This is a genomic window from Massilia sp. X63 (genome assembly GCF_041023745.1).
Lineage (GTDB): Bacteria > Pseudomonadota > Gammaproteobacteria > Burkholderiales > Burkholderiaceae_D > Telluria.
In genome coordinates, this window is record NZ_JBFTEF010000002.1 from 459,149 (window position 1) to 515,095 (window position 55,947).

Genomic DNA, 55,947 nt, shown 5'->3' on the forward strand with positions numbered 1-55,947 from the left:
AAGGAGCTGCGTTCGGCCGGCCTGCACCACGGCCTGCTGCCGCTGCTGGACGTGGTGCTGGAACAGCCGATCGGCATGAAGTTCGTCACCCTGGCGCTGGAGTCGACCGACGTCCGCGTCAAGGCCGGCAAGGGCGTCTCGCCCGGCTTCCTGTTCGCTTCGCTGCTGTGGCACCAGGTGCTGGAGAAGTGGAACGCCTACCGCGCCGCCGGCGAAGCGCCGATTCCGGCCCTGCACCTGGCGGCCGACGACGTGCTGGAAACCCAGACCGAGAACCTGGCCCTGCAGCGCCGCATCGCCACCGACATGCGCGACATCTGGGCCATGCAGCCGCGCTTCGAGCGCCGCACCGGCAAGGCGCCGTTCAAGCTGCTCGAGCACCCGCGCTTCCGCGCCGGCTACGACTTCCTGCTGCTGCGCTGCGAATCGGGCGAGCTGCCGGGCGAGGTTGGCGAATGGTGGACCGCGTTCTATGCGGCCGAAGGCGGCGAGCGCGAAGCCCTGCTGGCGGCCGCCAGCCAGCGCGAGCGCGGCGAACCGGGCCAGGGAGGGCAGAAGCGCAAGCGCCCGCCGCGCCGTGGCCCGCGCCGCGGCAATAGCGGCGGTGGCGAAGGCGCCACCGCAACCCAGGCACAGGGCGGCGGCGAGGAATGATCGCCTACGTCGGCATCGGCGCCAACCTGGGCGACGCCCGGGGCAACGTGCTGGACGCGTTGCGCCGCCTGTCCCTGCTGGACGGTTCGACGACTATCGAAACGTCCGGCCTGTACCGCACCGCGCCGGTCGACGCCAGCGGTCCCGACTACATCAACGCGGTGGCCTGCATCGACACCGCCTTCGCCCCCCACGCGCTGTTGCAGGCGCTGCAGGACATCGAACAGGCGCACGGCCGCGAGCGCCCCTACCGCAACGCCCCGCGCACGCTCGACCTCGACCTGCTGCTGTACGGCGACCAGATCATCGCCACCGACACGCTCACCGTGCCGCACCCGCGCATGCACGAGCGCGGCTTCGTGCTGGCGCCGCTGGCCGAAGTCAACCCCGATCTGGTCATCCCCGGCGTGGGCCCGGTGCGCGACTACCTGCCGCTGGTCGCCAGCCAGGCCGTCGAGAAGATCGGCTGAACATGGCGCTGCCCGTCTGGTTCCAGACCGCCGGCCTGCTGGTGCTGTCGAACATCTTCATGACCTTCGCCTGGTACGGCCACCTGAAGAACCTCAACAACCGGGCCTGGTACGTCGCGGCCCTGGTCAGCTGGGGCATCGCCCTGTTCGAATACCTGCTGCAGGTACCGGCCAACCGCATCGGCCACACGCAATTCAGCCTGGCCCAACTGAAGATCATGCAGGAAGCGATCACGCTCAGCGTGTTCGTGCCCTTCGCCATGTTCTACATGGACCAGCCGTTCAAGCTCGATTACGTCTGGGCGGCGCTGTGCCTGGTGGGTGCGGTGTACTTCATCTTCCGTTCCTGAACCGGCACCTGCACGTTTGCCGCCGGCGCATTACACTACGCGTTTCCGTACGACCGTCTTAAAAGGATACCCATGAGCGCTTATCTGCAGGGCCAGGACCCAGCCGCCAACGATGCACCCAAGCCGGTGCGCAAGGCCGTGACCGCGCCCTCGCTGCTGGCCATGCGCGCGGCTGGCGACAAGATCGCGATGCTGACCGCCTACGATGCCAGCTTCGCTTCGTTGATGGACCGCTGCGGCGTGGACGTGCTGCTGATCGGCGATTCGCTCGGCATGGTCTGCGCCGGCTACGATTCGACCCTGCCGGTGACGGTGGCCGACGTGGCCTACCACACGGCCTCTGTCGCGCGCGGCAACAAGCTGGCCCTGGTGCTGGCCGACATGCCCTTCGGCAGCTACACGACCCCGGTCGAGGCCTACAACAACGCCGTCACGCTGATGCGCGCCGGCGCCCAGATGGTCAAGATCGAGGGCGGCGCCTGGCTGGCCGAGACCGTGCGCTTCCTGGTCGAGCGCGGCATCCCGGTGTGCGCCCACATCGGCCTGACCCCGCAGTTCGTGCACGCCTTCGGCGGCTTCAAGGTACAGGGCAAGACCGACGCCGCGGCCGAGCAGCTCAAGGCCGACGGCCTGGCGCTGCAGGCGGCCGGCGCCTCGCTGGTGGTGCTGGAAGCCATCCCGGCCGCACTCGGCAAGGAGGTCACCGAGCTGCTGTCGATTCCGACCATCGGCATCGGCGCCGGTCCGGACTGCTCCGGCCAGGTGCTGGTGATGCACGACCTGCTGGGCGTCTTCCCGGGCCGCAAGGCGCGCTTCGTGCGCAACTTCATGGAAGGCCAGACCAGCATCGATGCCGCCGTCGGCAGCTACGTGGCGGCGGTCAAGGACGGCAGCTTCCCGGCGCCGGAGCACTGCTTCTAAGAGGGCGGCATGGACGAGCAGGCGAAGCCCTCCACCACCCGCCTGTTCCTGGCCCTGTGGCCCGATCCCGCCCTGCGCCACCAGCTGCTGCAGTGGCGCGACGCCTGGGGCTGGCCGAAGGGCGCCGCGCCCGTCCATGCCGACAAGCTGCACCTCACCCTGCACTTCCTCGGCGGCCTGCCGAGCGAGCGCCTGCCGGAACTGCTGGAAGCTGTCGCGGTCCCCTTCGAACCCTTCCAGCTCGCCCTCACCCACGCCACGCTATGGCATAACGGAATCGCGGTGCTCGAGCCGGACCTCACCCCGCCCGCCCTCGCGGCCCTGCACGCGCGCCTGTCGGATGCGCTGCTGGCGCTCGGCCTGCAGCCGGAAGCGCGCCGCTACCGTCCGCACGTGACGATGGCGCGCCGCGCCGGCGGCGCCACCGTGCCGCAGGACGGCGCGCCGGTCCTGTGGGACGTGCGCGGCTATGCCCTGGTCGAATCGAAAAACGGGGTCTACACGGTGCTGCGCAGCTACGGCTAGCGCGGCGCGCCAGGCCGGCTCATTTCGGGCGGTGCAGGGCGCACAGCTTGTTCCCGTCCGGATCGCGCACGTAGGCCAGGTACATCGTGCCCAGGCTCCCTTCGCGCAGGCCCGGCGGGTTTTCGCAGCTGCTGCCGCCGTGCGCAATCGCCACGTCGTGGAACTGCCGCACCTGTTCCGGCGAGCTGCACTTGAAGCCGATCGTGCCGCCGTTGGCGAAGCTCGCCGGTTCGCCGTTGATCGGCTCCGACACGCAGAAGCTGCCGCCATCGTGCCGGTAGAACAGCCGGGCATGGCCGGTCGGCGCCTTGTTCTCGAAGGGTTCGCCGACCCCGAGGGTTCCCAGTACGGCGTTGTAGAAACGCTTCGACCGCTCGATATCGTTCGACCCTACCATGACATGACTGAACATCGGTGCTCCTCCTTGTAAGTTGATCGCGAATGGCGCAATGCCGCCGCGAGTATAACCGGCCCGCTCGCGCGCCGGACGCCGCGGCGCAGCGCATGCATACGGGGTGCATACCCGAATACGGCCTGCCTGCTTTCCCCCTCGGCTGGGGGCGGTAATCGCGAAAAGCCCATGCCAGAATGTTTCTCATCGGGCGAGGCAATGACTGTCGCCCCTGACGAACCGAACGATCTGGAGCACAGCATGGCCAACTACGAAAACGCGATCCAACAACTGTACGTCGCCTACTACAACCGCCCCGCCGACCCGGCCGGCCTGGCATTCTGGCAGGGCGTGGTCGACGCCCAGGGCGGAGACACCTCCGCCGTCTCCGCCGCCTTCGCCTCGTCGAGCGAGTACGTCTCGGTCTACGGCGGCAAGGACAACCGCACCGTGGTCAATACCGTCTACCGCAACCTGTTCGGCCGCGACGGCGAACCGGCGGGCCTGGATTACTGGGCCAATGCGCTCGACAAGCACCAGATCAGCGTCGACGGCGTGGTGACCGCCATCGCCGGCGGCGCACAGGGCGCCGACCTGGTCGCCTTCCAGAACAAGGTCAAGTACGCGACCAGCTTCACCGGCGCGCTCGACGTGCATCCCGAGAAGGCCGCCTACAACGGCACCGACGCGCTGGCATTCGCCAAGCAGCTGGTTTCCTCGGTCACCACCGACGCCTCGCTGGGCGACGCCGTGGCCAAACTGACTAGCGCGACCGCGGAATTCGTCGCGGCCAGCAAGGCGCCGATCGTCTTCACCCTGAGCGCCGGCGCCGATGCCGGCGTGGCCTTCAAGGGCGGCGGCGGCGACGACAGCTTCCATGCGACCGCCGCTACCCTCTCGGCCGGCGACAGCCTGCACGGCGGCGGCGGCTACAACAGCCTGTTCGTGACCGACCAGGGCGGTGCGCTGGCGACCGGCGGACCGAACGGCGTCGCCCTGACCAATATCCAGGAGCTCGTCCTCATCACCGAGGGTGGTGTCGGCAATGCCGGCGCCTACGACCTGTCGGGATTTGCCGACCTGCGCGAGGTGGCCGTTGCCGCCGCCGGGCCCGTCAACGTGAAGGTGACCGATGCGGTCGAACTGCACGTCGGGACCAGCAGCGGCGCCGTCACCACCCAGGGCGGCCACGCCGTGTATGTGAGCGGCCACACGGCGGCGGCCACGCTCAACGGCAATGCGCTGGCCACGGTGGGCCTGGCCAACAGCTCGCAGGCCGCCACCATCAACAACAGCACCGTGGACCACACCCTGGCCCTGTACCTGAACGGCGTCGGCCAGGGCGCGACCATCGCGGACGCCAACGCCCGGACCGTGAACCTGAAGGTCGGCGACGGCGACGACGGCGCCGGATCGAACGTCAACCTGGCCATCGCCAAGGCGACTACCCTGAACATCGACAACGCCAGCGCCCTGCGCCTGACCACGACCGCCCTCGCTGCGGACGACAAGCTGGCCGGCATCAGCCTGAAAGGCGGCGGCAGCTTCAGCGCCGATCTCTCCGGCATCGCTTCCCTGACCAGCATCGACGCCGCGCAGTCGAGCGGCGCCAACACGCTGGTGGTAGCCAGCGCGGCAGGTCTGTCGCTCAAGGGCGGCTCGGGGGTCGACAAGCTCACCATGCTCGGTGCGCTGGCCAACAACGCGGTGGTCGATCTCGGCGCCGGCGACGACCACTACGACTTCGCCCAGCTCGCGCTGAGCGGCGCCAGGGTCGACGCCGGCGCGGGCCGCGATACCATCGTGATCAAGGACGCCGCCCTGCTGGGCAGCAGCGGCGCGCCGGTCTACAGCAACTTCGAGGTCCTGGACTTTTCGAGCGGCAAGGGCACGTATGACCTCGACCGCGTCGGCAGCGTCACCACCCTGCACACCCATGCGCGCCTGACCGGCCCGGTGACCTTCACCAATGGCAGGGCCGACTCGGTGATCGAGATGGTCAGCCAGGATATCAACCTCGACCTCACCGGCAAGCCGGCGGACCAGCTGGTGATCGGCGCCGACATCAAGTTCACCATGAAGGATACCTCCGGCGCCAACGACAGGCTGACCATCAGCATGACCGCGAACGACGCCGGCGCCGAAGGCAGGATCACCGGCCAGGTGCAGGCCAACACGATGGAAACCAGCGGCATCGAGACCATCACCCTGCATTCGACCGTCAACAAGGTCGAGGCCGACAACCCGGCGACGCCCAACAACGAAGCCCGCGTGGCGGCCGACTACGTGAACGGTTTCTCCTACCTGCGCGCCGAGGGCAGCAAGACGGTCCTGGTGACGGGCAATGCGAGCCTGGACATCACCCGGATCACCTCGGACACGCTGACGACCCTGGACGCATCCGGCTCGACCGGCAACGTGTACATCGACGGCGTGGCCCGCAGCGCCGGCGCCGCCAAGACGCCGCTGAACTACATCGGCAGCCAGGGCATCGACGTGTACCAGGCCACCGATACCGGCGTGGTCTTCCAGGGCAACGCCGGCAGGGACGAGGTGCTGCTGTACCGCTACGAGCAGGCAAAGGACGTCATCAAGTTCACGAAGGCCAGCGATTCGCAGCTGATCTGGGCGACCCAGAACAGCAAGCAGGTCAATGGTTTCGACACGATCTACGACTTCCAGGTCGGCGTCGACAAGATCGACCTGTCCGGCCTGCACCTGGCGGCCGGCGCCAACCGCGAAGGCTTCGCCAAGCTCGCCGTGGCGTCGAACACCGACCACATCCTGCAATCCACGCTCAAGGACGGCATCGGCGTGTTCAACGATAACGGCACCAACCGCTCGATCGCCTTCGCCATGTGGGGCGTGGACGATGGCTGGATGCTGGTGGACGTCGACGGCGACGGCAACTACACCAGCGGCACCGACATGGTGTTTGCCATGTACGGCAACACGGCGATTCCGGTGATGAGCGACTTCATCTTCTGACTCCCGTCACCGCGAACCAGGCGCCTGCGAAAGCAGGCGGTTTGCGTTCTAGGTCCGGCGCCTGATGACGCCGGCGCTCATCGCGATCACCAGCCCCGACAGCGACAACACCCCCAGCGCCACCATGATGCTGGCCTGCGCAGCGATATAGCCCAGCACCGGCGGCGCCAGCAGCAGGCCGCCGTAGCCCAGCGTCGCCACCGCCGCCACGCCGGCGCCCGCGCTCATGCCCGGGATGCGCGCGGCGGCGCCGAACAGCAGCGGCACCACATTGGCCGCGCCGATGCCGATCAGGGCGAAGCCGGCCGCCGACAAGGCGAAGTGCGTGCTCAGCACTGCCGTAGCCAGGCCCGCGAACATGGCCAGTCCGCCCAGCACCATCACGCGCAGCGCGCCGACGCGCAGGATCAGGCGGTCGCCCGCGAAGCGGCAGGCCGCCATCGCGACCGAGAAGGCCGAATAGGCGAGCGCCGCCTGCGCCGGGGCGGCGCCGGTGCGCTCCTGCATCAAGAGGGCGCTCCAGTCCACCAGCGCGCCTTCCACCGCGAAGCACAGCAGCGCCAGCAGGCCCAGGCTGAGCGCCGCGCCGCGCGGCAGCTGGAAGTGGCTGCCCGCTTCATGGGTCGGCGTGAAGGCCATCACGCGCGGCGCGGCCAGCGCCAGCGCGACTGCGGTGGCGATACCCATGGCGAGGGCGCCGCGGCCGTCGCCCCAGCCCTGGCCGACGATCGCGCCGCCCAGCGCCGCGCCGAGCAGGCCGCCGAGGCTGTAGAAGCCGTGGAAGGACGACATCGTGGGCCGGCCGCGCGCGGTCTCGACTTCGCTGGCGTTGGCGTTCATCGCCACGTCGAGCGCGCCGTTGCTGACCCCAAACGCGAACGCGGCCGGGAACAGCAGGCGCAGGTCGCTCACGCCCATCACCGCGGCCAGCAGCGCGGCAAAGGCGAAGCCGGAAAGCAGCGTCATGCGGCGTGTGCCCCAGCGCGCGGTGAGGCCGCCCATCAGGGGCATCGCCACCAGCGCGCCGGCCGCGATGGTGAGCAGGACCATCGACAGCGTGGCCGTGTCGATGCCGGCGCGCGCCTGCACCACCGGCACATGCGCGGCCCACAGGCCGATGCCGGCGCCGTTGAGCAGGAAAACGGTCGAGATCGACCAGCGGGCGGCCGAGAACGAAGAAGGATGCGGGGTCATGCGTGGGTCTGTGTTGCCGGTTGAAGGTCGAGCCCGGGATGCGCCTGGCGCAGGCGGGCAATGGTGTCGGAAGGGGGGCGGCTTCGAGCGCGACGATGAATCCGCATTACTCTACATGAGCTCGCATAAACGCGCAGGCACAGGCAAAACCTGCCGCCCCCGGCGGAAGATATTGCTGTCATGCATACAACAAACTGCCTCCTCAGCCGTATCCGGCTTGCCAAGAAGTTGCTAAACTTTATCTACTTTAGTGAGAGAAACATCATGGACAAGTCCGCTGCCATTCTCATCGTCGACGACTACCTGCTGATCCGCACCCATGTGCGCCAGGTGCTGGCGGAACTCGGCTTCCTGAACGTGTTCCAGGCCGATAACGGCAAGACCGCGCAGGATCTCATGCGCAAGCAGCAGATCGACATCGTGGTGGGCGACTGGGGCATGCCGATCATGAGCGGGATCGACCTGCTCAAGTGGATGCGCGGCGACCATCGCTATGCGAAGACACCGTTCATGATGCTGACCGCGGAAGCCAACCCGCAGTCGGTGCGCACCGCGCTGCAGGCCGGCGTGAGCGCGTACATGATCAAGCCCTTCACGGTGCACAGCTTCGCCTGCAAGTTCATGAGCATGCTGGGCGTGCAACTGGAGAGCGCGCCCGGCCCGTTCGCGCGTCCGGGTTCGACAACACCCGCGGCCGCACCGGCAACACCCGCGCCGGCCCCGACGCCGACGCCGGCGCCGCCCGCGCCCGCCCTGCTGCCCGAATCGAACGTGATCGGCCTGGACGCGCCGATCGGCGAGCGGGTCAGGAAATCCACGGTGCTGATCGTGGACGACATCCCGACCAACATCGAGGTGCTGGCCGGCGTGCTGAAGGACGAGTATGCGATCAAGGTCGCGATCAGCGGCAGGAAGGCGCTCGAGATCGCGGACGCCTTCCACATCGACCTGATCCTGCTCGACATCATGATGCCGGTCATGGACGGCTTCGAGACCTGCCGCCAGCTGAAGGCCAACCCGAAGACCGCGCACATCCCGATCATCTTCCTGTCGGCGCGCGACGGCAGCGAGGACGTGGTGGCCGGCCTGCGCCTGGGCGCGGTGGACTACGTGTCGAAGCCGGCCGACCCGACCATCCTCAAGGCGCGCCTGTCGGCCCACCTGCTGCTGGCCACCGCCATGCAGGACATCAAGCGCCAGAACGAACTGCTGATCGAGAACGCCCGCCTGCGCGAGGACGTCGAGCGCATCACGCGCCACGACCTGAAAAGCCCGATCGTGGTCGCCCTGCACGGCAGCCAGGCGCTCCTGGTCAGTCCGCTCACGCCGGGCCAGCGCGAGCAGGCCCACATGATCGAGACCGCGGCCGAGAATGCGCTCGAGATGATCAACCGCAGCCTCGACGTCTACCGGATGGAACAAGGCAGCTACCAGCCGGCGCTGCAGGCCTTCGACCTGGGCGAGATGCTGCAGCGGGTCTGCCGGCAGGTCACGTTCGCCGTCGACAGCCACGAGGTCGCGGTCGACTTCGACCAGCCCGAGGGCGTACTGTGCCTGGGCGAGCCGCTGCTGTGCTATTCGCTGTTCAACAACGTGCTGAAGAACGCGATCGAGGCCTCGCCGCCGGGCGGCCGCGTGAGCGTGAACATCGCGCCGGGCTATGGCAACCTGCACGTCATGGTCGACAATGCCGGCGAGGTGCCGCAGGCGGCGCGCGAACGCTTCTTCGAGAAGTACGCACCGTCGAGCAAGATCGGCGGCAACGGCCTGGGCACCTACTCGATCCGCCTGATGGCCGAGGTGCAGGGCGGCAGCGTGAGCATGGAGACCGGCCAGGACCGCACCCGGCTGACGATCACCCTGCCCTGCCCCTGAGCCGCCGATGCAGACGGCCGGCGCCGCGTTTCCGCATTTGGGTTCCCGAATCCTGCAATCCGTGACATGGCGGGCCCGCTGCATCCCCGCCGGCGCGATACTCCCGGCATGACTACTTCGCCTTCCAAACCGGCCCGTCTTTCCCTGATGTGGCGGATCTACATTGCCAGCTGGGTGGTGTACGGGCTTTTCCTGTCCTTCGCCGACCAGCTCGACCTGGTCGCCGCCGGCCGCCTGGACACGGGCCGCTGGCTGCTGACCTTCGCCAGCCTGTTCCCCTCGGCCATCCTGCTGACGCTGGCCTGGCCGCTGACCGGCTTCCTCGGGCGCCGCGGCTACCGCCTCCCCACCGTCATCGGCATCCACGTGGCGGCCGCCTTTACCTTCTCGGTGGTGTCGCAGACGCCCTTCTGGATGAGCTTCCACGCCAACAGGCCGGTCAGCTGGTACGTCTGGCCGCTGCTCTACCACGTGATGACTTACCTGCTCGGCGCCGGCATCTTCCACCTGATCCGCGCCGCCGAAGCGGCGCACCGCCAGGCGCTGGCGATGAAGGAGGCGCAGAACCTGGTGATCGCCTCGGAGCTGAGCGCCCTGCGCAACAAGCTCAACCCGCACTTCCTGTTCAACACCCTGCACTCGATCATCGCGCTCACCCAGCGCAACCCGGCCGCCGCCGAGACCGCGCTGTTCCAGTTCTCGGACATGCTGCGCTACGTGCTCGACACCGAGCGCAGCGGCAGCGACCGCGTGACCCTCGCCGCCGAACTGGATTTCGTGCGCGACTACCTCGAGCTGGAGCAGCTGCGCCTGGGCGAGCGCCTGCACGTCGAGTGGGACCTCGACGACGACGCCGGCGACCATGCGCTGCCGGCCCTGTCGCTGCAGCCGCTGGTCGAGAACAGCATCAAGCACGCCTTCAACCCGCACAGCCGGCCCGGCATCCTGCAGATCCGCACCCGGCGCGATCCGGACACGGGCGTCCTGAGCATGACGGTGCGCGACACCGGCCCCGGCGCCGATCCGGCGGCGCTCGCCGCCGCGACCGGCCTCGGCCTGCGCACCATCGAGCGCCGCCTGCAGCTCGATTACGGCAGCCGCGCCGCCTTGCGCGTCAAGAGCGCGCCGGGCGAAGGCTTCTGCGTGTCGGTGACGATTCCCGCAGCCCCTGAAGAAAGCTACGCGTGATATGAACATGAGCACCAAAACCGCCTTCTTCGCCGAAGACGAACCGCTGGCGCGCGACCTGCTGCGCGACGCCATCTACGCCCATCCCGGCCTGCGCCTGGTGGGCGAGGCCGCCAACGGCGCCGAAGCCCTGGTGCGGATCACGCGCCTGCGGCCCGAGGTCGTGTTCATGGACATCCAGATGCCCGAGATGACCGGCCTGGAGGTGCTGCGCCGGCTCGACTACCTGCCGCAGATCGTGTTCACCACCGCCTACGACCAGTACGCCGTGACCGCCTTCGAGCTGCACGCGGTCGACTACCTGCTCAAGCCCTTCACCCAGGCGCGCTTCGCGGCGGCGGTGGCGCGCCTGCTCGACGGCGCGGCCCAGGCGCGCGACACGCTCGACAGCGCCCTGACGCGGGCGGCGGGCGGCGCGGCGCCGGCCCGGCTGGAACGCATCCTGGTGCGCGACCGCGGCCGCATCTTCCCGCTTGCCGCCGCCGAGATCGAATACATGAAGGCCGATTCCAAGTACACGGTGATCGTGGCGCGCGGCCAGACTTTCCTGGTGCGCATCGGCATCTCCGAACTCGAGGCCCAGCTCGATCCGGCGCGCTTCGTGCGCATCCACCGCTCGGCCCTGGTCAACCTCGACTTCGTCGAGTCGATGCGCGCGGACGAACAGTCGCAGCTGCAGATCCACATGCGCGACGGCACGGTGCTGGGCGCCAACCGGGATGCGTCGAAAGTCCTGCGCGACATGGCGATTTGAACGGGGAAGGACGAACGATGCTGCGAATGGTGGTGGAAGTGGGAATGCTGGTGGCCGCACTCGGCTTCGGCGCGCTGGCGATACGCCATTGGCGTGCACAGGGAAGGCCGGTATTGCGCGGACTCGGCCTGGCCTGGGATCGGCGCGCGGGACGCGACCTGGCGGCGGGCATCGCGATCGCCGGCCTGGCCATGCTGGGCATCTTTGCGACCGAGATCGCCGTGGGGGCGATCACGGTGGCGGGGGCGCGGGCGCAATCCATGGGAGAACTCGGCGGCTGGGTGCTCGGCAAGGCGGCCGCCAGCGTGAAGGAAGAAGTGCTGATGCGCGGCCTGCTGCTGTCCGGCCTGGTGCTGGCGCTGCGCGGGCGCCGTGCGCTGGCGATCCTGCTGTCGGCCCTCGCCTTCGGCTGCATCCACCTGAGCAATCCGGGCGCCAGCCTGCTGTCGGTGCTCGGCAATTCGCTGGGCGGCGTGATGTACGGCGTCGCTTTCCTGTGCGGCGGCAGCCTGTGGCTGGCGATCGGCCTGCACTTCACCTGGAACTTCGTCCAGGGCCCGCTGCTGGGCTTGCCGGTGAGCGGCATGGCCGCGGGCGGTGTGCAGCAAGTGCAGGATCTCGGTCCGGCCTGGCTCAGCGGCGGCGCCTACGGGCCCGAGGCCGGCCTGGTCGGGATCGCCTTCCGCTTCGTCATCGTGGCCCTGGTCCTGCTCTGGCTGAAGTCGGCATGGCGCAAGGGAACGCGGGGTGCAAAAAAGGGCGCCGCAGCGCCCTTTGGTGTGCAGTAATGAAAACTTACTTGCCGCAGCCCAGCGAAGCGATGCGGTCATGGGCGGCCTTGGCCTGCACCAGGCCGTAACCGTACTTGGTATCGCGGCCCGCGCTGCCTAGGTCCAGCGCGCTGTTGTTCAGCGAGGTGCGCATCTGCGCCGCGGTACAGGTCGGGAAGTAGCTCCACACCAGGGCCGCCACGGCCGACACGTGCGGGGTCGCCATCGAGGTGCCGTCGTAGTAGGCGTAGTTGGTGGTCTTCACCGCCACGGTGGCGCTCTGGCCCAGCTGCTTGAGCATTGCCGCGCCGTCGGTGTCGGTGGCGGTGACGGACGGGATGCCGGTCACGGTGGTGCCCAGCGTGCCGCCGAAGGCGCCCGCCACGTTGTTGTACACCACGGCGCCCACGCCGCCGCTGGACTGGCAGTTCGAGACCTTGACCGCGAAGTCGACGCTGCCGCGCTGGATCAGGCAGACCTTGCCCGCCGCGCCGCTGTCGGTCTTGTCGCCAAGGCCGAAGTTGTACAGCGGCGCGCTGGCGCTCTTCACCGGCGAGCCTTCCATGGCGCCGGCGGCATAGGCCACGCCGCCCACCGTCAGCGCGCCCTCGATGCCCGCGCCCATCGGCACGGTGGACAGCACGCTGACGCCCGGACCTGCCAGCTCGACCGAGCTGTTGTATTGCGAGAAGCTGGCCCACTGCTTGTTCTCGTCCACGGCGCCGACCATCACGACGCTGGCGTAGCCGGCCGGATAGGACACGACCCGGTTGCCGTCGTTGCCGGCGGCGGCGAAGCTCAGCACGCCCTTGGACAACAGGGTGTCGAAGGCTTTCTGCTCGGTGGTGGTCTTGCGGCCGCCGCCCAGCGACATGCTGATCACGTTGGCGCCTGCCGCGCCGCACTTGTTGGCGGCCGAGGCCAGGGTCGACGAGTAGGCCCAGCCGTCCTTGCCGAACACCTTCACGATGTGCAGCTTGAGCTGCTTGTTGGACGCCACGCCGACCACCCCGACACCGCTGTTGTTGATGGCGGCGATGGTGCCGGCCACGTGGGTGCCGTGGTGGTTTTCGTCGGTGTACCAGTTGCCGGTGCCCGCGTCGTTGTCGCCGCTGACCGGATTGCTCGACAAGTCTTCGTGGCTGCGGTCGTAGCCCGAGTCGATGATGCAGACCTTGCGGTTGGCGGCGACCGTGTCCGGCAACTGGTCGGCCTGCACCAGCTTGATCCCGTAGGGGACCTGCTGGCCGCTCGCGTACGGGGTGCCGGTCGACGGGGTGCTCAGGGCGAAGGGCCGGCGGACCGCATCCTCTTCGATGTATTCGACGTTCGGGTTGTTCTCCAGGCCTTTCAGCGCGACCGCCGGGACCTCGACGGCCATGGCGTTCATGCCGAAGATCTCATGCTTCACGGCGCCCTTGGCGGCGCTGACGGCGGACTTGATGCTGGCCGCCGATCCCGGCTTGAATGCCACGATGACGCGGGTGGTCTCGGGCGGCGCGGCCTGGGCGCTGCCGAAGACACCGGCGGCGACCAGGGCGGTCAGGCAGATACTGAGTGGCTTCGATGCGCGAGTGTGCTTGTTTGCCATTGCGTGTTCTCCGTTTGACTGCTTGTCATGTGCCCGCTGCTTTGGGACTGGAATTTTTTGGCACATATGTATGTGTGCCAATGCAGTGTATTTCGAAAACTTATACTCAAGCAAACAACTCTTCAATTGTGTGAACGAAAACAGACTCAGCAGGAATTTATTGTTTTCATAAGGAAATTTATCCGACCTGGATCCAGGTCGTCTTCAGCTCCGTGTACTTGTCGAAGGCATGCAACGACTTGTCGCGTCCGTTGCCCGACTGTTTATAACCGCCGAAGGGCACCGTGATGTCGTCGTTGTCGTACTGGTTGACGTGCACCGTGCCGGCGCGCAGGGCGCGTGCCGTGCGGATCGCCTTGCCCATGTCGGCGGTCCACACGGCCGCCGCCAGGCCGTAGGGCGTGGCGTTGGCCTGGCGTACTGCCTCATCCAGGTCGGTGAACGACAGCACCGACAGCACCGGCCCGAAGATTTCTTCGCGCGCGATGCGCATGCCGGGCTCGACGCCGTCGAACAGGGTCGGCTCGATGTACAGGCCGCCGCTGTCCTGCCGGGCCGCACCGCCGCCCGCGCGCAGCTGCGCGCCCTCGCGCTTGCCGTCTTCGATGTAGCCGAGCACCGTCTTCATCTGGATCGGGTCGACGATCGCGCCCATGACCGTTGCTTCTTCCAGCGGGTCGCCCGGCGCATGGCGCGGCAGCAGCGCCAGCGCCTTTTCCAGGAAGGCATCCTTGATCGATGCCTCGACGAACAGGCGCGAAGGCGCGTTGCAGCTCTCGCCCTGGTTGAAGTAGATGGAACCGATCGCGCTTTCCACCGCGGCGTCCAGGTCGGGGCAATCGGCGCACACGATGTTGGCCGACTTGCCGCCCAGTTCCGTCCAGGCGCGCTTCAGGTTCGACTGCCCGGCCATTTGCACGATCTGCTTGCCGGTGCGGGTCGAGCCGGTGAAGGCGATGCAATCGACGTCCATGTGCAGGCCGAGCGCGCTGCCTACTTCGTTGCCATAGCCGGGCAGGACGTTGAACACGCCGGGCGGCACGCCCGCCTCCAGCGCCAGCTCGGCCAGGCGCAGGGAGCTGAGCGGCGCTTTCTCGGAGGGCTTGAGGATCAGGCTGTTGCCGGCGGCGAGGGCCGGACCGATCTTCCAGGCCGCCATCAGCATCGGGTAGTTCCAGGGAATGATGGCGGCCACCACGCCGACCGGTTCGCGCGTGACCAGGGCCAGGCTGTCGTCGCCGGTGGGCGCCACCTGGTCGTAGAGCTTGTCGATCGCCTCGCCGTACCAGCGGATGCAGTTCTGGGCCAGCTGCACGTCCACGCTCAGGCTGTAGCGGATCGGCTTGCCCATGTCGAGGGTTTCCAGCAAGGCCAGCTCGTCGCGCTGCGCCAGCATCAGGTCGGCGAAGCGGATCAGTACCCGCTTGCGCGCGGCGGGCGCCATGCCGGCCCAGCGGCGGTCGTCGAAGGCGGCGCGGGCGCTGCGCACGGCGGCGTCGGCGTCGAGCGCAGCGCAGCGCGCGACCTCGGCCAGCTTGCGGCCGTCGACCGGAGACAAGCAGTCGAAACGCGCGCCGGAGCGGGCGTCGACGCGGAGTCCGTCGATGAAAGCGCGGCCGTCGCAAGCCAGATGCGCGGCCCGTTCGTGCCAGGATGTGGTCGACATGTCAGTTTCCCTCCCTGTTGAGCAACACTTGATTCCAAATACTAGCAAACTTGATCCAAGCGCCAGATTCTGCATTTATAATCGCGGATTTTCCGCCCAACAATCTTCTCCTGCCGGAGCTTCCACTCGCATGAACACCACTTTGATCGTTTTCGTCGCGCTTTACCTGCTCGGCACGCTGGGGCTCGGGATGTGGGCGGGTACGCGGATCAAGAATACCGCCGACTTCGCCGTGGCCGGCCGCAGCCTGCCCCTGATCATGGTGATCACGACCACGTTCGCCACCTGGTTCGGCGCCGAGACCGTGATGGGCGTGCCCGCCAAGTTCGTGCAGGGCGGCCTGAACGCCATCATCGAAGATCCGTTCGGCGCCGGCATGTGCCTGATCCTGGTCGGCCTGTTCTTCGCTTCCAAGCTGTATAAACTCAACCTGCTGACCATCGGCGATTACTATCGCCAGCGCTACGGCAAGGGCATCGAGATCTTCTGCTCGGTGGCGATCATCCTCAGCTACCTGGGCTGGGTGGCGGCGCAGATCACCGCGCTGGGCCTGGTGTTCACGGTGCTGACCGGCGGCGCGATGGCGCCGGCCACCGGCATGGTGATCGGCACCCTGGCGGTGCTGATCTACGTGGTGGTGGGTGGCTTCCTGGCCGTGGCGATCACCGACTTCATCCAGATGATCGTGCTGGTGATCGGCCTGGCCGTCATCGCTTTCTTCGCGGCCGACCTGGCCGGCGGTTCGGACAAGGTGCTGGCGATGGCCACCCAGGCCGACCTGTGGCGGGTGTGGCCGGAGCCGAGCTTCACCGACATCATGTTCTTCATCGGCGCGGCCATCACCATGATGTTCGGCTCGATTCCACAGCAGGACGTGTTCCAGCGCGTGATGTCGGCCAAGGATGCGCCGACCGCGCGCACCGGCGCCGTGATCGGCGGCGCCAGCTACATCCTGTTCGCCTTCGTCCCGATGTTCATCGTGGCCGCGGCCGTGGTGGTGATGGGCGACTCGGCGATGGACATCGCCAAGAACGACTACCAGCGCCTGCTGCCGACCTTCATCATGACCAGGATGCCCCTGGTGATGCAGATCCTGTTCTTCGGCGCCCTGCTGTCGGCGATCAAGAGCACCTCCTCGGCCACCCTGCTGGCGCCGTCGACCAGTTTTGTGGAGAACATCCTGCAGAACCTGCGTCCGGGCATGAGCGACAAGCAGAAGCTGTTCGCCATGCGCCTGACCATCGTGATCTTCGCGGCCATGGTGCTGACCTATGCGATCGCGATGGAAGGCACCTCGATCTACGAACTGGTGTCGAGCGCCTACCAGGTAACCCTGGTCGGCGCCTTCGTGCCGCTGGTGATGGGCCTGTACTGGAGGCGCGCCACCACCCAGGGCGCGATCGTGTCGATCGGCGCGGGCATCGTGGTGTGGCTGCTGTTCTTCGAAGGCGTGACCACCTGGGGCGAGCACTTCCCGGGCCAGCTGGCCGGGCTGCTGGCCGCTTTCGTGGGCATGTTCGCGGGCTCGCTGGCGCCGCAGTTCTTCCGCAATGGCGGGGAGCCGACCAAGCATATTGCCGGGGCGCGTGCCTGAGCTGGCGCTGCTCATGCAAGAACGGGTTCCTGCCTTCGCGGGAACCCGATCCACCAGGCGCAGCATGTGCGCTCAGTCCATCCAGCCCCGCCGCACCACCTCCTCCAGCGTCAGATCCAGGCAGTAGCCGATCCGCTCCACCATCTCGTCGATCTCCACCTTGGTGATCGACAGCGGCGGGGCCACGATCATGCGGTCGCCGACCGCGCGCATGATGACGCCGTTGTCGAACATGTGCTTGCGGCAGAGCATGCCCACCGCGTGCGTGGCCGGGAAGGCTTCGCAGTCGTGCGCCGACGCGCCCTTGCGCCGCACCAGGTTCAACCCCGCCGTCAGGCCGCAGGTCTCGGCATGTCCCACCAGCGGGTGCGACACCAGCGCGGCGAAGCAGGCCTTCAGGTGCGGACCGGTCTCCAGCGCCACGCGCTCGACCAGGCGCTCGGTGTCGATGATGCGCAGGTTCTCGAGCGCCGCCGCGCAGGCGGCCGGGTGGCCGGAATACGTGAAACCGTGGTTGAAGTCGCCGCCCTGCTCGATGAGGGTGTGCGCCACGCGCCCGCCCACCAGCACGCCGCCGAGCGGCACGTAGCCGGAGGTGACGCCCTTGGCAAAGGCGATCAGGTCGGGCTGGAAGCCCATCAGCTCGCAGCCGAACCAGGTGCCCAGGCGCCCGAAGCCGCAGATCACTTCGTCCGAGACCAGCAGGATGTCGTACTTGTCGCAGATGCGCTGGATCTCGGGCCAGTAGGTTGCGGGCGGAATGACCACGCCGCCCGCGCCCTGCACCGGCTCGCCGATGAAGGCCGCCACCTTGTCCGGGCCGGCTTCCAGGATTTTTTCTTCCAGCCAGCCGGCGGCAAGCAGCCCGAACTCGGCCTCGCTCATGCCGCGTCCGCCTTCGGCGTAGTTGGGCTGGCCGATGTGGACGATGCCGGGGATCGGCAGCCCGCCCTGCGCGTGCATGCCGGCCATGCCGCCCAGCGAGGCCCCGGCCATCGTGCTGCCGTGGTAGGCATTGCGGCGGCTGATGATGAGCTCGCGCTCCGGCTTGCCGGCCAGCTGCCAGTAGCGCCGCACCATGCGCACGATGGTGTCGTTCGCTTCGGAGCCGCTGCTGGTGAAGAACACGTGCTGGAACTGGGAGGGCGCGAGCCGGGCCAGCAGCGCCGCCAGCGTCACCGCGGGCACGTTGGTGGTGTTGAAGAAGCTGTTATAGAAGGGCAGCTGCAGCAGCTGGGCATGCACCGCGTCGGCGATGCTGGCGCGGCCGTAGCCCGCGTTCACGCACCACAGGCCGGCCATGCCGTCGATGATCTTGTTGCCCTCGGAATCCCACAGGTAGACGCCCTCGCCGCGCACGATCACGCGCGCGCCGCGCTCCCTCAGCGCGGCGTGGTCGGTGAACGGATGCAGGTAGTGCGCGCTGTCGAGGCGCTGCAGGGCTTCCGTGTCGTAGGTCTCGGGCGTGGCGATGCGCAGCGAGGCTATCGGGGTATTGGTGGTCATGATCGGCTCCCGTGGGGTGTGGACCCGGCCTGCGGCCGATCAGACGTGCAGCAGAAGGTGTTCCCGCTCCCACGGACTGATGACGCGCATGAATTCCTGGTGCTCGAGGTCCTTCACCGCAGAGTACACGTCGATGAAGCGTCCGCCCAGGACGTCGCGCAAGCGCTCTTCGCGGCGCAGCAGGGTGATGGCCTCGGACAGGCCCTGCGGCAGCTCGACCGGCATGTCGTAGGCGCTGTCTTCGACCATGGCGCTCGGTTCGACCGCATCGAGCATGCCCAGGTAGCCGCAGGCCAGCGTGACGGCCAGCGCCAGGTAGGGATTGGCGTCGGCGCCGATCACGCGGTTCTCGACGCGCCGGTCCTGCGCGCCGGATACCGGCACGCGGAAGCCCACGGTGCGGTTGTCCATGCCCCACTGCAGGTTGATCGGCGCGGCCGAGTGGCGCACGATGCGGCGGTAGGAATTGACATACGGCGCGATGATCGCCATCGCCGAGGGCATGTAGCGCTGCAGGCCGCCGATGTAGTGGCGGAAGGCCGGCGCCGCCGTGCCGTCGGGATTGCTGAAGATGTTGCGGCCGCTCTTGGCGTCCACCACGCTCTGGTGCACGTGCATCGCCGAGCCGGGTTCGTCGGCCATCGGCTTGGCCATGAAGGTGGCGTACATCTCGTGCTTGAGCGCGGCCTCGCGCAGGGTGCGCTTGAAGTAGAACACCTTGTCGGCCAGGCCGAGCGGGTCGCCGTGCAGGAAGTTGATCTCCATTTGCCCGGCGCCGATCTCGTGGATGAGGGTGTCGACGTCGAGGTTCATCATCTCGCAGTAGTCGTAGATGTCCTCGAACAGCGGATCGAATTCGTTGACGGCGTCGATGCTGTAGACCTGGCGGCTGGTCTCGGCGCGGCCGCTGCGGCCGACCGGCGAAGACAGCGGCAGGTTCGGATCGATGTTCTTGGCGGTGAGGTAGAACTCGAGTTCCGGCGCCACCACCGGCTTCCAGCCGCGCTCCGCGTACAGCCGCAGCACGCGGCGCAGCACGCTGCGCGGCGCATAGTCGACCAGGCTGCCGTCGGAGAGGTAGCAGTCGTGGATCACCTGGGCCGTCGGGTCGACCGCCCAGGGCACCATGGTGATGGTGGTCGGGTCGGCCTTCAGGATCATGTCGCGGTCGGTGGCCGAGATGGCGCGGTTATAGGATTCGTCGCGCTCGGGGGTGTTGCCGGTGACGGTCATGCCCAGCACCACTTCGGGGATGCGCATGCCGCGGTCTTCGGTGAACTTGACGCGGGGGAGGATCTTTCCACGGGCGACGCCGGTCAGGTCGGGGACCAGGCATTCGATTTCGGTGACCCGTTTGGCGTTGAGCCACTCCTCCATGTCGGTGTAAGAAAAATTGTCGCGGATTGCCATGATTGCCTCACTGTCTGCTCGTTGTCTGTGTCGTTACGGTGCGACCGCGGCCGCGGCCGGGTGCGCGGGACCACATCGGGCAGGGAAGCTATGGGACGGCGCTGGCCACCCAGTAGAAGGCTGTCTCGGGGGCGAACGCGCTCATGCACTGCTCCGTAACCGGGCCTGCAGCTGGGCCTGTTTTTGCGCCTGCTTGTGCGCCTGGTATTCGCGGCAGGCCTGGCCGAAGGCGCCGAACATCTTCATCGAGTACGGGTTGTGCTGGATGCGCCATTCGGGGTGCCATTGCACCGCCAGCGTGAAACCGGGCGCGGTGGAGACCGAGAAGGCTTCGACCAGGCCGTCCTCCGCTACTGCTTCGACGCTGAGGCCGGGCGCGAGTTCGTTGACGCCCTGGCCGTGCAGCGAGTTCACCGGGATCTCGGACTGCCCCAGCATGCGCTCGAGGCAGCCGCCGGGCGTGAGCGTGACGTTGTGGGCGTCGCCATACTGCTCGTCCATGCCGAGCTCGGGATTCTCGCGGTGGTCGAACTTGCCGGCCACGCTCTGCACCGCCTGGTGCAGGCTGCCGCCGAGGGCCACGTTCATTTCCTGGAAGCCGCGGCAGATGGCGATGATCGGGATGCCGCGCTTGACCGCTTCGCGGATCAGGGGCAGCGTGGTCTGGTCGCGCGCCGGGTCTTGCGGCAGCGAGGGGTCGAGCACTTCCTCGGAATAATAGCTGGGGTGCACGTTCGAGGCCGAGCCGGTCAGCATGATGCCGTCGCACAGGTCCAGCATGGTTTCCAGGTCGAGCGAGACGCCGAGCGAGGGCAGGATCATGGGAGCGCAATCGGCGCCGAGGACGACGGCGTCGACGTACTTGTGCTGGGCAGCGTGATAAGGGTGTTCGCCGAAATCACGCGTGCATGCGGGGACGATGACGATGGGGCGCATGGTCTCTACCTTGTCGTGAAGCGCACGAAACCATGATACGGAGATTCTGGTCCGGGCGCGAGTGGCTAATGATGTAGATCAACTGCGCCAGATCAAAGTGGCGTGGCGGGAGCATGCTCCCTGCTGCTGATCTGCCAAAGGACGGGGTCCCATAGCAAAAGCTTAACGGTAACTGGAGAAGCATGCCAACACGGTAAGGCGGCGTCAGGCATGAAAGAAGATTTCAAAATACCCCTTCCCATGAAATTTTATTTCTCAAGAGAATGGTTTCGTGACCATTGGCCACATTCGGCGCGGGCGACGACGCGGTGCAAAAAGGTCTAGCATGAAGGACCGCTTCACAGCCCGTACGGAGGACTTCCATGCCGAACCTGAACGACCCTTCCCTGCTGCGCCAGCAAGCCTATGTGGGCGGCGAATGGTGCGACGCCATCGATGGCACCGGCATCGAGGTCGCCAACCCGGCCACCGGCGAACGCCTGGGCAGCGTGCCCCACATGGGTGCGGCGGAAACGCGGCGCGCGATCGAAGCGGCCAACGCCGCCTGGCCGGCATGGCGCCGCAAGACCGCCAAGGAGCGCGCCGCCATCCTGCGCCGCTGGTACGAACTGATGCTGGAAAATGCCGACGACCTGGCGCGCCTGATGACGCTCGAGCAGGGCAAGCCCCTGGCCGAATCGAAAGGCGAAATCGGCTACGCCGCCTCGTTCTTCGAGTGGTTCGGCGAAGAGGCCAAGCGCATCGCCGGCGACACCCTGGAGCCGCCTTCGCGCAGCCTGCGCCTGCTCGTGACCAGGGAGCCGATCGGCGTCTGCGCCGCCATCACGCCCTGGAACTTCCCGGCCGCGATGATCGCCCGCAAGGTGGCGCCGGCCCTGGCCGCCGGCTGCCCGATCGTGCTCAAGCCCGCCGAACTGACGCCGTTCTCGGCGCTGGCGCTGGCCGCACTGGGGGAACGCGCCGGCGTGCCCAAGGGCGTGTTCTCGGTGGTGACCGGCGACTCGAAAGCCATCGGCGGCGAACTGTGCGCCAACCCGATCGTGCGCAAGCTCAGTTTTACCGGCTCGACGCCGGTCGGGCGCCTGCTGATGGAGCAATGCGCGCCGACGCTCAAAAAACTGTCGCTCGAACTGGGCGGCAATGCCTCCTTCATCGTGTTCGACGACGCCGACCTCGACGCCGCGGTCGAGGGCGCGATCGCCTCGAAATACCGCAACACCGGCCAGACCTGCGTGTGCGCCAACCGCATCTACGTGCAGGACGGCGTCTACGACGCCTTCGCGCAGAAGTTCGCGCAGGCGGTGCAGAAGCTCAAGGTGGGCAACGGACTGGACGAAGGCGTGACGCAGGGGCCGCTGATCGAAGAGAAGGCGGTGCGCAAGGTCGAGCAGCATATCGCCGACGCGCTGGAGAAAGGCGCCAGGCTGCTGTTGGGCGGCCAGCGCCACCAACTCGGGCACAGCTTCTTCCAGCCCACCGTGCTGGGCGAGGTGACGGACAAGATGCGCATCGCCGGCGAAGAGACCTTCGGGCCGGTGGCGCCGCTGTTTCGCTTCACGACCGAAGACGAAGTGATCGCGCTGGCCAACGCTTCCGAATACGGACTGGCGTCCTACTTCTATGCGCGCGACGTGGCGCGCGTGTTCCGCGTGGCCGAGCAGATCGAGACCGGCATGGTGGGCGTGAACACCGGCCTGATCTCGAACGAGATCGCGCCCTTCGGCGGCGTGAAGCAGTCGGGAATGGGGCGCGAAGGCTCGAAGTACGGGATGGAGGATTACCTGGTGATCAAGTACATCTGCCTGGGCGGGATGTGAGACGAGGCCGGCGTTACTTCTTGTACTCGTCGTACTTGCGCGCATCCCCGCGCACCTGCTCCGCCGGGTATTTTTCGCGGTTGAGCACCATCTTCTCCTGCACCGCCGCGAACAGGTCGACGTCGAGCTTGTCGGCCAGGCGCACCAGGTAGACCAGCACGTCGGCCATCTCGTGGCGCACTTCCTGCAATTTGTCCGTCCCGAGCTCGTCGGGACGGCCATGCTGCAGCCACTGGAAGTGCTCGAGCAGCTCGGCCGCCTCGACGCTCAGGGCCGAGGCCAGGTTCTTGGGGGTGTGGAACTGGTCCCAGTCGCGCTCGTCCACGAAGGCGCGGACGATCTCGCGCAGCCGGGCCAGCTCACTGTCCGCGGCGTTCTTCACGGACCTGGTCGCCGTCGATGTAGCCGTTCAGCACGCGCTCGAGCTTCGGTGCGATCTCGTCGAAGCTGCTGACGGTGATGCCGAGGTCGCGCAGCAGGCCGTCGTGCACGCCATAGACCCAGCTGTGGATGGTCAGCGGCTGGCCGCGTTCCCAGGCGTCGCGCACGATGGTGGTCTGGGCCACGTTGATCACCTGCTCGGCCACGTTCAGCTCGACCAGGCGGTTGACCGCCGCGCGGCCGGCCACGTTGCCGAGGTATTTGCCGTGCTTGTCGCGCACGTCGCGCACATGGCCGAGCCAGTTGTCGGCCAGGCCCACGCGCGCGCCGGTCAGCGCCGCGCCCACGCCCGAGCAGCCGTAGTGGCCGCACAGGATGATGTGCTTGACCTTCAGCACGTCGACCGCGAACTGCAGCACGCTCAGGGCGTTCAGGTCGGAGTGCGCGATCACGTTGGCGATGTTCCGGTGCACGAACAGCTCGCCCGGCAGCATGCCCAGCAGCTCGTTAGCGGGCACGCGGCTGTCGGAGCAGCCGATCCACAGGTATTCCGGCGCCTGCTGTTCGGACAGCGCCTTGAAGAAGTTCGGGTCTTCGGCGACCATCGAGGCGGCCCATTTGCGGTTGCGCGCGAAGAGTTCTTCCGCGCTCACGCCGGTCTTGTTTTCCATTGATCTTCCTGTCTTGATGCGTTCTGAATGGACGAAAGTATACCAGCCGGGCAAAAAAAAACCGCTGCCGGCTTGCACCGGTCAGCGGTTTTCCTGATGCGGCTTCTTACTCGAAGAAGTCCTTCACCTTGTCCATCCAGCCCTTGCTCTGCGGGCTGTGCTTGGCCCCGCCCTCGCTGGTCGAGCGTTCGAATTCGCGCAGCAGGTCCTTCTGCTTCTCGGTCAGCTTGACCGGGGTCTCGACGACCACGTGGCAGAACAGGTCGCCGGTGTAGCCCGAACGCACGCCCTTGACGCCCTTGCCCTTCAGGCGGAAGGTCTTGCCGGTCTGGGTGCCTTCGGGCACCGTGAACGACACCTTGCCGGTCAGCGTAGGCACCTCGATCTCGCCGCCCAGCGCGGCCTTGGCGAAGGAGATCGGCATCTCGCAATGCAGGTCGTCGCCTTCGCGCTGGAACACCTGGTGCGGCTTGATGTGGATCTCGACGTACAGGTCGCCCGGCGGCCCGCCGTTGGTGCCCGGTTCGCCGTTGCCGGACGAGCGGATGCGCATGCCGTTGTCGATACCGGCCGGGATCTTCACTTCCAGCGTCTTGTTGCGCTTGATGCGTCCGGCGCCGCCGCAGGCCGCGCACGGTTCCGGGATGATCTTGCCGCTGCCGTGGCACTTCGGGCAGGTCTGCTGGATGCTGAAGAAGCCCTGCTGCATGCGCACCTGGCCGTGGCCGGCGCAGGTGGTGCAGGTGACGGGCTGGGTGCCCGGCTTGGCGCCGCTGCCGTGGCAGGTGTCGCACTTGTCCCAGCTCGGCACGCGGATGGTGGTCTCGTAGCCGTGCGCCGCCTGCTCCAGGGTGATCTCGAGGTTGTAGCGCAGGTCGGCGCCGCGGTACACCTGCGGGCCCGAGCTGCGGCCGCGGCCGCCGCCGCCGAAGATGTCGCCGAAGATGTCGCCGAAGGCGTCGCCGAAACCGCCCGCGCCGCCGCCGAAGCCGCCGCCGCCCATGTTCGGATCGACGCCGGCGTGACCGTAGCGGTCATAGGCCTCGCGCTTCTCCGGATTGGTCAGCATCTCGTAGGCTTCCTTGACCTCCTTGAACTTCTCTTCCGCTTCCTTGTTGTCGGGGTTACGGTCAGGATGGTACTTCATCGCAAGCTTGCGATAGGCCTTCTTGATGTCGTCTTCCGACGCGTTCTTGGCGACCCCGAGGATCTCGTAAAAATCACGCTTTGCCATTGGCGGCACCTTGCTTATTGATCTGGTAAAACGGTGTGTGCAAAAAAACCGAGCCGGGGAACCAAACGGTCGCAGCGGCTCGGCGGGTCCCGTGTCAGGGAGCGGACGAGTGTAACCCAGCTCGTCCGTCCCCGCAGGGAATTACTTCGCGTCTTTCACTTCCTTGAAGTCCGCGTCCACGACGTCGTCCTGCTGCGGCTGCTGCTCGCCAGCCTGGCCACCGGCCTGGCCGCCGGCCGCGCCGGCAGCGCCGGCCTGCTGCGCCTGCATGTCGGCGTACATCTTCTCGCCCAGCTTCTGGGCCGCAGTCGACAGGGCCGCGGTCTTGGCGTCGATGTCCGACTTGTCGCCGCTCTTGAGCGCGCCTTCCAGGTCGGTGATCGCCGCTTCGATCTTCTCCTTCTCGCCGGCTTCCAGCTTGTCGCCGTACTCGGTCAGGGACTTGCGGGTCGAGTGCACCAGCGCGTCGCCCTGGTTGCGGGCTTCGGCCAGTTCCTTGACCTTCTTGTCCTCTTCCGCGTTCAGCTCGGCGTCCTTCACCATCTTCTGGATTTCTTCTTCCGACAGGCCCGAGTTGGCCTTGATGGTGATCTTGTTTTCCTTGCCGGTGGCCTTGTCTTTCGCGCCCACGTGCAGGATGCCGTTGGCGTCGATGTCGAAGGTCACTTCGATCTGCGGGGTGCCGCGCGGCGACGGCGGGATGCCTTCGAGGTTGAACTCGCCCAGGCTCTTGTTGCCCGCTGCGATTTCACGCTCGCCCTGGTAGACCTTGATGGTCACGGCCGGCTGGTTGTCGTCGGCGGTCGAGAACACCTGCGAGAACTTGGTCGGGATCGTGGTGTTCTTGTGGATCATCTTGGTCATCACGCCGCCCAGGGTTTCGATACCCAGCGACAGCGGGGTCACGTCCAGCAGCAGCAGGTCCTTGCGCTCGCCCGACAGGACCGAGCCCTGGATGGCGGCGCCGACGGCAACGGCCTCGTCCGGGTTGACGTCCTTGCGCGGATCCTTGCCGAAGAACTCCTTGACCTTTTCCTGCACCTTCGGCATACGGGTCATGCCGCCGACCAGGATGATGTCGTCGATGTCCGAGACCTTCACGCCGGCGTCCTTGATCGCGATGCGGCACGGCTCGATGGTGCGGTCGACCAGTTCCTCGACCAGCGCTTCCAGCTTGGCGCGGGTGATCTTCAGGTTCAGGTGGACCGGCGCGCCGTTCGCCATGGCGATGTACGGCTCGTTGATTTCGGTCTGCTGTGCCGACGACAGTTCGATCTTGGCGCGCTCGGCCGAGGCCTTGATGCGCTGCAGGGCGATCGGGTCTTTCGACAGGTCGAGGCCGTTGATCTTCTTGAACTCGTCGATGATGTAGTCGATCACGCGCTGGTCGAAGTCTTCGCCGCCCAGGAAGGTGTCGCCGTTGGTCGACAGCACTTCGAACTGCTTCTCGCCATCGACGTCGGCGATCTCGATGATCGACACGTCGAAGGTGCCGCCGCCGAGGTCATACACGGCGATCTTGCGGTCGCCCTTGTCGGTCTTGTCCAGGCCGAATGCCAGCGCGGCCGCGGTCGGCTCGTTGATGATGCGCTTGACGTCCAGGCCGGCGATGCGGCCGGCGTCCTTGGTTGCCTGGCGCTGCGAGTCGTTGAAGTAGGCCGGCACGGTGATGACGGCTTCGGTCACTTCTTCGCCGAGGTAGTCTTCGGCGGTCTTCTTCATCTTGCGCAGGACTTCAGCCGAGATCTGCGGCGGCGCCAGCTTCTTGTCGCGCACGCCGACCCATGCGTCGCCGTTGTCGGCCTGCATGATCGAGTACGGCATCAGCGAGATGTCCTTCTGGACTTCCTTCTCGGTGAACTTGCGGCCGATCAGGCGCTTCACCGCGAACAGCGTGTTTTTCGGGTTGGTCACAGCCTGGCGCTTGGCCGGCGCGCCGACCAGGATCTCGCCGTCTTCCTGATACGCGATGATCGACGGCGTGGTGCGCGCGCCTTCCGCGTTTTCGATGACCTTCGGCTGGCCATTTTCCATGATTGCGACGCAGGAGTTGGTGGTTCCCAGGTCAATACCGATGATCTTGCCCATGTTGTTTTCCTTTTGAATGCTGTAGTTTCGGATAGAGTCAATATTGGGAAAAACTACGCCCTTTCAAGGGCGCAGTATCCATCTCCTGCTTACTTCGGCGCTGCCGCCGTCACGATGGCCGGACGCAGCAGGCGGTCGGCGATCATGTAGCCCTTTTGCAGCACGGCGACCACGGTATTGGCTTCCTGCTCGGACGGCACCACGGCCACGGCCTGGTGCTTGTTCGGGTCGAGCTTCTCGCCCGCCGCCGGCATCACTTCGACCAGGCGGTTCTTCTCGAACGCGGCGGTCAGCTGCTTGAGCGTCATTTCGACGCCTTCGCGGATGGCTTCGACGGTCTGGGTCTCGACCTTCAGCGCCATTTCCAGGCTGTCGCGCACCGGCACCATGGCCTCGGCGAAGCTTTCGATGGCGAATTTATGGGCCTTGGTGACGTCTTCCTGGGCGCGGCGGCGGATGTTTTCCGCGTCGGCTTTCGCGCGCATGAAGGCGTCGTGCATTTCGGCCAGCTTGGCTTCGGTGGCGCTCAGCTGGGCTTCCAGCCCGGACTGGGCCGAGGTCTCGGCGCCCGGAGGCACGCCGGCCTGTGCAGCCTCGTTCGCCGCAGCGGCAGTGGCCGCATCGGCGCCGTTGGCACCCGGCTGCGCTGCGCCGCTGCCCTGTTGGGACAGCTCTTGGTTTTCTTGGTCTTGCATCGAAAAAACTCCTAGAATCAAGGACTTGGCTGAGTTGGTAACGTGTCCTGCCTGACACACAGGGCCCTACATGGGGCGATGTCCTACATTTTCAAGGGGCATTTCCAGTTCACCCCCTGAAAAAGTGGAAATCATTTGTTACAAGATTTACGGTTTCCCTGAATCATTTCTCAAAGAAAAGTCTTACGCTTCCTGACAAGCTTGCAGTAAATAGCGCAAGCATCAGGAGCAGACAGATGAGACTTCCATTGATCAGCGGCGCCGTCGTGCTGTACACCTTCGCGGTGCTGGCATGGCTGGCCTACGTCGGCATTGGCGCCACGCCCTGGCATTGACGGGCAAGCGCTTATTTTAGCAGCTTGGCAAGAGGCGCCCGTGCGCGCACTCAGCCTCCCAGCTGGGCCGCGTGCTGGGCGCCGACCTGGGCATCGCGGCGCTGCGCCGCTTTCTGGGCCGGGGTCAGGATGGTCGGCCAGCCGATCAGGTGCTGTTCGGCGATCTCGGCCAGGCCCGTGATCCAGGCCGGCGCCGCGTTCAGGCAGGGAATGTAGTGGTAATCCTTGCCCCCGGCGGCTTCGAAATCGTGCCGCACTTCCATGTTGATCTCTTCCAGGGTTTCCAGGCAGTCGCTGGTGAAACCGGGGCAGATCATGTCGATCCGTTCGATGCCCTGGCGCGCCAGTTCCTGCACCGTGGGCGCGGTATAGGGCTGCAGCCATTCGGCCTTGCCGAAGCGCGACTGGAAGGTGACGATGTACTCGTCGGCGCCCATGCCCAGGCTGGCCGCCAGCAGGCGCGCGGTCTTCTGGCATTCGCAGAAATACGGGTCGCCCAGCATCAGGGTGCGCTTGGGCGTGCCGTGGAAGCTCATCACCAGCTTCTGGCCGCGGCCGTGCGTTTCCCAGTACGACTCCACCTGGGCGCGCAGCGCCTCGATATAGCCTTCGTGGTCGTGGTAGTGGCGCACCAGGCGCAGCTCGGGGATGTTGCGCACCCGCGCGTAGTGGGCGTAGACGGCGTCCCACACCGAGGCGGTGGTGGTGCCGGAATACTGCGGATAGGCCGGCAGCACCACGATCCGCTGGCAGTGTTCGGCCTGCAGGCGGTCCAGCACCTCGGGCAGCGAGGGCGAGCCGTAGCGCATCGCCATCGCCACCTTCACGCCTTCATGGCCGCGCTCGGCCAGGGTCTTTTCCAGCAACGCCGCCTGCTTCTGGGTATGCACCTTGAGCGGCGAGCCTTCCTTGGTCCAGATGGTGCGGTACTTGGCGGCCGACTTACCTGAACGGAAGGGCAGGATGAACAGGTTGAGGATGAACCACCAGATCCTGGCCGGGATCTCGACCACGCGCGGATCGGACAGGAACTGCTTCAGGTAGCGGCGGACGGCCTTGCGGGTGGGCTCGTCCGGCGTACCCAGGTTGACCAGCACGATGGCGCTGGAGGGCACGGTACCGTGGGGGAAAGGCGGTTCTCGTCTGAAAGGCATGGGCGATGATGGTTGAGGGGACGCCCGCTATTATAAGTGGCGCCCCCTGCCCTGGCATGTGTACGAAGAACAACAGCGGTTCAGTAGCGCGTTTGCGCGGGCATCATGTGCCGGCATCGTCCACTGGCGGCATGGCCGGCAGGTAGCCGTCCGGCGCAAAGCGCACGCTCAGGGCGGCCACCAGGCCGACACAGGCAAGGTGCCAGCACCATCCGGGCGCGTAGCTGGCGCTGCGCTCGTGCAGCGCCGCCACCAGCCAGGGCGGGAGGGCGGCCAGGATGAAGCCGCCGCCCTGCATGAGCGCGGCCAGGGTGCCGGCCTGGGCAGGATCGGGCAGGTGATCCAGCGCGACCGTCAGGGTCAGGGCGAAACAGCCGCCCAGGCCGGCGCCCAGGATGGCCGCCAGGGCGTGGGGCGCGGCGCCGGGGGCCCAGGCGAGCCCTGCAAAGCCGAGCGCCTGCATCCCCAGTGCGAACCAGAGCCAGGGGCGCCGGTCGCGTTGCTTGCTGGCGAGGACCGGCAGCAGCAGCGCAGCGAGCGCCTGGCTGCCGGCCAGGACCGCCAGCAGGCCCGCGCTGGCCGGGGCGCTCCAGCCCTGCTCTTGATACGCCGGCGCCAGCCAGGCCACCACCGACGAATAACCGCCATTGACCAGGCCGAAACAGGCCATGAGCAGCCATGTGCGGGGCCGTGCGAGCAGCGCGCGCCGCAGGTGGCGCGCGGGGCGCCGGCGCGCATCGGCCGGCAGGCACGCGGCCGCCAGCAGGGCCGCCAGCAAGGCGGGAACGGCAAAGCATGCCAGCCCCCAGGTCCAGCGGCCGCTGGCCCCGCTGACGGCCTGGGCCCCGACGGCGCCCAGCGCGCCCCCGCCCATCAGCATGGCCGAATACAGTCCCATCATGGGCCCGACATGGCCGGCGAAGCGGCGCTTGACGATGCCCGGGAACACGGCCTGCACGAGCGCCACGCCGGCGCCGGCCAGGGCGGCGGTAGCGACCAGCACCCATCCGGACCCGGCCAGCAGGCGCAGGGCACAGCCGGCGCAGATCATGAGCAGGGCCAGCAGCACCGCGCGGCGTGCACCCACGGCGTGTTCCAGCGCCGGGCCGGCAAAGGCCAGCACGCCCATCAGCAGCATCGGCACCAGGGTCAGCAGCGCCATGCCCTGCAGGCCCAGTCCCGTGTGCGCGCGGATGCCGGCCGCAAGCGGCCCGATGCCCGTGATGAAGGGCCGCAGGTTGAGACCGACGAGCGCCACGGTGGCAATCAGGGCGACCTGGGCGGTCGCCGGGCGGCTTGCTTTCATCGGCTCCGTGCGCGGCTAGCAGCCGTGCCAGTGCGCGTACAGCTCGGGCTCGCCGCCGAGACGCACCGGCAGGTGCCGGATCCGCATCGACTGCTGGTCGAAGGGCTTGGCGAGGTCGGCGTAGACCTCGGCGGTGGACAGGCCGTAGGGGCTGGCGTCGTCGTTGGAATAGGCATAGGTGACCCCTTCGATGCCCGCCATGCGCATCGCGCCCATGCACATCGGGCACGGATGGCCGCTGGCAAACACGGTGCAGCCTGTCAGGCTGGGCGAGTCGAGGTAGCGGCTGGCGGCCCGGATGGCCAGCAGTTCGGCATGGGCCGTGGGGTCCTTGCTGCGCACGACCTCGTTGACCGCCTGGGCGATGATCTTGCCGTCCTTGACGATCACGGCGCCGAAGGGACGGCCGCCCTGTTCGACATTGACGTAGGCCAGCGCGATGGCCTGCTTGAGAAAATCGGTATCCTGGTTCATTGCTTTCTTCCTTTCGGTGCTTCAGTGCCCGCCGGCGGCGCGCAGGGCGCGTTCGATCTCGCGGTAGCCGCGCGCACGCGCATGCTGCAGGGGGGTGACGCCGTCGCGGTCGGCCAGGTTGGGATCGGCGCCTGCTTCGAGCAGGATGGCGACGATCTTCCGGTGGCGCTCGCCGCCGTCGCCCAGGATCACGGCTTCCAGCAAGGCGGTCCATCCCAGGCGGTTGACGTGGTCCACCGCCACCCCGGCCTCGACCAGGGTTTTCACGGTGTCGACATGGCCGCGCTCGGCCGCCGGAATCAGGGCGGTGCCGCCGTAGCGGTTGGTGCTGCGCAGATCGGCCCCATGCGCCAACGTCATCCTGAGTACCTCCAGGTGCCCGCGGGCCCCGGCATACAGGTAGGGGCTGTCGCCGATCCGGTCCTTGGCGTTGACGTCGGCGCCGGCCTCGATCAGCGCGCGGGCGGCCTCGACCCGGTTGGCCCGGGTGGCGACCAGCAAGGCGGTCGAACCCGATGCGTCACGCGCTTCCTTTCCGGCGCCGGCGCGCAGGAGCCGCCCGATGGCCGGGACATCGCCACGCGCGGCCGCGGCATGCAGCGGAGAGTCGGACACGCGTGCGGCCGCACCGGCCGGCATCCCCGTGAACATGGCCGCCGCGCAGAGAGTTGCAGTTGCTAACTTGATCATGTGGCCTCCGAATGCATCGACACAGGATAAGCAATCGCCGCAGCATTTGGAAATTAAATTAAATCATCGTTTTTATTAAAAACCTGCATGGTAGGATGCGCACTTCATCCTCACCCGGGCATGGCCATGTTCGACCTACGCTTACTACGGGCCTTCGTCGCCATCGTCGATGCGGGCAGTTTTACCGCGGCCGCCGACCGGCTGCACATGACGCAATCGACCATCAGCCAGCAACTGGCCCGGCTGGAAGAATCGGTCGGCCAGTCGCTGCTGGACCGCTCGGACCGGCCGGTGCGCGCCACCGCCTGCGGCGAGCGGCTGCTGGGTTATGCGCGGCGCATCCTGATGCTGGAAAGCGAAGCGCAGGCGGCGGTGGCCGACCCGGCCGGCGCCAGGCCGGTGCGCATCGGCCTGCCCGAAGACGTCTTCAACGACGCCATGGCCGCGGCCATGCAGGCCCATGCCGGCCAGGATCGCACTATCCGGCTCGACATCACCACGGGCCTGAGCCGCAGCCTGGCCGAGGCCTACCGGGGCGGCGAATTCGATATCGTGGTGGTCAAGGAGGCGGCCGCCAGCGCCGATTGCTTCGCGAGCTTTCCCGAACCGATGGCCTGGTTCGAAAGCGAGAACACTGCGCAGGCCTGGCCCGACCCGATGCCGCTGGTCGCCTTCCCGCCGGGCGGCTTGTACCGGGAGGCCATGTTCGAGCGCGTCGAGCGCGAGCGCCGGCGCTGGTACATCGCCTTTTCCGGAAGCAGCCTGCAAAGCATCCTGGTCGGCCTGGAAGCCGGCCTGGGCGTATCGATGCTGCCCGTGCAGGCCGCCAAGGGACGGCGCCTGCGCATCTGCGCCCACTTCGGCATGGCGCCGCCGATGGCGGTGTCGATCTATACCTGGGACCAGGGCGGGCTGGTGTCCGAGCTGGCCGGGGCCATGGCGGCCGTCCTGGCGCGTCGCTGACTTGCAGCAGGCGCGTCAGGACGCCAGCAGCTCGCGCGCATGCTTGCGCGTGGTCTCGGTGATCTCGATGCCGCCCAGCATGCGCGCCACCTCTTCCACCCGCGCCCGGGTGTCGAGCACGTCGATGCGCGACACCGTGCGGCCTTCGCTGGTGGCGCCCTTGGCCACCTGGAAGTGCTGGTTGGCCTGGCTCGCCACCTGCGGCAGGTGGGTCACGCACAGCACCTGGCGCTGCTGGCCCAGGCGCTTGAGCAGGCGCCCCACCACCTCGGCCACGCCGCCGCCGATGCCGGTGTCGACCTCGTCGAAGATCAGGGTCGGCGTGGTGGTGGCGTGCGCGGTGATCACGGCGATGGCCAGCGAGATGCGCGCCAGTTCGCCGCCCGAGGCGACCTTGGCCAGCGGCCGCGCCGCCACGCCGGTGTGGCCGGCCACCAGGAACTCGACCTGCTCCAGGCCGTGCGCGCCGGGCTCGCCCGCGTTCAGCGCGATCTCGAAGCGGCCGCCGCTCATGCTCAGGTCCTGCATCGCGGCGGTGACGCTCTTGCCGAGCTCCACGGCCGCCGCGGCGCGCCGTGCCGACAGGCGCTGCGCCACCTCCATGTAGGCCGCCCTGGCCTTGTCTTCCTGCTTGCGCAGGCCGTCGAGGTCGCTGGCGTCGGCCAGCTGCTTCAGTCGCGCCGCCAGCGCCGCATGCTCTTCGTGCAGTTCTTCCGGCGTGACGTGGTACTTGCGCGCCGCGCTGTGCAGCGCTTCCATGCGCGCATCGACTTCGCGCAGGCGGCCCGGGTCGAGTTCGACCTTGTCGATGTAGTTGTTCAGCGCATACACCGCTTCCTGCAGCTGGATGCGGGCCGGCTCCATGCAGTCAAGCACCTCCTGCAGCTGGCTGTCGACGTCCACCAGCTTGCCCAGCTTGGCGTTCAGCGAGGACAGCTGCGACAGGATCGGGTGGTCGGCCTCGGAAATGGCCTGCAGCGCCTCCTGCGCGCCTTCGAGCAGGCTGGCCGCATGCGACAGGCGGCTGTGCTCGTTGCTGATCTCGGCCCACTCGCCGGCCTTCGGGGCCAGCTTGTCGAGCTCGCTCACTTGCCATTCGAGGCGCTCGCGCTCGAGCAGCACGTTGCGCGCGTCGTTCTCGAATTCCTCGCGCTGGCGCACCAGCGCGCGCCAGGTCTTGTAGGCCTCGGTGGTGGCCAGCACTTCCTGCCGGGCGGACGGATCGCGCACCGCGATCTGGTTGTCGAGCAGGTCGCGCTGGGCATCGAGCTTGAGCAGCGACTGGTGCGCGTGCTGGCCGTGGATGTCGACCAGCATGTCGCCCAGTTCGCGCAGCTGCGCCGCGGTGGCGCTGATGCCGTTGATCCAGGCCTTCGAGCGGCCGGCGTTGTCGATCACGCGGCGCATCAGGGCCACGCCCTCGTCGATCGGGAATTCGTTCCCCACCAGCCACGAGGCCGCGGTGGTCGTCAGCGCGAATTCGGCCGTGATGTCGGCCTTGGCCGCGCCCTCGCGCACCATGCTTGCGTCGCCGCGGCCGCCCAGCGCCAGTTGCAGCGCATCGATCAGGATCGATTTGCCGGCGCCGGTCTCGCCGGTAAACACCGTGAAGCCATGTGCGAACTCGAGTTCGATGGCGTCGACAATGACGAAATCACGGATGGTAAGTGTGCGCAGCATGAAAAATCAGGTCTCCTGTTTTTGCGGTTCGACGCCCTTGCGCCGCGTTACGTGAGCTTGCCTTCGTTGGTCGGATATTCGTTCCAGTGCAGCTTCTCGCGCAGCGTGTGGTAATAGCTCCAGCCGCGCGGGTGCAGGAAGGTGATCGTGTGCGGCGAACGCGAGATGACGATGCGGTCGCCCAGCTGCAGGCTGGTAAAGGTCTGCATGTCGAAGTTGACGCTGATGTCGCGCCCCGCCACCAGTTCCACCACGATCTCGCCGGATTCGGGCACGACGATCGGCCGGTTCGACAGCGCATGCGGCGCGATCGGCACCAGCACGATGCCCTGCAGGCTCGGATGCAGCAGCGGGCCGCCGGCCGACAGCGCATAGGCGGTGGAGCCGGTGGGCGTGGACACGATCAGGCCGTCTGCACGCTGGTTGTACATGAATTCGCCGTCGACGCTGACCTTGAGCTCGACCATGCCGGCGCCGGTGCCGCGCGCCACGACCACGTCGTTGAAGGCGACGCTGCAGAAGATTTCCTGGTCGTCGCGCACCACGCGCGCCTGCAGCAGGGTGCGCTCTTCGGCGCGCGCCTGGCCCTGCAGGATCTCGTGCAGCGCCGGGACCATGCGGTCGAGCGGAATGTCGGTGATGAAGCCCAGCCGGCCCGAGTTGATGCCGATCAGCGGGATGGCGTACTTGGCGAGCTGGCGCGCGATGCCGAGCATGGTGCCGTCGCCGCCCATGACCACCGCGTAGCTGCCCTGTTCGCCGATCTCGGCTACCGTCATGGCCTCGATGCCGGCAATGCCGAGCGGGGCCAGGTAGGCGGCGGTATCGGCCTCGAACACCACGCGGTAGCCCTCGCCGGCCAGGAAGTCGGCGAGCTGCCGGGCCGGCTCCTCGATGCCGGGGGTATTCTGCCGCACCACGAGCGCGATGATCTGTTGCTTTTCAGGCGTCACAAGCATGGGTCCTGGGCGGTTGTGGTGGGACTACGGAGATTAACCGATTATCCCTGCGTCTGCTATACGGAGCCACTGCGAGGCCCCTGCGTGCGCTCATGAATGACTGTACAAATAAACAGTATAACGGGCGCCCCCTGCTTCCCGCAAGATCAGAGCAGCAGCCCGACCGCCACCGCCAGCGCTACCGCCAGCGCCAGGGTGAGCAGGTGCAGCAGCATCAGCACGATCCAGCGCAGCGCCGTCATGAGGCGCCCGCCGCCGTAGACGCGCCGCATCGCCGTCGGCAGGTAGAACACCAGCCAGGCCAGCAGCACGAAGCGCACCAGGTTCCAGCCGTCCGCCAGCATGAACAGGCTCAGCATCAGGAAGGCGAAGCCATTGCTGTGCAGGGCGAACAGGAAGTGCTCGCCATAGCGCCGTCCCGAGCCGAGGTAGAGCAGTTTCAGGTAGAGCGCGAACATCGGCATCATCAGGAAGATCGCATACGGGGTATAGCTGAAGAACACGCGCTTGGCGGTGTCCGCGCGCTCCTTCTGCGACAGGCCGAAGAAGCGTTCGGCGCCCTGCTCCAGCCTTGGACTGAGCGTGCCCAGGCCATGCTTGACATTGTCCTCGATGCCCTTGAGGTCCTTGGCAGCCTCGGCCTGCTCTGCCTGCGCGGCGCCGGCCGGCGCGCTGAGGGCCGGCGGCGTGCCGCCGCTGCTGCCGAAATTGACGATCTCCACGCCGCTCATCTTGAACAGCGCGAAGAAGATGATGCTGAAACTCAGATACAGGCGCAGCGGCTCGACGTAGCGCACGCGCCGGCCCTCGATGTATTCGCGGCTCAGCAGGCCCGGCTTGAACAGCAGCAGCTTGAGCGAGCGCCACAGCTTGCCCTCGAGCGCCACATAGTGCGCGATGAACTCGTGCAGGAATTCGCGCGCGCTCGGCACATGCAGGTGGGTCGCCTGGCCGCACTGGTGGCAGAAGTTGCCGGAGGTAGCGCTGCCGCAATTCTTGCAGCTGTCGGTATGCTGGTGAAACTCGAGGGCTGGGGTGGTCACGGTGCGGGCCTGGCGATGTTGTCCAAACCGCCATGTTAATGGGTTAGTTGCAAAAAAGCATCTCAGATTGTCGCCGCGCCAATTGCGCGACTTCTTCCGCGGGCCACGGTTAGGATGCATTCAACTGAATTGAAGGAGGCCAGCATGGTTACCGAAACCAAAGACCGCTTCGTCAACACGAAGGCACCGATCGAGAACGATGGCGTCAAGCGCCAGCCGCACGAACGCGACGAGAGCCCGGACGGGCAGGACCAGGCCCCGCGCGGCGTGATGAAACAGGCCGCCGAAGACATGGCGCAAGGCCTGCAGAACACCGACTGCTACGGCACCAATCCGGACGGCCTCGAGAATGCGGTCGATCCGAAGCCGGGCGCGAGCGGCCAGGCCAAGCCGCAGCCGGACAATCATGAGTCCATGCGCAGGCACGATACGAGCAATACCGAATCCGACAACAACAAGCTGTGAGAGGAATACGATGACCATCAAACGCAACGGCAGCGCCGTCTGGAGCGGCGGCCTGAAGGACGGCAAGGGTGCGGTCTCGACCGCGAGCGGCGTGCTCAAGGACGCGCAGTACGGCTTCAACACCCGCTTCGAGGACGGACCGGGCACCAACCCGGAAGAACTGATCGGCGCGGCCCATGCAGGCTGCTTCACCATGGCGCTGTCGGGCCAGCTGGGCCAGGCCGGCCTGACCGCCCAGGAACTGCGCACCACCGCCACCGTCTCGATGGAAAAGGCCGAGGGCGGCTTCTCGATCACCGCGGTGCACCTCGACCTGGTGGCGAAGATCCCCGGCGCCAGCCAGGAAGCCTTCGACAAGGCGGCCACCACGGCCAAGGAAAACTGCCCGGTGTCGAAGCTGCTGAACGCGAACATCACGATGACGTCGAAGCTGGAAAACTGAGTGCGGGAGAACGCCAGCTTGCGCGCTGGCGTTCCACGATTCCTGGGGTGGCCGGCTCCGCCGGCCGCGCGTTCAAGGCACGCATGCACAGCGCACGCATCGCTCGTCCGTGCCCTGCAAGATCCGCGCCCAGCGCATAAAATGGCCGCTTTTCCGAATCACCCGAAGGACACTTCCATGCGCATCCTCCACACCATGCTCCGCGTCGGCGACCTGCAGCGCGCCATCGACTTCTACACCAATGTGCTCGGCATGAAGCTGCTGCGCACCAGCGACAATCCCGAATACAAGTACAAGCTGGCCTTCCTCGGCTACGGCAGCAACCCCGACCACGCCGAACTCGAACTCACCTACAACTACGGCGTCGACAGCTACGACATGGGCACGGCCTACGGCCACATCGCCATCTCGGCCGACGACATCTACGCCACCTGCGAGCAGGTGCGCGCCGCCGGCGGCAACATCACGCGCGAGCCGGGCCCGGTCAAGGGCGGCAGCACCGTGATCGCCTTCATCACCGATCCGGACGGCTACAAGGTCGAGCTCATCGAGCGCAAGGACAATGCGGCCGGCGCCGGCCTGAGCAGCTAAATACCGCTCGCCGCATACAAGACGGGCGGCGTGGCGCAGAACGCCGTGCCGCCCCTTGTATCGTGCGCATCTGGACAGTAGCCGGCCATGCGCCGGCTACTGCCGTCAAGCCAGCGGATCGATGACGAAGGCCGGCATGCGCGCGTTGCCCTTCGCGCATTCCAGGAACTTGTCGGCGGTGGCCAGCGCCTCGTTGATGGTCACGTCCATGTCGAGGTAGCGGTAGGTGCCGAGGCGGCCCACGAAAGTCACGTTCGGCTCCTCGCGCGCCATGTTCACGTAGCGCTCGAGCTGCTGCTTGTCGCGCGCCTGGCGGATCGGATAGTAGGGAATGTCGTTCTCTTCGCACTGGCGGCTGAATTCCTTGTACATCAGCGTCTTCTCGTGCTTTTCCCACGGCGAGAAGTGCTTGTGCTCGGTGATGCGGGTGTAGGGCTGGGCGTCGTCGCAGTAGTTGATGACGGCATTGCCCTGGTAGTCGCCGGTGTCGCGGAACACTTCGAAATCGAGCGTGCGGTACGGCAGGCGGCCTTCGGTGTGCTTGAACCAGGCGTCGATCGGGCCGCTGTAGAACACGTGGGCATAGTCGCCCTTGTTGGCCGGATCGAACTTGGTGTTCAGGTGCAGGGTAATGCCCGGCACATCGAGGATCTTCTCGACCAGCGCGGTGTAGCCGTCTTCCGGCATGCCCTGGTACTTGTGCGCGAAGTAGTTGTCGTCGTAGTTGAAGCGCACCGGCAGGCGCTTGAGGATGCTGGCCGGCAGCTCGGTCGGCTGCATGCCCCACTGCTTGACGGTATAGGTCTTGAAGAAGGCTTCGTACAGCTCGCGGCCGACGAAGCGCAGCGCCTGGTCTTCGAAGGTGACCGGGTTCTCGATCGACTTGTCGCCGAGCGAGGCCAGGAATTCCTGGGCCTCGGCCGGACGGAAGGTCTTGCCGAAGAACTGGTTGATGGTCAGCAGGTTGATCGGCAGCGTGTAGACGGCGCCGTTGGTGATCGCCTTCACGCGGTTCACGTAGGGCATGAAGCGGCTGTAGCGGTTGACGAACTCCCACACGCGCTCGATGTCGGTGTGGAAGATGTGCGGACCGTAGACGTGCACCATGACGCCGGTTTCGGCATCGCGTTCGGAATGGCAGTTACCCGCGATGTGGGGGCGCGATTCGAAGATCTCGACGGTATAGCCAGCCTTGGCGAGCTGGTTGGCAATGACTGCCCCGGAAAAACCGGCGCCGACAATCGCGATGTTCTTTTGCATGTTTGTTTTTCCTTAGGGATGAGCTGACGGAGTGGAATTCTGGCTGCGCAGGCATGGCAGGCGGGCTCTTCCGCACTGTTGCCAAAAGGCGCACTAAGGTTGCCAGTTTATCAGCTTTGCAAAAAAATCCGCCTGCACACGACTTGTCGTGCGTCAACTATTCTGTCGCATAATCAATGAGTTAGCGCATCCACCAAATGCAAAAAGCCCGGACCGCCAGGTCCGGGCTTGTTTAACATTCACGCTGCAGGCCGGGCCTGCAGTTGATTATTTTTCCAGCAGGTTGTTCACCGCGGCCAGGTCCGATTCGCGCAGCGAGCCGGAGGCGGCCTTCAGGCGCAGGCCGTTCAGGATGGTGTCGTAGCGTGCGCGCGACAGGTCGGTACGGGTCTGGTACAGCTGGCGCTGCGCGTTCAGGACGTCGATGTTGATGCGCACGCCCACCTGGTAACCGAGCTTGTTCGATTCCAGCGCCGACTGGCTCGACACTTCCGCCGCTTCCAGCGCCTTGACCTGGGCCATGCCGCTGTTCACGCCGAGGTAGGCCTGGCGCGCCTGCAGGGCGGCCTGGCGGCGGGTCGATTCGAGGTCGTTGCGCGCCTTGTCTTCCAGGGCGATCGCTTCGCGCACGCGGCTGGTGACGCCGAAACCATTGAAGATCGGCACGGCGAACTGCACGCCGATGCCGTTGTTCTTGTTGACGCCCGAGTTGGTCAGCTGGCCGCCGATGTCGCGGCGGGTGTGGTTCGCCACCAGGTCGAGGGTCGGGTAGTGGCCGGCGCGGTTGCGCGAGATGTCGCGCTTGGCCAGTTCCACCTGCAGCTGCGACACGGTCACGCCATAGTTCTGGTTCTCGGCCGACGACACCCACGGATCGACGTTGGCCGGCATGGGCGCGGCCAGGGTGATGCCCGGCTTCAGCGGGGCCAGCGAGCTCGGCGCCGTGCCGATGATGGCCTGCAGGGTGTTGCGCTTGTTGTCCAGGTCGTTCACGGCCGCGAATTCCTGGGCGATCACCAGGTCATAGGCCGCCTGCGCTTCGTGGGTGTCGGTGATGGTCTGGGTGCCGACCTCGAAGTTGCGCTTGGCCGATGCCAGCTGCTCGGTCACCGCGGTCTTCTGGGCGCGGGTCGATTCCAGCTTGTCCTGGGCCGCCAGCACGTCGAAATAGGCCTGGGCCACGCGGGTGATCAGGTCCTGCTGGGCCTGGGCGAACTGGGCTTCCGAGATGGCCTGCTGCAGCTTGCTCTGCTGGTAGGTTTGCCAGCGGTCCCAGCGGAACAGCGGCTGGGTCAGGCCGATGGTGTACTCGGTGGTGCGCACGTTCGAGCCGCCGCCGAGCACCGTCCTGGTGAGGCCGGTGGTCGGGTCGGTCACGCTGACGCCCTCGTTCCAGGGCGAGTTCTCGCTGTCGTTCTTGATGCTGCTGCCGGTGATGCCGACGGTCGGGAGCAGTCCCGCACGCCCCTGCGTGATCCGCTCCCGGCCGGCGGCCGCCGATGCACGCGCGCTCGCGAAGGCCGCGTCATTGGCCAGCGCCTGCTGGTACACCTGGATCAGATCGGCCGCGCTGGCATTGAGCGAAAAGAAAGCGCTGGCAAGCAGCACGGCAAGAAGGGGTTTCTGCATCACGTTCTCCACAGGAGTCATCAAAAGGTTTGGAATCAGGTCAGTACTTCGGCATCGAAGGATCGACCTGCACGGCCCAGGCGTGTATTCCGCCCGTCAAATTCGTTACGTTGTCAAAACCGTTACGTTCGAGAAAGCTTGCTACCTGCATGCTGCGCGCCCCGTGGTGACAGATGCAAACGATCTCGCGGTCGTCCGGCAGTTCGCCGGCGCGGATCGGCACCAGGTGCATCGGGATCTGGGTCGAGCCTGCGATATGGCAGGTCTCGAATTCCCAGTTCTCGCGCACGTCCAGCAGCAGCGGCTGCCCGGCTGCCCCGGCTTGCGCCTGGGCCAGCCGGGCTGCCAGTTCCGGTGCGGTCATGTGCTGCATCGCGTCCTCAGAACTGGAAGCGCGACGGCGCCGGCGCACCGGTCAGCGGCTTGACATTGGTCTCGAACACCTTGACCGTGTCGTAGCCGGTTTCCGAGGTACGGGTGATGATGTTGAAGCTCATCGCCGGCGCCTCGCCCAGGATCGCGCCGATGCGGCCGCCCACTTTCACCTGCTGCAGCAAGGCTTCCGGCAGCACCGCCAGGCCGCCCGACACGACGATCACGTCATACAGGGAACCCTTGTTCCAGCCGCTGGCGCCGTTGCCTTCCTCGACAGTCACGTTGTCGACGCCGGCGCGCGCCAGGTTCTCGCGCGCCAGCCTGGCGGCTTCCGGCTGGATTTCCACGGTGGTCACGTGACGCGCCTTGCGCGCCAGCAGTGCCGCCATGTAGCCCGAACCGGTGCCGATTTCGAGGACGTTCTCATGCTTCTTGACCGCCAGTTCCTGCACGATGCGTGCTTCGACCTTCGGGTTGAACATCGCTTCGCCACCCGGCAGCGGAATCTCGACGTCGGCAAACGCCAGGTTCTGGTAGGCGGCCGGCACGAACTGTTCGCGCTTGACGATGTGCAGCAGGTCCAGCACGTCCTGGTCGAGCACATTCCACGGGCGAATTTGCTGTTCGATCATGTTGAAGCGGGCTTGTTCGATATTCATCTGAGTTCTCGGTGGAAAAATAAATAATCCGATATTTTATCGTTGAACGGCCTCAGGACGCATATCTTAGTGACGGCATGCCTGAGACCAGGGGAAATTGCGACAGTCTGCAGTTTGGAGGGGTTGAACGCCGAAAAAACGGCGCGTTGGCGCAAATGGCAACTCAGGCGTCCTGCGCCAGCAGGCCATGCAGGGCGAGGTCGAGCAGGTTCTCGAGGTAGACCTGGGCGTCCAATACGCCGCAGTCGCAGGGCGCCACCGCGGAGTGCTTCCAGACGTTGAGCATCATCATCGGCGCAATCAGCACCCGGGTCATCTGCGGGATGTCGACGGCGCGGAAGTCGCCGCGGCCGACGCCGCGCTCGACGATGCTCGAGATCATGCGGACGGTACGGCTCATCACCTCTTCCCGGTAGAACTTCGCCAGCTCGGGGAAATTCACCGCCTCGGCGAGCATCAGCTTGCCCAGGCCCGAAGCCTTGCTCTGCCCAATCTGGCTCGACCAGTTCATCACCACGCTGCGCAGCAGGTCGGCGCTGTGGCCCTCGAACCCGGCAACCGACAACTCGGCCTTGCCCAGGAAAGGAAGGATGCTTTCGCGCACCACCGCCTTGAACAATTCTTCCTTGTTCGCGTAATACAGGTAGAGGGTGCCCTTCGACACGCCGGCGCGGCGCGCGACGTCTTCGAGGCGGGTGGCGGCATAGCCATGCTCGACGAACAGGTCGATGGCGGCAGCAAGGAGCTCGTGGGGACGGGCATCCTTCCGGCGCTCCCACCGCGGCTTGCTGTCGAGTGGACATTCCATGTTTCTGCCTAGAAACCGAGTAAAGAATTCCCGAATATAGACGGGGCTTGCCAGGCAGTCAAGCAATCGTTGTGTTACCGAAACTGTCAATATAAACAGGTATTTACGTTATTTCCACCTGAGTCATGATGGCCCATAAATACGGCCATTCGCGCGCGATGCGTACAGGGCGCCGTCGGGGTTGCGCGGCGGGATGTCCTGCTGCTGGCGCGGCACCTGGAACACCGACAGGCGGTCGACCAGGCCGGGGGCGATTTTCTCCGCCAGCACGTCGAGCCCGGCCATGACCCCGACCCGCACGGTACGCATCGGCGTCACCGCGGCCCCCAGGATGGCCGCCGCCACTTCGTGCGGATCGACCTGGGGGCGCGGCAGCTTCGGTTCGCGGTCCATGTAGTTGCGCGCGTGCTGGGGCAGCGGCGTGTCGACCGCGGTCGGCTCGATCAGGGTGATCGACACCGGCGCCGCATCCATCTGTTCGACTTCGATGCGCAGCGCATCCGTGAAACCCTTCACGGCGTGCTTGCTGGCCGAGTACATGCCCTGCATCGGAATCGCGACTTCCGAGGCTTCGCTGCCGAGGTTGATCAGGGCCCCGCCCTGGCGCTTCAGGTAGGGCAGCGCCACCAGCGCGCCGTTCACCATGCCCCAGAAATTGATGTCGAACAGGCGCCGGCTGTCTTCCTCCGAGACCTGGTCGAGGCGGCCGTAGATGGTGCCGCCGGCATTGTTGATCCAGGTGTCGATGCGGCCGAAGCGCGCCACCGCGGTCTGGGCGATGCGCTCGACGTCGGCGCGCCGCGACACGTCGGCCACGACGGCAATGGCATCGAAGCCGTTCTCGACCAGCCCGTGCACCACCGCCTCGAGCACGTCGGCGCCGCGCGCGGCCAGCACCAGCTTGGCGCCCTGCTTGCCTGCTTCCTGGGCGGTGGCCAGGCCGATGCCGCTCGAGGCGCCGGTAATCACGACGACCTGGCGGTTCAGGGGTTTGAGGGGACTGGCCATGCTGCCTCCTGCGCGTGGATGTGCGATGGATGCAACGTAGCAGGAAAACAGCGGGCGACGCGCCCGCTTCGGGCCGGGCGGCGCTATACTCCTGCCCTGCCTTTTCATCCGCCTTCTTCCACCATGCAGTGCAGAGACAACTGCGGCGCCTGCTGCACCGCGCCCTCGATCACCAGTCCGATTCCCGGTATGCCCAAGGGCAAACCGGCCGGCGTGCGCTGCGTGCAGCTGGACGAGGAGCAGCGCTGCCGCATCTTTGGCAAACCGGAACGGCCGGCGTTCTGCGGCGGGCTGCAACCGTCGGAAGAGATGTGCGGGACCAGCCGGCAACAGGCGATCCGCTGGCTGGACGAGCTGGAACGCGCCACTGCCCCGTAGGCGTGATCCGCGCGTTCGACATACATATGAACCGTTGCAACGCGGACCGGAGCGGAACGCGCGGTCGGCAAGGCCGACCACCCTACAGTTACTTGGGGTCTTTATCTTCCGTATCGTCCTGCGGCATGAGCAGCCCGGGACGCTTTTTCTTCTTCTTGATGACGGTGGCATGCTCGACCGGCGTCCAGGCCGCCCGCGCTTAGGCTGCGACCGGCTCGCCGCGCGCCTGCTGCACGCGCTGGAACAGCCCGCCCAAGGTCAGGCCTTCGTGCCAGATGTCGTCGAGCATCAGGCCGTACTTGTCGCGCAAGGCTTTCGCCAGCGTCTCGAGTTCCTGCGCGTCCGGCAGCCAGCGGGTTGGGTTGACCGCGCGGTAGATGCCGAGCACTTCGTCATCGGGGCGGAAATGCAGCTTCTCGCTGTCGCGGAAAGAGAATGCCGACACGAAGACGGACAGGAAGTCGCGGATGTCCTTGCGCGATGCAGTCGGGAAGGTGCTGCGCCAGGCCCGGCCCTGGCAGGGCCGGTAACGCAAGGAGTTGGGGCTTTGCCAACCGTGGAATGCTGCCCAGGCGAGCGCAGCAAGGATGAGGACAACAAGGATACTCATTCGATTGAGTCAGGAATACTCATGCGCTTGAGTGTAGCACGCGACCGCGCCGGCGGCGCACGACATAATTTCGCGTGCGCGCAGATGAGCTGACCCGGCGGCAACGCTGGCGCGGTACAATCCTGGACCGGACACAACGGGCGACGTTTCCTGTTGTGAACATGATAAGCTTCGACCCCGCCGTACCTCCACGGACTTCCCGTAACCATCCGCATCAGCCATCCACCTGTCACGCTAACTGTTACGCATACATGGACATTCTTCTCGCCATCAAGGCGATCATCATGGGCCTGGTCGAAGGCTTCACCGAGTTTCTTCCGATTTCTTCCACCGGCCACCTGATCCTGGCGGGTAGCCTGCTGAACTTTACCGGCGAGAAGGTCAAGGTCTTCGAGATCGCGATCCAGGCCGGCGCCATGCTGGCCGTGATCTGGGAATACCGCCGCCGCATCGCGAACGTTGTCACCGGTCTCGGTTCGGATCCCAAGCAGCGCCGCTTTGCCCTGAACGTCCTGATCGCCTTCATTCCGGCAGCCGCGCTCGGCTTCCTGTTCAGCGGCCTGATCAAGGCCAAGCTGTTCGCGCCGGTCCCGGTGGCCACTGCCTTCATCGTCGGCGGCCTGGTCATCCTGTGGGTGGAGCGCCGGCACGCGGGCGACGGGCACAAGGCACGCGTGGACAGCGTGGACGACATGAGCTACACCGACGCGCTGAAAGTCGGCCTGGCCCAGTCCTTCGCCCTGATCCCCGGCACCAGCCGTTCCGGTGCAACCATTATTGGCGGCATGCTGTTCGGCCTGTCGCGCAAGGCGGCCACCGAGTTCTCCTTCTTCCTGGCGATCCCGACGCTGCTGGGCGCCACCGCCTATTCGGTGATCAAGGCGCGCCACCTGCTGTCGCTGGCCGACCTGCCGATGTTTCTACTTGGCGGCCTGGCGGCCTTCGGTTCGGCCTTCCTGTGCGTGCGCTGGCTGCTGCGCTACATCAGCACGCACGACTTCACGATCTTCGCCTGGTACCGTATCGTATTCGGTATCCTGGTCCTCGTGACCGCGCACTTCAATCTTGTCGTGTGGGCAGAATAGCAAGCATTAAAGTATGACTTCCGATATCGGCGCGCGCGCCCTCCACGTCCTCGAGACGGTCTTCGGCTATCCGGCCTTCCGCGGCCAGCAGGCCGAGATCGTCGAGCACGTGGCCAGCGGCGGCGACGCACTCGTCCTGATGCCCACCGGCGGCGGCAAGTCGCTGTGCTACCAGATCCCCGCGCTGCTGCGCGACGGGGTCGGCGTGGTCATCTCTCCACTCATCGCCCTCATGCAGGACCAGGTCGACGCGCTGGAAGAAGTCGGCGTGCGCGCCGCCTTCCTCAATTCCACCCAAACCTTCGAGGAAACCCTGCGCATCGAGCGCCTGGTGCGCAGCGGCGACATCGACCTGGTCTACGTGGCGCCCGAGCGCCTGCTGACGCAGCGCTGCCTCGAGCTCATCGACGCCTCGCCGATCTCGCTGTTCGCGATCGACGAAGCGCACTGCGTCTCGCAATGGGGCCACGACTTCCGGCCCGAGTACATCCGCCTGTCGGTCCTGCACGAGCGCTATCCGACCATCCCGCGCATCGCGCTCACCGCGACCGCCGACCAGCAGACCCGCGATGAGATCGCGCACCGCCTGCAACTGATTGATGCACGCAAGTTTGTCTCGTCCTTCGACCGCCCGAACATCCGCTACTCCATCGTCGAGAAGACCACCGGCCGCAAGCAGCTGATCGATTTCATCAGCAGCGAGCACCCGCAGGATTCCGGCATCGTGTACTGCCTGTCGCGCAAGAAGGTCGAGGAAACCGCCGCCTTCCTTTGCGAGCACGGCATCAAGGCCCTGCCCTACCACGCCGGCATGGAGCACAGCGTGCGCGCCGCCAACCAGTCGCGTTTCCTGCGCGAAGACAACATCGTGATGGTGGCGACCATCGCCTTCGGCATGGGCATCGATAAACCGGACGTTCGCTTCGTCTGCCACCTCGACCTGCCCAAGAGCATCGAGGGTTATTACCAGGAGACCGGCCGCGCCGGCCGCGACGGCATGCCGGCCAGCGCCTGGATGGCCTACGGCTTGCAGGACGTGGTGCTGCAGCGCCGGATGATCGACGAATCCGAGGCCGACGAGACCTTCAAGCGGGTGCTGTCGATGAAGCTCGACGCCATGCTCGGCCTGTGCGAAACGCTGTCCTGCCGGCGCATGCGCCTGCTCGACTACTTCGGCGAGCGTTCCGGCCCCTGCGGCAACTGCGACACCTGCCTGATTCCGCCGGTGCAGGTCGATGGCACGGTGCCGATGCAGAAGCTGCTGTCGACCGTGTACCGGGTCGACCAGCGCTTTGCGGCCGGCCACGTGATCGACGTGCTGCGCGGCGCCCAGACCGAGCGCATCAGCCAGTGGCACCACGACAAGCTCACCGTCTACGGGGTCGGCGCCGACCGCTCCGAGCAGGAATGGCGCGCCATCGTGCGCCAGGCCATCGCGCTCGGTTTCGTCTCCGTGGACCACGACGCCTTCAGCTCGCTCAAGCTCACCGACGCCGCGCGTCCGGTGCTCAAGGGCGAACAAAAGGTGCAGCTGCGCCAGTACCAGAAACCGGTCAAGGCCAAGCGGCCGTCTTCGTCGCGCAGCGGCGGCTACGAGGAAATGGAACTGTCGCGCTCCGAGCAGGCGATCTTCGAGCGCCTGCGTTCCTGGCGCATGGGCACCGCACGCGAGCACGGCGTGCCGGCCTACGTGGTATTCCAGGACGCGACCCTGCGCGAGATCGCCAAAGTCAAGCCCGCCTCGATCGACGCGCTGCGCGGCGTATCCGGGGTCGGCGAGAAAAAGCTGGTGTCCTACGGGGACGAAATTGTCGCCATCATCAACGAGATGATGTAGTGTCCTGGCTTGAGTTCGTTCAACCCAGAGACACCCCATGGCCATCCCCACCCCCACCAGCACGACCGTCGCACCCGATCAGGACGGCGCGGATGCGTATGTTCCCGTCAACGCGCCCGGGCTGCAAAGCTTCGTGTTCGCACTGTTCTTCGTCTTCGGCGGCATCACCAGCCTGAACGACGTCATCATTCCCAAGCTGAAGGACCTGTTCACGCTCAGCTACGCGCAGGCGATGCTGGTGCAGTCGGCCTTCTTCGCCGCCTACTTCTTCGTCTCGATCCCGGCCGCCGCCATCGTGCAGCGCCTCGGCTACATGCGCTCCGCCGTGGTCGGCCTGATGACCATGGCCGCCGGCTGCCTGCTGTTCATCCCGGCCTCGTATTCGGGCGTGTTCGGCACCTTCCTGCTGGCGCTGTTCGTGCTGGCCGCGGGCATCACCATCGTGCAGGTGGTGGCCAACCCATTGATCTCGATGCTGGGTCAAGCACAGACGGCGTCCAGCCGCCTCACCTTCGCGCAGGCCTTCAACTCGCTCGGCACCACGGTCTTCCCCTACGTGGGCGCGATCCTGATCCTGGGCTCGCTGGCCACGGTCGATCCGTCCACCCTGAGCGGTGCGGCGCTGGACGCCTTCCGCCAGGAAGAGACCCGGGTCGTGGTGCACACCTACATCGGCCTGGCGATCGCGCTGGCCCTGCTGGGCGGCGCCGTCTGGATGAACCGCCGCAAGCTGGTGGAGACGCCGGCGCCGTCGGAAAACATCCTGCACGCTTTCGACCTGCTCAAGCAGCCGCGCTTCGCGCTCGGCGCGCTATGCATCTTCCTGTACGTGGGCGCCGAAGTGGCGATCGGCTCGCTCATCGTGAACTACCTGATGGAATCGAGCGTGCTCGGCATGGGCGCCGAGGAAGCCGGCAAGCACGTGCCGCTGTACTGGGGCGGCGCCATGGTCGGCCGCTTCATCGGCGCGGCCCTGCTGCGCCTGTTCTCGCCGGGTAAGGTGCTGGCCTGCGCGGCCGCGCTGACGATCGGGCTGCTGCTGGTGTCGGCCAATACCACCGGCGCGCTGTCCGGCTGGTCGCTGCTGGCGATCGGCCTGTTCAACTCGATCATGTTCCCGACCATTTTTACCCTGGCCTGCGCAGGGCTGGGCACGCGCACCGCCGAAGGCTCGGGCGTGATCTGCGTGGCGATCGTGGGCGGCGCCGTGGTGCCGCTGCTGACCGGCGCCGCCGCCGATGCGGTGGGCCTCAAGATGGCGCTGATCGTGCCGGCGGTGTGCTATGCGGTGATCGTGTATTTCGGGCTGTACGCGCGGCGCCCGCACCGCGTCGGCTGACGGGTTTCGCCGTTCGTAGGGTGGGCAGGTTTCCTGCCCACGCGTTCAAACCGCGGCAATGCAGCCTGCGCGGCTATTCTTGTGCTGCTTGAACGCGTGGGCGGCGAAGCCGCCCACCCTACGGTAAACCTTACTTCCTGGTGAAGACCAGGTCCCACACCCCATGGCCCAGTTTCAGGCCGCGGTTCTCGAACTTGGTCAGCGGACGATACTCAGGCTGCGGCGCATAGCCCTCGGCCGTGTTCTGCAGCAGCGGCTCGTTGCCCAGCACTTCCAGCATCTGCACGGCGTAGTCTTCCCAGTCGGTGGCGCAGTGGATGTAGCCGCCCGGCGCCAGCTTGTCGCACAAGACTTTCACGAAGGCCGGCTGGATCAGGCGGCGCTTGTTGTGGCGCGCCTTGTGCCACGGGTCCGGGAAGAACACGTGCACGCCGGCCAGCGAGCCGTCCGCGATCATGTGGTTCAGCACCTCGACCACGTCGTGCTGGATCAGGCGCAGGTTCTCGATGCCCTGCTCGCCGATCTGCTTGAGCAGGCTGCCCACGCCCGGCGTGTGCACCTCGACGCCGATGAAGTCCTTTTCCGGCATCAGGCGCGCGATGTGGGCGGTGGTGTCGCCCATGCCGAAGCCGATCTCCAGGATCACCGGCGCCTTGCGGCCAAAGGCCTGCTCCAGGTCCAGCGTCTCCTTCTTGTACTCGATCAGGTACTTGGGACCGAGTTCCTCCAGCGCGCGCGCCTGGGCGGTCGACAGCCGGCCGGCCCGCGTGACGAAGCTGCGGATGCGGTGTTCGGTCGGATCGTAAAGCATGGAACGCGCCGGGCCGGGGGTAGGCTTTTCAGAGGACATGGGGGAATAGTGTGAGGAAAAAACGGCTGTCATTATAGCCTAGCCGGCAGCCCCGGCCAGCATCCGGGCGGCGTGCGGGGCCTTGCGGCCGAATCGCGCATAATCGTGCTTTATTCCATGCCGAGCGCCGGAGCCCCTGTCCATGCAATCCGTGAAACACCCCATCGCCGCCGACGAGAACGTCGCCACCGCCCACCTGACTTCCTTCCATTACGGCACGCCGGGCGGCGGCAAGAAGGTGTACATCCAGGCTGCCGTCCATGCCGACGAGGTGCCGGCCATGCTCGTGGCGCACGTGCTGCGCCAGGAACTCGACCGGCTCGACGCCGATGGCCGGATCAAGGGAGAGATCATCCTGGTGCCGGCCGCCAACCCGATCGGACTGTCGCAGGTCATCCACGGCGCGCCCTTCGGCCGCTACCACCTGGCCACCGGCATCAACTTCAATCGCCTGTACCGGCACGTGGCGGACGACCTCAAGAAGTCGCTCGAGGGCAAGCTGGGCAGTGACGTGGACGCCAACGTCGCCCTCATCCGCGAAGAGGCGCGCCGCCAGATCGGACTGTGGGAACCGAAGGACGACGCCGAAACGCTCAAGAAGACCCTGCTGGCGATGGCGATCGATGCCGACATCGTGCTCGACCTGCACTGCGATAACGAAGCGCTGATGCACATGTACACCGGCACCCCGCTGGTCGAAGCCGTCGAGCCGCTGATGGCCCTGCTGGGGGCGCGCGTGCTGCTGGTGGCCAAGGCCTCGGGCGGCGAAGCCTTCGACGAAGCCTGCAGCCGCCTGTGGTGGGACCTGGCCGACCATTTCGAGGGCACGGCGATCCCGCCCGCCTGCGTCGCGGTCACCGTCGAACTGCGCGGCGAGAACGACGTGCGCTACGACTACGCGCGCCAGGACGCCAGCGCCATGCTGCAGTACCTGGGCCATGCCGGCGTGCTCGACATCCCCTTGGCGCCGCTGCCGGAAACTCCCTGCCGCGCGACGCCGCTGAATGCCGTCGAGCCGCTGGCCGCGCCGCATGCCGGCGTGCTGGTGTTCCACAAGCGGCTCGGCGACTCGGTCGAAGCGGGCGAGCCGGTGGCGGACATCGTCAATCCGGTGAGCGGACAGGTGTCCACCTTGTGCGCGGAACATGCGGGCCTGCTGTTCGCCAGCACGGCGCACCGGCACCTGCTGCGCGGCATGCACGTCTGCAAGATCGCGGGCACGGAATCCTTCCGCTCGGGGGATCTGCTGAGCGCTTGAGTGCGGCCACGCCGCCGCCCAGCGTCACCAGCACCGGCGCCGGCCCCGCAGGTCGTATCACATGCTGTCGAAAAAATTTACACTTTTACACGGTAAAGATCTCAGGGATTGTAACTTCTTGTTTTGAAACATTATTTCCTCCTGGCATGGAAAATGCTATGAGGAGCGTATCAAAACAGGGACAATCCATGAAAAAAATCGCTCTTGCATTAATGGCCTTCGGTATCGTCGGCAGCGCTCACGCCGGCCCCTACATGCCCGTCGGCCCACAAACCAACGTCGCCCTCTCGACCGTGACCAGCGGTGGCTGGACCCAATGCTACGCCTCGGATTTCGGCACCGCCATCGGCAACTCCGGCGAGAAGGTGCTCAATGCATGCCAAGGCGACAAGCTCATGATGGCTGGCCGCATCAAAGGCAGTGACAGCTTCCTGGTCCTGGCGGCTGCGGATTACGCCGACACCATCGTCAACACCGGCACGACCTCGAACACGCACCTGGCCAACGGCTCCCGCTGGTATTACGCCTCGAACTGGTCCTGGGGCTTCACTTCGGCGAACGACAGCGTGACCCTGTCTTCCTGCGACACCAGCGCAAGCAGCCCGACCAGCATGTGCCTGCATACCCTGGCACAGGTCGGTGGCTACCGGATCAACAACATCTCCGGACTGAACGCCTCCAGAGATTACGAAAAGGTCTTCTTCGTCGCCAACGCCAAACAAGACGGCGATGTTCCCGAACCGGCCAGCATGCTGCTGCTCGGCGCCGGCGCCGCCGCGCTGGCCGCCGGCCGCCGCCGCACACTGAAGCGCGCATAAGACTCACGCCGCTGTGCGCGCGGCGCACGGTAAACAGGCCCGCACGGTTGCCGTGCGGGCCTGCCGTTGTCGGGTCGCCGCTGATTCGTTGGCGCGCGATGCAGCGCCCAGGACGCACTCGCGCGAACGCGACGAACTCGCGCACGACACGCCGGTGCGGTACTGAAGAATGGACTGGAAGTGCTGGTCAGCGCTGGCTGGCTGCGGTGCGGGACAAGCGGGACTTGCTACTGGTGACATGCTGGGGACTGGATTACATACCCGCCGATAGTCCAATAAGCCGGCGCTGAGGCCTTGATCGTGGGCGGTCTGATCGTTGACCGCTGCCAAATTGCGCTAAGCCCATCCCTGCGACGATGCCTCTTTATCACATGGAGGCAACATGGCAGCAGACGCATATCTGCAAATCGAAGGTATCAAAGGCGAGTCGGCAGACTCTGGCCACCAGGGCTGGATTGAGCTGACCTCGGTTTACTGGGGTGTGACGCAACCCACGGTTGCCAACAAGTCCAGCAGCGGCCACACAGCCGGCCATTGCGAGCATCGAATCCTGTCGCTTTCCAAGCTTGCCGACGTTGCATCGCCCATCCTGATGCAGCACTGCTCGATGGGCAAGACGATCCCGAAAGCCAAAATCGAGTTCATGCGCGCCGACGGCGACGGCAAGCCGGTCAAGTATTACCAGGTCGAGCTGGAGAACGTAATGGTGTCGCACATGGACCAGGGGATGGCTGGTGGAGGTCTGGTCCAGGATGAAATCGGCCTCTGCTTCTCCAAGGTGAAGTGGTCATACACCCAGCAAAAGATCGGCGGCGGCGCGAGCGGCACCACCACCGGCGGCTGGGACCTTGCGGCCAAGAAGTCCTGCGCGTGAGGGCTCGCCATGACCATTCCAGTACAGCCAAAGGACTCACGAGGGTATTTCATGCTTCCGCAGGCCCCTGAGCAGGCGGGCTACTACTTGTACGGGACGGTGGGCCATGTGCCTGGGACCGGCCATCTGGCGCAATATGCCCATCCAAACCTACTCACCCTGATCTTCCAGATCGAACGGAAATGGCAGGCCATCTGCGACCGAAAATTCGGGGTTGGGAACATCAGCATCGACGGTGGTAAGGAGTACGACAAACACAAGTCTCACCAATTGGGCATCGAGGTGGATTGTCGCCCTGTACGCAAGGACAAGTTGACGGGCCAGGTCGCCCGCTGTTCGTACAGAGACAAGACTTACGATGGTGAAGCTACAACCAGTTTGATTCGCCTGTTTGTGCAGCACCCATGGGTAAAGATCGTGTTCTTCAATGACCCGGCCGTGCAGAAGGCGCTCGGTCAAGGCCGCGTGTCGAGCCTCAAGGGTCACGACGATCATTTCCATGTCAATTTGTGGCCGGGGTTGGCCCGATGAACGCGCGCCTATTGCTTGTCGCTGCTGCTTGCGCAATCTGTTCCGTGGCCCCAGCGGTCGGTCAGCCCGCCGCAAAGAAGCAAGAGCAGTGGGACGGCCGCCCCAAGCCCCTCCAGGGCGACTACCAGGTATATGGCGGAGAGCTGGGAGATGCGGTGCCACCTACGGCCAAGGACAGAAAAGTTGCGTTCATGTTCAAAGGGCCGCTCGCGAAAGAGCTTTTTGGCCAGATCGGGCCTGATGCCAAAGTAGCGTGTAGCAGTGCCCGGGACTATCGCGAAAGGAACCGGGGAGACCTCTCTTGCACGTACACGAAGGATGAAGGGTACAGGTGCTATTTCGGCCTCAACGTACCGACTGGCAAGAGCACCTACGGGTCAATCTGTTAGCTGATGCGTAGATGTGATGGCTGACTGGCCGCCGCGGCGGTCGGCCTGATCAGGCCGACCACGCATGCACTGCCCGGTAGGTCTCGAACCGCTCGACAACGCGCTGGTATTGCAGCATGAAACTTGCAACATATGCTCCGTCGCCGAGAATCTCTGCAGCCGCCTCCGCACAAGTGTCGGCCCTCTCCGTGAGCATCAGATCCGGCGGCAGTGGGTTGATCACTGGCCAGCGCGGTGGCACTCAAGCTGCGCGATTCCAGCGGCCAGGACAGCGCATGAGCAATCGGGCTGGCGAAAGCTAATTTCGTGGAGCGGTTCTGATTTGTGGACCGAGGAAGGATGAGAAGCGAAGCGTTTTCTACCGTGGAGCGGGTGAAGGGAATCGAACCCTCGTCGTAAGCTTGGGAAGCTTCTGCTCTACCATTGAGCTACACCCGCGTTGCCTGCATTCTACGCGCGTTTGGCGCGCTTTGACAATTGTTCAATACTGCGCGAAAGCGCCGATCGGCCTGCCTTCGCGCTGCATGGAGCGGCTGCGCCTATTCCGGCTGCTCCACCGTATAGCCCTTCGCGGCCAGCGCCGCCATCAGCCCCTTCGGGTCGAGCAGGTCCTTCATCGACAGCACCGCGAAGGTCGAGGCGTTCCTGGCCAGCGCGGCTTCGGCGTTGGCCAGCCACAGGGCGCGGTGGCGCTCTTCCGCGCCCTGGAAGGCCGGGTGCTCGCGCAGGACGGCGCTGTTGCGGATCACGTTGCTGCAGCTTTCCTGCTCGTCGAAATCGAGCTTGCGGATGACGTCGATATCGCCCTTGGCCCAGGCATTGGCGCGCACGCGCATCGCGTCGATATCGCTTTCCAGGCGCTTCAGGGTGGTCGAGAAGCAGGCCAGGTCGTCCAGCGGCGACTTCTTGAAATCCTTGATCAGCTGGCGCGGGTTGTCCACCTTGAGTTCGACAACGCTGCGGGTGACCTTGAGCTTGTTCTGCTCGACCATCTTCTCGACCTGCTTGCGCACGTCGATGCTGGAGGTCAGGCCGGCCTGTTTCATCGCGGCGCCGAACAGTTCATTGGCCACGAAGATCGGCCGGTCGCGCTCCTTGTTCTTGGGCAGGTACTTTTGCTTGAGCGGCAGCCAGCGCGCGTAGACATCCGCCGGGAGCACGTCGCGCAGCGTGGCGTCGTCGGGGTTCTTGTTGATGCCGATCAGGCTGGGCAGCGCCAGCGCGGTCTGGAAGTAGGACAATTCGAGCTTGGTGCTGGGGGGCGCCAGGTACTCCTGCGAACGCTTGAGTACGGCTTCGACCTCGTGCGAGCGCCAGTCCATCTTGACCGGCAGCGGCGAGTAGGTCCCGAAGATCCACAAGGCGTGACCGTCCTTCGACACCTTCCACATGCCGGGCCCCGGCTTCTGGCCGACGACCAGGATCTGTTCGGGCGCGGCCGGCGCATCGTCGGTGGCCGCCGTCGCCGCGGGCGGGACCGCGGCTTCGTCGCTCTGGGCATGGACGGGCGCTGCGCACAGGGCCAGGCACAGCGCCGGAAGGATCGCATATTTCAGCATCGGGACACCCTTGTTGTTGGTTGTCCGTCAAGCTTAGCCCGGCAGTATGAACCGGAACTTAACAGCGCACGGTTCGCCGCGTTTTCATGCGGCCCGCATGGACAGGCGCGCCGCTGCCGCTGCTGCCGGCTTCGGGCGCGCCGGCGCCTGCGCGCCCGGTCCGCCGTCGAGCTTGAACTCGCCCACCAGCGCCACCAGCGTGGCCGCCTGCTGCTGCAGGCTTTCCGCCGCCGCCGCCGCTTCTTCCACCAGGGCCGCGTTCTGCTGGGTCACGCCGTCCATCTGCACGATGGCCTGGTTGACCTGGCCGATGCCGCTGCTCTGCTCCGCGCTGGCCGCGCTGATCTCGGCGACGATGTCGCTGACGCGGCGCACGCTCGTCACCACCTCGTCCATCGTCTTGCCGGCGTCCTCGACCAGCATGGTGCCCATGCTGACCTTGTCGACCGAGTCGCCGATCAGGGTCTTGATCTCCTTGGCGGCGGCGGCGCTGCGCTGCGCCAGGTTGCGCACCTCGGTCGCCACCACGGCGAAGCCGCGGCCCTGCTCGCCGGCGCGCGCCGCTTCGACGGCGGCGTTCAGCGCCAGGATATTGGTCTGGAAGGCGATGCCGTCGATGACGCCGATGATGTCCACCACCTTCTTCGACGCCTCGCTGATCGTGCCCATGGTGTCGACCACCTGGGCCATGACTTCGCCGCCTCGGGTGGCGGTCTCGCTGGCCGAGGCGGCCAGCTGGCTGGCCTGGCGCGCGTTGTCGGCATTCTGCTTCACGGTGCCGTTCAGCTCTTCCATCGAGGCCGCGGTCTCCTCGAGCGCGCTGGCCTGCTGTTCGGTGCGCACCGACAGGTCGGCATTGCCCTGGCGGATCTCATCGGAGGCCACCGCCACCGCGTCGGAGCTGGTGCG

General features: G+C 66.2%; 53 protein-coding genes and 1 tRNA gene (2 of these 54 only partly in view). 24 read left to right on the top strand and 30 right to left on the bottom strand.

The features are described from left to right. From pcnB to thpR, 5 genes are all read left to right on the top strand, one after another. On the top strand, positions 1-654 hold the final stretch of the coding sequence (pcnB, locus tag AB3347_RS06160) for a polynucleotide adenylyltransferase PcnB (RefSeq protein WP_369090898.1). Its footprint begins 750 nt before the window's first position; 654 of the gene's 1,404 nt are visible here — the last part of the coding sequence; its start codon lies off the left edge, out of view; its stop codon occupies positions 652-654. After that, positions 651-1,124 (top strand): 2-amino-4-hydroxy-6-hydroxymethyldihydropteridine diphosphokinase, encoded by a 474-nt coding sequence (gene folK, locus AB3347_RS06165; RefSeq protein ID WP_369090899.1) that lies wholly within the window; start codon positions 651-653, stop codon positions 1,122-1,124. The genes pcnB and folK overlap by 4 nt, the downstream gene beginning before the upstream one ends. Positions 1,125-1,126: 2 nt before the next feature. Beyond that, the gene (locus AB3347_RS06170) at positions 1,127-1,474 is read left to right on the top strand and encodes a DMT family protein (protein ID WP_369090900.1); all 348 of its coding nucleotides are present in this window, start codon (positions 1,127-1,129) and stop codon (positions 1,472-1,474) included. 72 nt (positions 1,475-1,546) lie between these two features. Beyond that, positions 1,547-2,395 (top strand): 3-methyl-2-oxobutanoate hydroxymethyltransferase, encoded by an 849-nt coding sequence (panB, locus tag AB3347_RS06175; RefSeq protein ID WP_369090901.1) that lies wholly within the window; start codon positions 1,547-1,549, stop codon positions 2,393-2,395. A 9-nt stretch (positions 2,396-2,404) separates the two neighbouring features. Continuing rightward, positions 2,405-2,920, top strand: a complete 516-nt coding sequence (thpR, locus tag AB3347_RS06180; RefSeq protein WP_369090902.1) for an RNA 2',3'-cyclic phosphodiesterase — start codon at positions 2,405-2,407, stop codon at positions 2,918-2,920. A 19-nt stretch (positions 2,921-2,939) separates the two neighbouring features. Here the strand turns inward: thpR and AB3347_RS06185 are convergent, their stop codons facing one another. After that, on the bottom strand, positions 2,940-3,332 hold the full coding sequence (locus tag AB3347_RS06185) for a VOC family protein (protein WP_369090903.1): 393 nt from the start codon (positions 3,330-3,332) through the stop codon (positions 2,940-2,942). Positions 3,333-3,530: 198 nt separating this feature from the next. Between AB3347_RS06185 and AB3347_RS06190 the strand changes: the two genes are divergently transcribed. Further along, positions 3,531-6,299, top strand: coding sequence for a DUF4214 domain-containing protein (locus AB3347_RS06190; protein WP_369090904.1), 2,769 nt, complete (start codon positions 3,531-3,533; stop codon positions 6,297-6,299). Between the two features lie 48 nt (positions 6,300-6,347). Here the strand turns inward: AB3347_RS06190 and AB3347_RS06195 are convergent, their stop codons facing one another. Continuing rightward, positions 6,348-7,493, bottom strand: coding sequence for an MFS transporter (locus AB3347_RS06195; RefSeq protein WP_369090905.1), 1,146 nt, complete (start codon positions 7,491-7,493; stop codon positions 6,348-6,350). A gap of 264 nt (positions 7,494-7,757) precedes the next feature. Between AB3347_RS06195 and AB3347_RS06200 the strand changes: the two genes are divergently transcribed. The 4 genes from AB3347_RS06200 (at position 7,758) to AB3347_RS06215 (ending at position 12,098) form a co-directional block, all read left to right on the top strand. Then, a complete protein-coding gene (locus tag AB3347_RS06200; RefSeq protein ID WP_369090906.1) occupies positions 7,758-9,368 on the top strand; it encodes a response regulator in 1,611 nt (536 codons plus the stop codon). A 108-nt stretch (positions 9,369-9,476) separates the two neighbouring features. Next, a complete protein-coding gene (locus tag AB3347_RS06205) occupies positions 9,477-10,556 on the top strand; it encodes a sensor histidine kinase (protein ID WP_369090907.1) in 1,080 nt (359 codons plus the stop codon). A gap of 7 nt (positions 10,557-10,563) precedes the next feature. Continuing rightward, entirely contained in the window at positions 10,564-11,310 is a 747-nt protein-coding gene (locus AB3347_RS06210) for a LytR/AlgR family response regulator transcription factor (protein ID WP_369090908.1), read from the top strand. A 17-nt stretch (positions 11,311-11,327) separates the two neighbouring features. Beyond that, positions 11,328-12,098 carry a CPBP family intramembrane glutamic endopeptidase gene (locus AB3347_RS06215; RefSeq protein ID WP_369090909.1) on the top strand — a complete coding sequence of 257 codons (771 nt, stop codon included), beginning with the start codon at positions 11,328-11,330 and terminating at the stop codon, positions 12,096-12,098. A 7-nt stretch (positions 12,099-12,105) separates the two neighbouring features. Here AB3347_RS06215 and AB3347_RS06220 read toward each other — a convergent pair whose 3' ends face one another. Together AB3347_RS06220 and AB3347_RS06225 are read right to left on the bottom strand one after the other, a co-directional pair. After that, on the bottom strand, positions 12,106-13,671 hold the full coding sequence (locus tag AB3347_RS06220; protein WP_369090910.1) for a S8 family serine peptidase: 1,566 nt from the start codon (positions 13,669-13,671) through the stop codon (positions 12,106-12,108). Between the two features lie 178 nt (positions 13,672-13,849). After that, entirely contained in the window at positions 13,850-15,337 is a 1,488-nt protein-coding gene (locus AB3347_RS06225) for an aldehyde dehydrogenase (RefSeq protein ID WP_369090911.1), read from the bottom strand. Between the two features lie 130 nt (positions 15,338-15,467). On the opposite strand from AB3347_RS06225, the gene AB3347_RS06230 reads away from it, so the two are divergent. Beyond that, positions 15,468-16,931 carry a sodium:solute symporter family protein gene (locus AB3347_RS06230; RefSeq protein WP_369090912.1) on the top strand — a complete coding sequence of 488 codons (1,464 nt, stop codon included), beginning with the start codon at positions 15,468-15,470 and terminating at the stop codon, positions 16,929-16,931. Positions 16,932-17,003: 72 nt separating this feature from the next. On the opposite strand, the gene AB3347_RS06235 is transcribed toward AB3347_RS06230, so the two are convergent. From AB3347_RS06235 to AB3347_RS06245, 3 genes are all read right to left on the bottom strand, one after another. Continuing rightward, positions 17,004-18,437, bottom strand: coding sequence for an aspartate aminotransferase family protein (locus AB3347_RS06235; RefSeq protein ID WP_369090913.1), 1,434 nt, complete (start codon positions 18,435-18,437; stop codon positions 17,004-17,006). 39 nt (positions 18,438-18,476) lie between these two features. After that, positions 18,477-19,847: a glutamine synthetase family protein gene (locus AB3347_RS06240; protein ID WP_369090914.1), complete on the bottom strand. Its 1,371-nt coding sequence runs from the start codon at positions 19,845-19,847 to the stop codon at positions 18,477-18,479. Between the two features lie 141 nt (positions 19,848-19,988). Beyond that, positions 19,989-20,783 (bottom strand): gamma-glutamyl-gamma-aminobutyrate hydrolase family protein, encoded by a 795-nt coding sequence (locus tag AB3347_RS06245; RefSeq protein WP_369090915.1) that lies wholly within the window; start codon positions 20,781-20,783, stop codon positions 19,989-19,991. A gap of 362 nt (positions 20,784-21,145) precedes the next feature. On the opposite strand from AB3347_RS06245, the gene gabD reads away from it, so the two are divergent. Further along, entirely contained in the window at positions 21,146-22,600 is a 1,455-nt protein-coding gene (gene gabD / locus AB3347_RS06250; RefSeq protein ID WP_369090916.1) for an NADP-dependent succinate-semialdehyde dehydrogenase, read from the top strand. A gap of 13 nt (positions 22,601-22,613) precedes the next feature. On the opposite strand, the gene AB3347_RS06255 is transcribed toward gabD, so the two are convergent. The 9 genes from AB3347_RS06255 to AB3347_RS06295 all read right to left on the bottom strand — a co-directional run bounded on the left by AB3347_RS06255 (position 22,614) and on the right by AB3347_RS06295 (position 31,589). Beyond that, positions 22,614-22,982, bottom strand: coding sequence for a nucleotide pyrophosphohydrolase (locus tag AB3347_RS06255; protein ID WP_369090917.1), 369 nt, complete (start codon positions 22,980-22,982; stop codon positions 22,614-22,616). After that, positions 22,960-23,652, bottom strand: coding sequence for a carbonate dehydratase (gene can / locus AB3347_RS06260; RefSeq protein ID WP_369090918.1), 693 nt, complete (start codon positions 23,650-23,652; stop codon positions 22,960-22,962). Before can ends, AB3347_RS06255 begins: the two co-directional genes overlap by 23 nt. Before the next feature lie 106 nt (positions 23,653-23,758). Further along, positions 23,759-24,886: a molecular chaperone DnaJ gene (gene dnaJ / locus AB3347_RS06265; RefSeq protein ID WP_369090919.1), complete on the bottom strand. Its 1,128-nt coding sequence runs from the start codon at positions 24,884-24,886 to the stop codon at positions 23,759-23,761. A gap of 141 nt (positions 24,887-25,027) precedes the next feature. Further along, the gene (gene dnaK, locus AB3347_RS06270; protein ID WP_369090920.1) at positions 25,028-26,974 is read right to left on the bottom strand and encodes a molecular chaperone DnaK; all 1,947 of its coding nucleotides are present in this window, start codon (positions 26,972-26,974) and stop codon (positions 25,028-25,030) included. Positions 26,975-27,063: 89 nt separating this feature from the next. Next, positions 27,064-27,669 (bottom strand): nucleotide exchange factor GrpE, encoded by a 606-nt coding sequence (grpE, locus tag AB3347_RS06275; protein ID WP_369090921.1) that lies wholly within the window; start codon positions 27,667-27,669, stop codon positions 27,064-27,066. A 385-nt stretch (positions 27,670-28,054) separates the two neighbouring features. Beyond that, positions 28,055-29,158, bottom strand: coding sequence for a ferrochelatase (gene hemH, locus AB3347_RS06280; RefSeq protein ID WP_369090922.1), 1,104 nt, complete (start codon positions 29,156-29,158; stop codon positions 28,055-28,057). A gap of 103 nt (positions 29,159-29,261) precedes the next feature. Next, positions 29,262-30,464: a cyanate transporter gene (locus tag AB3347_RS06285; RefSeq protein ID WP_369090923.1), complete on the bottom strand. Its 1,203-nt coding sequence runs from the start codon at positions 30,462-30,464 to the stop codon at positions 29,262-29,264. Between the two features lie 15 nt (positions 30,465-30,479). Beyond that, positions 30,480-30,938 (bottom strand): nucleoside deaminase, encoded by a 459-nt coding sequence (locus AB3347_RS06290; RefSeq protein ID WP_369090924.1) that lies wholly within the window; start codon positions 30,936-30,938, stop codon positions 30,480-30,482. 21 nt (positions 30,939-30,959) lie between these two features. Next, positions 30,960-31,589 (bottom strand): ankyrin repeat domain-containing protein, encoded by a 630-nt coding sequence (locus tag AB3347_RS06295; RefSeq protein WP_369091080.1) that lies wholly within the window; start codon positions 31,587-31,589, stop codon positions 30,960-30,962. A 165-nt stretch (positions 31,590-31,754) separates the two neighbouring features. On the opposite strand from AB3347_RS06295, the gene AB3347_RS06300 reads away from it, so the two are divergent. Further along, positions 31,755-32,591 carry a LysR family transcriptional regulator gene (locus AB3347_RS06300; RefSeq protein ID WP_369090925.1) on the top strand — a complete coding sequence of 279 codons (837 nt, stop codon included), beginning with the start codon at positions 31,755-31,757 and terminating at the stop codon, positions 32,589-32,591. Between the two features lie 15 nt (positions 32,592-32,606). On the opposite strand, the gene recN is transcribed toward AB3347_RS06300, so the two are convergent. The 3 genes from recN to AB3347_RS06315 form a co-directional block, all read right to left on the bottom strand. After that, the gene (recN, locus tag AB3347_RS06305; protein WP_369090926.1) at positions 32,607-34,271 is read right to left on the bottom strand and encodes a DNA repair protein RecN; all 1,665 of its coding nucleotides are present in this window, start codon (positions 34,269-34,271) and stop codon (positions 32,607-32,609) included. A 47-nt stretch (positions 34,272-34,318) separates the two neighbouring features. Beyond that, entirely contained in the window at positions 34,319-35,230 is a 912-nt protein-coding gene (locus AB3347_RS06310; RefSeq protein ID WP_369090927.1) for an NAD kinase, read from the bottom strand. A 146-nt stretch (positions 35,231-35,376) separates the two neighbouring features. After that, complete coding sequence (locus AB3347_RS06315) at positions 35,377-36,273, bottom strand: DUF3667 domain-containing protein (RefSeq protein ID WP_369090928.1); 897 nt, start codon at positions 36,271-36,273, stop codon at positions 35,377-35,379. Between the two features lie 144 nt (positions 36,274-36,417). On the opposite strand from AB3347_RS06315, the gene AB3347_RS06320 reads away from it, so the two are divergent. The 3 genes from AB3347_RS06320 (at position 36,418) to gloA (ending at position 37,771) form a co-directional block, all read left to right on the top strand. Next, positions 36,418-36,738, top strand: a complete 321-nt coding sequence (locus tag AB3347_RS06320) for a hypothetical protein (protein WP_369090929.1) — start codon at positions 36,418-36,420, stop codon at positions 36,736-36,738. 10 nt (positions 36,739-36,748) lie between these two features. Continuing rightward, positions 36,749-37,180 (top strand): OsmC family protein, encoded by a 432-nt coding sequence (locus AB3347_RS06325; RefSeq protein WP_369090930.1) that lies wholly within the window; start codon positions 36,749-36,751, stop codon positions 37,178-37,180. Between the two features lie 177 nt (positions 37,181-37,357). Further along, a complete protein-coding gene (gloA, locus tag AB3347_RS06330) occupies positions 37,358-37,771 on the top strand; it encodes a lactoylglutathione lyase (RefSeq protein ID WP_369090931.1) in 414 nt (137 codons plus the stop codon). Between the two features lie 105 nt (positions 37,772-37,876). Here the strand turns inward: gloA and glf are convergent, their stop codons facing one another. The 6 genes from glf to AB3347_RS06360 form a co-directional block, all read right to left on the bottom strand. After that, complete coding sequence (gene glf / locus AB3347_RS06335) at positions 37,877-39,031, bottom strand: UDP-galactopyranose mutase (RefSeq protein WP_369090932.1); 1,155 nt, start codon at positions 39,029-39,031, stop codon at positions 37,877-37,879. A 267-nt stretch (positions 39,032-39,298) separates the two neighbouring features. After that, on the bottom strand, positions 39,299-40,660 hold the full coding sequence (locus tag AB3347_RS06340) for a TolC family outer membrane protein (protein WP_369090933.1): 1,362 nt from the start codon (positions 40,658-40,660) through the stop codon (positions 39,299-39,301). A 40-nt stretch (positions 40,661-40,700) separates the two neighbouring features. Beyond that, complete coding sequence (locus AB3347_RS06345) at positions 40,701-41,033, bottom strand: rhodanese-like domain-containing protein (protein WP_369090934.1); 333 nt, start codon at positions 41,031-41,033, stop codon at positions 40,701-40,703. A gap of 7 nt (positions 41,034-41,040) precedes the next feature. Continuing rightward, positions 41,041-41,694 carry a protein-L-isoaspartate O-methyltransferase gene (locus AB3347_RS06350; protein WP_369090935.1) on the bottom strand — a complete coding sequence of 218 codons (654 nt, stop codon included), beginning with the start codon at positions 41,692-41,694 and terminating at the stop codon, positions 41,041-41,043. Between the two features lie 163 nt (positions 41,695-41,857). Then, entirely contained in the window at positions 41,858-42,502 is a 645-nt protein-coding gene (locus AB3347_RS06355; RefSeq protein WP_369090936.1) for a TetR/AcrR family transcriptional regulator, read from the bottom strand. Positions 42,503-42,625: 123 nt separating this feature from the next. Further along, a complete protein-coding gene (locus AB3347_RS06360) occupies positions 42,626-43,510 on the bottom strand; it encodes an SDR family oxidoreductase (RefSeq protein ID WP_369090937.1) in 885 nt (294 codons plus the stop codon). A gap of 123 nt (positions 43,511-43,633) precedes the next feature. Between AB3347_RS06360 and AB3347_RS06365 the strand changes: the two genes are divergently transcribed. After that, the gene (locus AB3347_RS06365) at positions 43,634-43,888 is read left to right on the top strand and encodes a YkgJ family cysteine cluster protein (protein ID WP_369090938.1); all 255 of its coding nucleotides are present in this window, start codon (positions 43,634-43,636) and stop codon (positions 43,886-43,888) included. Between the two features lie 199 nt (positions 43,889-44,087). Here the strand turns inward: AB3347_RS06365 and AB3347_RS06370 are convergent, their stop codons facing one another. Continuing rightward, positions 44,088-44,498 (bottom strand): hypothetical protein, encoded by a 411-nt coding sequence (locus tag AB3347_RS06370; RefSeq protein WP_369090939.1) that lies wholly within the window; start codon positions 44,496-44,498, stop codon positions 44,088-44,090. A 251-nt stretch (positions 44,499-44,749) separates the two neighbouring features. Here AB3347_RS06370 and AB3347_RS06375 point away from each other — a divergent pair, with 251 nt between their 5' ends. The 3 genes from AB3347_RS06375 to AB3347_RS06385 are packed head-to-tail and all read left to right on the top strand — an operon-like array spanning position 44,750 to position 48,759. After that, entirely contained in the window at positions 44,750-45,583 is an 834-nt protein-coding gene (locus AB3347_RS06375) for an undecaprenyl-diphosphate phosphatase (protein WP_369090940.1), read from the top strand. A 13-nt stretch (positions 45,584-45,596) separates the two neighbouring features. Continuing rightward, positions 45,597-47,420, top strand: a complete 1,824-nt coding sequence (recQ, locus tag AB3347_RS06380) for a DNA helicase RecQ (RefSeq protein WP_369090941.1) — start codon at positions 45,597-45,599, stop codon at positions 47,418-47,420. Between the two features lie 37 nt (positions 47,421-47,457). Beyond that, on the top strand, positions 47,458-48,759 hold the full coding sequence (locus AB3347_RS06385; protein WP_369090942.1) for a sugar MFS transporter: 1,302 nt from the start codon (positions 47,458-47,460) through the stop codon (positions 48,757-48,759). A gap of 130 nt (positions 48,760-48,889) precedes the next feature. On the opposite strand, the gene trmB is transcribed toward AB3347_RS06385, so the two are convergent. Then, a complete protein-coding gene (trmB, locus tag AB3347_RS06390; protein ID WP_369090943.1) occupies positions 48,890-49,570 on the bottom strand; it encodes a tRNA (guanosine(46)-N7)-methyltransferase TrmB in 681 nt (226 codons plus the stop codon). 181 nt (positions 49,571-49,751) lie between these two features. Between trmB and AB3347_RS06395 the strand changes: the two genes are divergently transcribed. The 4 genes from AB3347_RS06395 (at position 49,752) to AB3347_RS06410 (ending at position 53,090) form a co-directional block, all read left to right on the top strand. Next, positions 49,752-50,867, top strand: a complete 1,116-nt coding sequence (locus AB3347_RS06395; protein ID WP_369090944.1) for a succinylglutamate desuccinylase/aspartoacylase family protein — start codon at positions 49,752-49,754, stop codon at positions 50,865-50,867. 158 nt (positions 50,868-51,025) lie between these two features. Continuing rightward, positions 51,026-51,685 carry a PEP-CTERM sorting domain-containing protein gene (locus tag AB3347_RS06400; protein WP_369090945.1) on the top strand — a complete coding sequence of 220 codons (660 nt, stop codon included), beginning with the start codon at positions 51,026-51,028 and terminating at the stop codon, positions 51,683-51,685. Positions 51,686-52,067: 382 nt separating this feature from the next. Beyond that, positions 52,068-52,559 (top strand): Hcp family type VI secretion system effector, encoded by a 492-nt coding sequence (locus tag AB3347_RS06405; protein WP_369090946.1) that lies wholly within the window; start codon positions 52,068-52,070, stop codon positions 52,557-52,559. 9 nt (positions 52,560-52,568) lie between these two features. Continuing rightward, positions 52,569-53,090, top strand: a complete 522-nt coding sequence (locus AB3347_RS06410) for a penicillin-insensitive murein endopeptidase (protein ID WP_369090947.1) — start codon at positions 52,569-52,571, stop codon at positions 53,088-53,090. A gap of 753 nt (positions 53,091-53,843) precedes the next feature. On the opposite strand, the gene AB3347_RS06415 is transcribed toward AB3347_RS06410, so the two are convergent. The 3 genes from AB3347_RS06415 to AB3347_RS06425 all read right to left on the bottom strand — a co-directional run. Continuing rightward, positions 53,844-53,917 (bottom strand) — tRNA-Gly (locus AB3347_RS06415). A gap of 101 nt (positions 53,918-54,018) precedes the next feature. After that, positions 54,019-55,038, bottom strand: coding sequence for a TraB/GumN family protein (locus AB3347_RS06420; protein ID WP_369090948.1), 1,020 nt, complete (start codon positions 55,036-55,038; stop codon positions 54,019-54,021). Between the two features lie 84 nt (positions 55,039-55,122). Then, positions 55,123-55,947, bottom strand: the 3' end of a protein-coding gene (locus AB3347_RS06425; protein WP_369090949.1) for a methyl-accepting chemotaxis protein. It continues 1,224 nt past the right edge of the window; the window shows 825 of its 2,049 coding nt (coding positions 1,225-2,049); its start codon lies beyond the right edge, outside the window — the gene reads right to left on this strand; its stop codon occupies positions 55,123-55,125.

Coding starts and splice junctions, on each gene's coding strand:
- AB3347_RS06225 (WP_369090911.1), bottom strand. CDS start 15,337: ATGTCGACCACATCCTGGCACGAACGGGCCGCGCATCTGGCTTGCGAC.
- folK (WP_369090899.1), top strand. CDS start 651: ATGATCGCCTACGTCGGCATCGGCGCCAACCTGGGCGACGCCCGGGGC.
- AB3347_RS06400 (WP_369090945.1), top strand. CDS start 51,026: ATGAGGAGCGTATCAAAACAGGGACAATCCATGAAAAAAATCGCTCTT.
- AB3347_RS06285 (WP_369090923.1), bottom strand. CDS start 30,464: ATGAAAGCAAGCCGCCCGGCGACCGCCCAGGTCGCCCTGATTGCCACC.
- panB (WP_369090901.1), top strand. CDS start 1,547: ATGAGCGCTTATCTGCAGGGCCAGGACCCAGCCGCCAACGATGCACCC.
- AB3347_RS06420 (WP_369090948.1), bottom strand. CDS start 55,038: ATGCTGAAATATGCGATCCTTCCGGCGCTGTGCCTGGCCCTGTGCGCA.
- AB3347_RS06210 (WP_369090908.1), top strand. CDS start 10,564: ATGAGCACCAAAACCGCCTTCTTCGCCGAAGACGAACCGCTGGCGCGC.
- AB3347_RS06320 (WP_369090929.1), top strand. CDS start 36,418: ATGGTTACCGAAACCAAAGACCGCTTCGTCAACACGAAGGCACCGATC.
- AB3347_RS06195 (WP_369090905.1), bottom strand. CDS start 7,493: ATGACCCCGCATCCTTCTTCGTTCTCGGCCGCCCGCTGGTCGATCTCG.
- dnaJ (WP_369090919.1), bottom strand. CDS start 24,886: ATGGCAAAGCGTGATTTTTACGAGATCCTCGGGGTCGCCAAGAACGCG.
- dnaK (WP_369090920.1), bottom strand. CDS start 26,974: ATGGGCAAGATCATCGGTATTGACCTGGGAACCACCAACTCCTGCGTC.
- AB3347_RS06340 (WP_369090933.1), bottom strand. CDS start 40,660: ATGCAGAAACCCCTTCTTGCCGTGCTGCTTGCCAGCGCTTTCTTTTCG.
- AB3347_RS06365 (WP_369090938.1), top strand. CDS start 43,634: ATGCAGTGCAGAGACAACTGCGGCGCCTGCTGCACCGCGCCCTCGATC.
- thpR (WP_369090902.1), top strand. CDS start 2,405: ATGGACGAGCAGGCGAAGCCCTCCACCACCCGCCTGTTCCTGGCCCTG.
- AB3347_RS06215 (WP_369090909.1), top strand. CDS start 11,328: ATGCTGCGAATGGTGGTGGAAGTGGGAATGCTGGTGGCCGCACTCGGC.
- trmB (WP_369090943.1), bottom strand. CDS start 49,570: ATGCTTTACGATCCGACCGAACACCGCATCCGCAGCTTCGTCACGCGG.
- AB3347_RS06235 (WP_369090913.1), bottom strand. CDS start 18,437: ATGACCACCAATACCCCGATAGCCTCGCTGCGCATCGCCACGCCCGAG.
- AB3347_RS06345 (WP_369090934.1), bottom strand. CDS start 41,033: ATGCAGCACATGACCGCACCGGAACTGGCAGCCCGGCTGGCCCAGGCG.
- gabD (WP_369090916.1), top strand. CDS start 21,146: ATGCCGAACCTGAACGACCCTTCCCTGCTGCGCCAGCAAGCCTATGTG.
- glf (WP_369090932.1), bottom strand. CDS start 39,031: ATGCAAAAGAACATCGCGATTGTCGGCGCCGGTTTTTCCGGGGCAGTC.
- recN (WP_369090926.1), bottom strand. CDS start 34,271: ATGCTGCGCACACTTACCATCCGTGATTTCGTCATTGTCGACGCCATC.
- recQ (WP_369090941.1), top strand. CDS start 45,597: ATGACTTCCGATATCGGCGCGCGCGCCCTCCACGTCCTCGAGACGGTC.
- AB3347_RS06185 (WP_369090903.1), bottom strand. CDS start 3,332: ATGTTCAGTCATGTCATGGTAGGGTCGAACGATATCGAGCGGTCGAAG.
- AB3347_RS06350 (WP_369090935.1), bottom strand. CDS start 41,694: ATGAATATCGAACAAGCCCGCTTCAACATGATCGAACAGCAAATTCGC.
- AB3347_RS06300 (WP_369090925.1), top strand. CDS start 31,755: ATGTTCGACCTACGCTTACTACGGGCCTTCGTCGCCATCGTCGATGCG.
- AB3347_RS06240 (WP_369090914.1), bottom strand. CDS start 19,847: ATGGCAATCCGCGACAATTTTTCTTACACCGACATGGAGGAGTGGCTC.
- AB3347_RS06220 (WP_369090910.1), bottom strand. CDS start 13,671: ATGGCAAACAAGCACACTCGCGCATCGAAGCCACTCAGTATCTGCCTG.
- AB3347_RS06395 (WP_369090944.1), top strand. CDS start 49,752: ATGCAATCCGTGAAACACCCCATCGCCGCCGACGAGAACGTCGCCACC.
- AB3347_RS06370 (WP_369090939.1), bottom strand. CDS start 44,498: ATGAGTATCCTTGTTGTCCTCATCCTTGCTGCGCTCGCCTGGGCAGCA.
- AB3347_RS06170 (WP_369090900.1), top strand. CDS start 1,127: ATGGCGCTGCCCGTCTGGTTCCAGACCGCCGGCCTGCTGGTGCTGTCG.
- AB3347_RS06325 (WP_369090930.1), top strand. CDS start 36,749: ATGACCATCAAACGCAACGGCAGCGCCGTCTGGAGCGGCGGCCTGAAG.
- AB3347_RS06200 (WP_369090906.1), top strand. CDS start 7,758: ATGGACAAGTCCGCTGCCATTCTCATCGTCGACGACTACCTGCTGATC.
- AB3347_RS06375 (WP_369090940.1), top strand. CDS start 44,750: ATGGACATTCTTCTCGCCATCAAGGCGATCATCATGGGCCTGGTCGAA.
- can (WP_369090918.1), bottom strand. CDS start 23,652: ATGGAAAACAAGACCGGCGTGAGCGCGGAAGAACTCTTCGCGCGCAAC.
- gloA (WP_369090931.1), top strand. CDS start 37,358: ATGCGCATCCTCCACACCATGCTCCGCGTCGGCGACCTGCAGCGCGCC.
- AB3347_RS06295 (WP_369091080.1), bottom strand. CDS start 31,589: ATGTTCACGGGGATGCCGGCCGGTGCGGCCGCACGCGTGTCCGACTCT.
- grpE (WP_369090921.1), bottom strand. CDS start 27,669: ATGCAAGACCAAGAAAACCAAGAGCTGTCCCAACAGGGCAGCGGCGCA.
- AB3347_RS06310 (WP_369090927.1), bottom strand. CDS start 35,230: ATGCTTGTGACGCCTGAAAAGCAACAGATCATCGCGCTCGTGGTGCGG.
- AB3347_RS06360 (WP_369090937.1), bottom strand. CDS start 43,510: ATGGCCAGTCCCCTCAAACCCCTGAACCGCCAGGTCGTCGTGATTACC.
- AB3347_RS06205 (WP_369090907.1), top strand. CDS start 9,477: ATGACTACTTCGCCTTCCAAACCGGCCCGTCTTTCCCTGATGTGGCGG.
- AB3347_RS06355 (WP_369090936.1), bottom strand. CDS start 42,502: ATGGAATGTCCACTCGACAGCAAGCCGCGGTGGGAGCGCCGGAAGGAT.
- AB3347_RS06245 (WP_369090915.1), bottom strand. CDS start 20,783: ATGCGCCCCATCGTCATCGTCCCCGCATGCACGCGTGATTTCGGCGAA.
- AB3347_RS06230 (WP_369090912.1), top strand. CDS start 15,468: ATGAACACCACTTTGATCGTTTTCGTCGCGCTTTACCTGCTCGGCACG.
- AB3347_RS06405 (WP_369090946.1), top strand. CDS start 52,068: ATGGCAGCAGACGCATATCTGCAAATCGAAGGTATCAAAGGCGAGTCG.
- AB3347_RS06190 (WP_369090904.1), top strand. CDS start 3,531: ATGACTGTCGCCCCTGACGAACCGAACGATCTGGAGCACAGCATGGCC.
- AB3347_RS06410 (WP_369090947.1), top strand. CDS start 52,569: ATGACCATTCCAGTACAGCCAAAGGACTCACGAGGGTATTTCATGCTT.
- hemH (WP_369090922.1), bottom strand. CDS start 29,158: ATGCCTTTCAGACGAGAACCGCCTTTCCCCCACGGTACCGTGCCCTCC.
- AB3347_RS06385 (WP_369090942.1), top strand. CDS start 47,458: ATGGCCATCCCCACCCCCACCAGCACGACCGTCGCACCCGATCAGGAC.
- AB3347_RS06290 (WP_369090924.1), bottom strand. CDS start 30,938: ATGAACCAGGATACCGATTTTCTCAAGCAGGCCATCGCGCTGGCCTAC.